Source organism: Bradyrhizobium iriomotense (genome assembly GCF_018129405.1).
Taxonomy (GTDB): domain Bacteria; phylum Pseudomonadota; class Alphaproteobacteria; order Rhizobiales; family Xanthobacteraceae; genus Bradyrhizobium; species Bradyrhizobium iriomotense_B.
This window is the reverse complement of the sequence record NZ_JAFCLP010000018.1, coordinates 54,950-111,606: the sequence shown is the minus strand read 5'-3', so window position 1 is coordinate 111,606 and position 56,657 is coordinate 54,950. Positions and strand designations below refer to the sequence as shown.

Annotated in this window: 53 protein-coding genes and 1 tRNA gene (2 of these 54 running past the window's edge); 27 read left to right on the top strand and 27 right to left on the bottom strand. The window is 64.1% G+C overall.

Annotated elements, in window-relative coordinates; genetic code table 11:
• A protein-coding gene (locus JQ592_RS29090) for a LysR family transcriptional regulator (protein ID WP_211406207.1) crosses the window boundary here: on the bottom strand, positions 1-147 show its 5' portion. It extends 765 nt beyond the left edge of the window; 147 of the gene's 912 nt are visible here — the first part of the coding sequence; it begins with the start codon at positions 145-147; its stop codon lies beyond the left edge, outside the window.
• A 299-nt stretch (positions 148-446) separates the two neighbouring features.
• On the opposite strand from JQ592_RS29090, the gene JQ592_RS29085 reads away from it, so the two are divergent.
• The 3 genes from JQ592_RS29085 to JQ592_RS29075 all read left to right on the top strand — a co-directional run bounded on the left by JQ592_RS29085 (position 447) and on the right by JQ592_RS29075 (position 3,847).
• Entirely contained in the window at positions 447-1,628 is a 1,182-nt protein-coding gene (locus JQ592_RS29085; RefSeq protein WP_211406206.1) for an HlyD family secretion protein, read from the top strand.
• Positions 1,629-1,747: 119 nt separating this feature from the next.
• The gene (locus tag JQ592_RS29080) at positions 1,748-3,358 is read left to right on the top strand and encodes an MDR family MFS transporter (protein WP_211406205.1); all 1,611 of its coding nucleotides are present in this window, start codon (positions 1,748-1,750) and stop codon (positions 3,356-3,358) included.
• Positions 3,359-3,385: 27 nt separating this feature from the next.
• Positions 3,386-3,847, top strand: coding sequence for a carboxymuconolactone decarboxylase family protein (locus tag JQ592_RS29075; RefSeq protein ID WP_211406204.1), 462 nt, complete (start codon positions 3,386-3,388; stop codon positions 3,845-3,847).
• Positions 3,848-3,985: 138 nt separating this feature from the next.
• On the opposite strand, the gene JQ592_RS29070 is transcribed toward JQ592_RS29075, so the two are convergent.
• From JQ592_RS29070 to JQ592_RS29045, 6 genes are all read right to left on the bottom strand, one after another.
• Complete coding sequence (locus JQ592_RS29070; RefSeq protein WP_211406203.1) at positions 3,986-4,846, bottom strand: D-amino-acid transaminase; 861 nt, start codon at positions 4,844-4,846, stop codon at positions 3,986-3,988.
• 183 nt (positions 4,847-5,029) lie between these two features.
• Positions 5,030-5,761: an amino acid ABC transporter ATP-binding protein gene (locus JQ592_RS29065; RefSeq protein WP_018648485.1), complete on the bottom strand. Its 732-nt coding sequence runs from the start codon at positions 5,759-5,761 to the stop codon at positions 5,030-5,032.
• A 12-nt stretch (positions 5,762-5,773) separates the two neighbouring features.
• Entirely contained in the window at positions 5,774-6,466 is a 693-nt protein-coding gene (locus JQ592_RS29060; RefSeq protein ID WP_211406202.1) for an amino acid ABC transporter permease, read from the bottom strand.
• 4 nt (positions 6,467-6,470) lie between these two features.
• The gene (locus tag JQ592_RS29055; protein ID WP_211406201.1) at positions 6,471-7,202 is read right to left on the bottom strand and encodes an amino acid ABC transporter permease; all 732 of its coding nucleotides are present in this window, start codon (positions 7,200-7,202) and stop codon (positions 6,471-6,473) included.
• 159 nt (positions 7,203-7,361) lie between these two features.
• The gene (locus JQ592_RS29050; RefSeq protein WP_211406200.1) at positions 7,362-8,273 is read right to left on the bottom strand and encodes an amino acid ABC transporter substrate-binding protein; all 912 of its coding nucleotides are present in this window, start codon (positions 8,271-8,273) and stop codon (positions 7,362-7,364) included.
• 99 nt (positions 8,274-8,372) lie between these two features.
• Positions 8,373-9,758 carry a M20 family metallopeptidase gene (locus JQ592_RS29045; RefSeq protein WP_211406199.1) on the bottom strand — a complete coding sequence of 462 codons (1,386 nt, stop codon included), beginning with the start codon at positions 9,756-9,758 and terminating at the stop codon, positions 8,373-8,375.
• Between the two features lie 264 nt (positions 9,759-10,022).
• On the opposite strand from JQ592_RS29045, the gene JQ592_RS29040 reads away from it, so the two are divergent.
• On the top strand, positions 10,023-11,402 hold the full coding sequence (locus JQ592_RS29040; RefSeq protein WP_211406198.1) for an LLM class flavin-dependent oxidoreductase: 1,380 nt from the start codon (positions 10,023-10,025) through the stop codon (positions 11,400-11,402).
• Positions 11,403-11,558: 156 nt separating this feature from the next.
• Here the strand turns inward: JQ592_RS29040 and JQ592_RS29035 are convergent, their stop codons facing one another.
• From JQ592_RS29035 to JQ592_RS29020, 4 genes are all read right to left on the bottom strand, one after another.
• A complete protein-coding gene (locus JQ592_RS29035) occupies positions 11,559-13,220 on the bottom strand; it encodes a thiamine pyrophosphate-binding protein (protein ID WP_211406197.1) in 1,662 nt (553 codons plus the stop codon).
• Between the two features lie 106 nt (positions 13,221-13,326).
• Complete coding sequence (locus JQ592_RS29030; protein WP_211406196.1) at positions 13,327-13,830, bottom strand: GFA family protein; 504 nt, start codon at positions 13,828-13,830, stop codon at positions 13,327-13,329.
• 221 nt (positions 13,831-14,051) lie between these two features.
• Positions 14,052-15,179, bottom strand: a complete 1,128-nt coding sequence (locus JQ592_RS29025) for an alkene reductase (protein ID WP_211406195.1) — start codon at positions 15,177-15,179, stop codon at positions 14,052-14,054.
• Positions 15,180-15,297: 118 nt separating this feature from the next.
• Positions 15,298-16,794, bottom strand: a complete 1,497-nt coding sequence (locus tag JQ592_RS29020; protein ID WP_211406194.1) for an aldehyde dehydrogenase family protein — start codon at positions 16,792-16,794, stop codon at positions 15,298-15,300.
• Positions 16,795-16,980: 186 nt separating this feature from the next.
• On the opposite strand from JQ592_RS29020, the gene JQ592_RS29015 reads away from it, so the two are divergent.
• Positions 16,981-17,826: an SDR family NAD(P)-dependent oxidoreductase gene (locus tag JQ592_RS29015; protein ID WP_211406193.1), complete on the top strand. Its 846-nt coding sequence runs from the start codon at positions 16,981-16,983 to the stop codon at positions 17,824-17,826.
• A gap of 214 nt (positions 17,827-18,040) precedes the next feature.
• Here the strand turns inward: JQ592_RS29015 and JQ592_RS29010 are convergent, their stop codons facing one another.
• From JQ592_RS29010 to JQ592_RS28985, 6 genes are all read right to left on the bottom strand, one after another.
• Positions 18,041-18,247, bottom strand: a complete 207-nt coding sequence (locus JQ592_RS29010; RefSeq protein WP_183242680.1) for a hypothetical protein — start codon at positions 18,245-18,247, stop codon at positions 18,041-18,043.
• A gap of 158 nt (positions 18,248-18,405) precedes the next feature.
• Positions 18,406-18,819 carry a Rieske (2Fe-2S) protein gene (locus tag JQ592_RS29005; RefSeq protein WP_211406192.1) on the bottom strand — a complete coding sequence of 138 codons (414 nt, stop codon included), beginning with the start codon at positions 18,817-18,819 and terminating at the stop codon, positions 18,406-18,408.
• Positions 18,820-18,826: 7 nt separating this feature from the next.
• A complete protein-coding gene (locus JQ592_RS29000; protein ID WP_211406191.1) occupies positions 18,827-19,939 on the bottom strand; it encodes an amidohydrolase family protein in 1,113 nt (370 codons plus the stop codon).
• Positions 19,940-19,954: 15 nt separating this feature from the next.
• Positions 19,955-21,019 (bottom strand): amidohydrolase family protein, encoded by a 1,065-nt coding sequence (locus JQ592_RS28995; RefSeq protein ID WP_211406190.1) that lies wholly within the window; start codon positions 21,017-21,019, stop codon positions 19,955-19,957.
• A gap of 229 nt (positions 21,020-21,248) precedes the next feature.
• Positions 21,249-21,524: a YiaA/YiaB family inner membrane protein gene (locus JQ592_RS28990; protein ID WP_211406189.1), complete on the bottom strand. Its 276-nt coding sequence runs from the start codon at positions 21,522-21,524 to the stop codon at positions 21,249-21,251.
• A gap of 40 nt (positions 21,525-21,564) precedes the next feature.
• Entirely contained in the window at positions 21,565-22,260 is a 696-nt protein-coding gene (locus tag JQ592_RS28985; protein ID WP_211406188.1) for a PspA/IM30 family protein, read from the bottom strand.
• A gap of 103 nt (positions 22,261-22,363) precedes the next feature.
• On the opposite strand from JQ592_RS28985, the gene JQ592_RS28980 reads away from it, so the two are divergent.
• From JQ592_RS28980 to JQ592_RS28970, 3 genes are all read left to right on the top strand, one after another.
• Positions 22,364-22,990, top strand: coding sequence for a TetR/AcrR family transcriptional regulator (locus tag JQ592_RS28980; protein WP_211406187.1), 627 nt, complete (start codon positions 22,364-22,366; stop codon positions 22,988-22,990).
• A 76-nt stretch (positions 22,991-23,066) separates the two neighbouring features.
• Complete coding sequence (gene hydA, locus JQ592_RS28975) at positions 23,067-24,521, top strand: dihydropyrimidinase (RefSeq protein WP_211406186.1); 1,455 nt, start codon at positions 23,067-23,069, stop codon at positions 24,519-24,521.
• A 97-nt stretch (positions 24,522-24,618) separates the two neighbouring features.
• Complete coding sequence (locus JQ592_RS28970) at positions 24,619-26,241, top strand: ABC transporter substrate-binding protein (protein ID WP_211406185.1); 1,623 nt, start codon at positions 24,619-24,621, stop codon at positions 26,239-26,241.
• Here JQ592_RS28970 and JQ592_RS28965 read toward each other — a convergent pair.
• Positions 26,238-27,581, bottom strand: a complete 1,344-nt coding sequence (locus tag JQ592_RS28965) for a glycoside hydrolase family 3 protein (protein ID WP_211406184.1) — start codon at positions 27,579-27,581, stop codon at positions 26,238-26,240. The two genes, JQ592_RS28970 and JQ592_RS28965, sit on opposite strands and share 4 nt — an antisense overlap.
• Positions 27,582-27,768: 187 nt before the next feature.
• Between JQ592_RS28965 and JQ592_RS28960 the strand changes: the two genes are divergently transcribed.
• The 3 genes from JQ592_RS28960 to JQ592_RS28950 are packed head-to-tail and all read left to right on the top strand — an operon-like array spanning position 27,769 to position 31,571.
• Positions 27,769-29,271, top strand: coding sequence for a DUF4153 domain-containing protein (locus JQ592_RS28960; protein ID WP_211406183.1), 1,503 nt, complete (start codon positions 27,769-27,771; stop codon positions 29,269-29,271).
• Positions 29,272-29,283: 12 nt separating this feature from the next.
• The gene (locus tag JQ592_RS28955) at positions 29,284-29,988 is read left to right on the top strand and encodes a response regulator transcription factor (RefSeq protein ID WP_211406182.1); all 705 of its coding nucleotides are present in this window, start codon (positions 29,284-29,286) and stop codon (positions 29,986-29,988) included.
• Positions 29,985-31,571, top strand: coding sequence for an ATP-binding protein (locus JQ592_RS28950; RefSeq protein WP_211406181.1), 1,587 nt, complete (start codon positions 29,985-29,987; stop codon positions 31,569-31,571). The genes JQ592_RS28955 and JQ592_RS28950 overlap by 4 nt, the downstream gene beginning before the upstream one ends.
• Here JQ592_RS28950 and JQ592_RS28945 read toward each other — a convergent pair.
• Positions 31,568-31,708 carry a hypothetical protein gene (locus JQ592_RS28945; RefSeq protein WP_211406180.1) on the bottom strand — a complete coding sequence of 47 codons (141 nt, stop codon included), beginning with the start codon at positions 31,706-31,708 and terminating at the stop codon, positions 31,568-31,570. The genes JQ592_RS28950 and JQ592_RS28945 overlap by 4 nt on opposite strands.
• A 268-nt stretch (positions 31,709-31,976) precedes the next feature.
• Between JQ592_RS28945 and JQ592_RS28940 the strand changes: the two genes are divergently transcribed.
• From JQ592_RS28940 to JQ592_RS28915, 6 genes are all read left to right on the top strand, one after another.
• The gene (locus JQ592_RS28940) at positions 31,977-32,399 is read left to right on the top strand and encodes a DUF3606 domain-containing protein (RefSeq protein WP_211406179.1); all 423 of its coding nucleotides are present in this window, start codon (positions 31,977-31,979) and stop codon (positions 32,397-32,399) included.
• Positions 32,400-32,416: 17 nt separating this feature from the next.
• Positions 32,417-32,911: a hypothetical protein gene (locus JQ592_RS28935; RefSeq protein ID WP_211406178.1), complete on the top strand. Its 495-nt coding sequence runs from the start codon at positions 32,417-32,419 to the stop codon at positions 32,909-32,911.
• Positions 32,912-33,036: 125 nt separating this feature from the next.
• Positions 33,037-33,966 (top strand): alpha/beta hydrolase, encoded by a 930-nt coding sequence (locus JQ592_RS28930; protein ID WP_211406259.1) that lies wholly within the window; start codon positions 33,037-33,039, stop codon positions 33,964-33,966.
• 209 nt (positions 33,967-34,175) lie between these two features.
• Positions 34,176-35,204, top strand: a complete 1,029-nt coding sequence (locus JQ592_RS38630; RefSeq protein ID WP_211406177.1) for an AIPR family protein — start codon at positions 34,176-34,178, stop codon at positions 35,202-35,204.
• A complete protein-coding gene (locus tag JQ592_RS38625) occupies positions 35,153-35,950 on the top strand; it encodes an AIPR family protein (RefSeq protein ID WP_211406258.1) in 798 nt (265 codons plus the stop codon). The genes JQ592_RS38630 and JQ592_RS38625 overlap by 52 nt, the downstream gene beginning before the upstream one ends.
• Positions 35,951-36,523: 573 nt before the next feature.
• Entirely contained in the window at positions 36,524-37,750 is a 1,227-nt protein-coding gene (locus JQ592_RS28915) for an ABC transporter substrate-binding protein (protein ID WP_211406257.1), read from the top strand.
• A 58-nt stretch (positions 37,751-37,808) separates the two neighbouring features.
• On the opposite strand, the gene JQ592_RS28910 is transcribed toward JQ592_RS28915, so the two are convergent.
• Entirely contained in the window at positions 37,809-39,371 is a 1,563-nt protein-coding gene (locus JQ592_RS28910) for an adenylate/guanylate cyclase domain-containing protein (protein ID WP_211406176.1), read from the bottom strand.
• A gap of 191 nt (positions 39,372-39,562) precedes the next feature.
• On the opposite strand from JQ592_RS28910, the gene JQ592_RS28905 reads away from it, so the two are divergent.
• From JQ592_RS28905 to JQ592_RS28895, 3 genes are all read left to right on the top strand, one after another.
• Positions 39,563-40,654 carry an enolase C-terminal domain-like protein gene (locus JQ592_RS28905; protein ID WP_211406175.1) on the top strand — a complete coding sequence of 364 codons (1,092 nt, stop codon included), beginning with the start codon at positions 39,563-39,565 and terminating at the stop codon, positions 40,652-40,654.
• A 371-nt stretch (positions 40,655-41,025) separates the two neighbouring features.
• On the top strand, positions 41,026-41,487 hold the full coding sequence (locus JQ592_RS28900) for an NUDIX hydrolase (protein ID WP_211406174.1): 462 nt from the start codon (positions 41,026-41,028) through the stop codon (positions 41,485-41,487).
• A gap of 259 nt (positions 41,488-41,746) precedes the next feature.
• Positions 41,747-42,565, top strand: coding sequence for a glyoxalase superfamily protein (locus JQ592_RS28895; protein ID WP_211406173.1), 819 nt, complete (start codon positions 41,747-41,749; stop codon positions 42,563-42,565).
• A gap of 23 nt (positions 42,566-42,588) precedes the next feature.
• Here the strand turns inward: JQ592_RS28895 and JQ592_RS28890 are convergent, their stop codons facing one another.
• Both JQ592_RS28890 and JQ592_RS28885 read right to left on the bottom strand, forming a co-directional pair.
• Positions 42,589-42,831 carry a hypothetical protein gene (locus tag JQ592_RS28890; protein ID WP_211406172.1) on the bottom strand — a complete coding sequence of 81 codons (243 nt, stop codon included), beginning with the start codon at positions 42,829-42,831 and terminating at the stop codon, positions 42,589-42,591.
• Between the two features lie 8 nt (positions 42,832-42,839).
• Positions 42,840-43,325, bottom strand: coding sequence for an L-2-amino-thiazoline-4-carboxylic acid hydrolase (locus JQ592_RS28885; RefSeq protein WP_211406171.1), 486 nt, complete (start codon positions 43,323-43,325; stop codon positions 42,840-42,842).
• Between the two features lie 224 nt (positions 43,326-43,549).
• Between JQ592_RS28885 and JQ592_RS28880 the strand changes: the two genes are divergently transcribed.
• Complete coding sequence (locus JQ592_RS28880) at positions 43,550-44,074, top strand: DUF4440 domain-containing protein (RefSeq protein WP_211406170.1); 525 nt, start codon at positions 43,550-43,552, stop codon at positions 44,072-44,074.
• A gap of 193 nt (positions 44,075-44,267) precedes the next feature.
• On the opposite strand, the gene JQ592_RS28875 is transcribed toward JQ592_RS28880, so the two are convergent.
• Both JQ592_RS28875 and cpdR read right to left on the bottom strand, forming a co-directional pair.
• Positions 44,268-44,342 (bottom strand) — tRNA-Val (locus tag JQ592_RS28875).
• Positions 44,343-44,414: 72 nt separating this feature from the next.
• Positions 44,415-44,774, bottom strand: a complete 360-nt coding sequence (cpdR, locus tag JQ592_RS28870) for a cell cycle two-component system response regulator CpdR (RefSeq protein WP_007597092.1) — start codon at positions 44,772-44,774, stop codon at positions 44,415-44,417.
• 352 nt (positions 44,775-45,126) lie between these two features.
• Between cpdR and JQ592_RS28865 the strand changes: the two genes are divergently transcribed.
• The 3 genes from JQ592_RS28865 to JQ592_RS28855 all read left to right on the top strand — a co-directional run bounded on the left by JQ592_RS28865 (position 45,127) and on the right by JQ592_RS28855 (position 48,317).
• The gene (locus JQ592_RS28865; protein ID WP_211406169.1) at positions 45,127-46,017 is read left to right on the top strand and encodes an N-formylglutamate amidohydrolase; all 891 of its coding nucleotides are present in this window, start codon (positions 45,127-45,129) and stop codon (positions 46,015-46,017) included.
• Positions 46,018-46,546: 529 nt separating this feature from the next.
• Positions 46,547-47,329 (top strand): histidinol-phosphatase, encoded by a 783-nt coding sequence (hisN, locus tag JQ592_RS28860; protein ID WP_211406168.1) that lies wholly within the window; start codon positions 46,547-46,549, stop codon positions 47,327-47,329.
• Between the two features lie 22 nt (positions 47,330-47,351).
• The gene (locus tag JQ592_RS28855; protein ID WP_211406167.1) at positions 47,352-48,317 is read left to right on the top strand and encodes a Bug family tripartite tricarboxylate transporter substrate binding protein; all 966 of its coding nucleotides are present in this window, start codon (positions 47,352-47,354) and stop codon (positions 48,315-48,317) included.
• 12 nt (positions 48,318-48,329) lie between these two features.
• On the opposite strand, the gene JQ592_RS28850 is transcribed toward JQ592_RS28855, so the two are convergent.
• Positions 48,330-49,220 (bottom strand): LysR substrate-binding domain-containing protein, encoded by an 891-nt coding sequence (locus JQ592_RS28850; RefSeq protein WP_211406166.1) that lies wholly within the window; start codon positions 49,218-49,220, stop codon positions 48,330-48,332.
• 173 nt (positions 49,221-49,393) lie between these two features.
• On the opposite strand from JQ592_RS28850, the gene JQ592_RS28845 reads away from it, so the two are divergent.
• A complete protein-coding gene (locus JQ592_RS28845; protein ID WP_211406165.1) occupies positions 49,394-50,146 on the top strand; it encodes a sulfite exporter TauE/SafE family protein in 753 nt (250 codons plus the stop codon).
• A gap of 41 nt (positions 50,147-50,187) precedes the next feature.
• Here the strand turns inward: JQ592_RS28845 and JQ592_RS28840 are convergent, their stop codons facing one another.
• The gene (locus JQ592_RS28840; RefSeq protein WP_211406164.1) at positions 50,188-50,820 is read right to left on the bottom strand and encodes a LysE family translocator; all 633 of its coding nucleotides are present in this window, start codon (positions 50,818-50,820) and stop codon (positions 50,188-50,190) included.
• A 227-nt stretch (positions 50,821-51,047) separates the two neighbouring features.
• On the opposite strand from JQ592_RS28840, the gene JQ592_RS28835 reads away from it, so the two are divergent.
• Positions 51,048-52,844 (top strand): adenylate/guanylate cyclase domain-containing protein, encoded by a 1,797-nt coding sequence (locus tag JQ592_RS28835; protein WP_211406163.1) that lies wholly within the window; start codon positions 51,048-51,050, stop codon positions 52,842-52,844.
• Positions 52,845-53,044: 200 nt separating this feature from the next.
• Positions 53,045-55,852: a di-heme-cytochrome C peroxidase gene (locus tag JQ592_RS28830; protein ID WP_211406162.1), complete on the top strand. Its 2,808-nt coding sequence runs from the start codon at positions 53,045-53,047 to the stop codon at positions 55,850-55,852.
• Between the two features lie 43 nt (positions 55,853-55,895).
• Here JQ592_RS28830 and JQ592_RS28825 read toward each other — a convergent pair whose 3' ends face one another.
• Positions 55,896-56,657, bottom strand: the 3' portion of a protein-coding gene (locus JQ592_RS28825) for an alpha/beta hydrolase (protein ID WP_211406161.1). Its footprint extends 186 nt past the window's final position; 762 of the gene's 948 nt are visible here — the last part of the coding sequence; its start codon lies beyond the right edge, outside the window — the gene reads right to left on this strand; its stop codon occupies positions 55,896-55,898.

Here is a 56,657-nt window from a genome sequence, read left to right as displayed (position 1 = left end):
AAGCAGCCTGACCCCGAGCCGGTCTTCCAGCGCCTGCACGTGATTGCTCACCATGGTGGTCGACATGTTGAGCTTGCGGGCTGCTGCGGAGAAGCCGCCGGTCTCGACCACCCGGCTGAACACTTCGAGGCTGGTCAATCGATCCATGGCCGCCTGATTATCCGCTCTTGATCGACAATCGCGAGACATTCGTCCCGGATCATCAGTTCGCACACATAGCTCGCCCCGCCTGCAGCTTCGCCTGCAAGACGACGCGCGCCTCAGCAGCAATCGCGCGACAGAGGCGGCAATCGCTCTGGGGCAGTCGCGGCTCTGGCCCGGTAGACATCACGAACGGGGCGACGGCTCCGATTATCCACCATCAATGGATAATCCTTCCGAGGTTTTGTCAATTATCACCGGGGCCGGCAAGGCCGATAGTCTCAGCGAGCCGACAGGAGACCGCAATGTCCGAGATGCCCCGCACCGAGACCTTCCAGCAAGCAACTGAAATCACTCGTGATTATCCCAAGGCGCCGCCCGCCGTTCCGGCCCGGAACATGGTCCGGCGCGCCGCCTTGGTGCTCGCCCTCCTCGCAGGCACGGCAACCATGGCCTACTACGGCCACGACTACTGGACCTACGGCCGCTACCTCGAGACCACCGACGATGCCTATGTGAAGGCGGACTCCACGATCATCGCGCCAAAAGTCTCCGGCTATATCGCCAAGGTGCTGGTCGGCGACAACGAGAAGGTCAAGGCTGGCCAGGTTCTTGCCAGGATCGACGACCGCGACTTCAAGGCGGCGCTGGATCAGGCCCGTGCCGACGTCGCGGCCGGCGAAGCCTCGGTGCGCAACATCGATGCTCAACTCGAACTACAACAGCCGGTCATCGAACAGAGCACTGCCGATGTCGCGGCTGCGGACGCCAATCTGAAATTCGCGCAGGAGGAGCGCGCCCGCTACGACGACCTCATGAAGTCGGGCTCCGGCACGATCCAGCGCGCACAGCAGACCGATGCGGCGCTGCGCGCCAGCAATGCGCAATTGCAGCACGCGAAGTCGGGCCTGATCGCCGCACAGCGCAAGGTCGACGTGCTCACCACCCAGCGCGCCCAGGCCACGGCCCAGCTCGAGCGTGCCCGCGCGGTCGCGCAGCAGGCGGCGCTGAACCTGTCCTATACCGAGATCACCGCGCCGGTGGACGGCACGGTCGGCGCCCGCAGCCTGCGGGTCGGCCAGTATGTGCAGGCCGGCACGCAATTGATGGCGGTGGTGCCGCTCGATGCGGTCTATGTCGTTGCGAACTTCAAGGAGACGCAGCTGACACATGTGCGTCCCGGCCAGCCGGTTGAGCTGCACGTCGACAGTTTTCGCAATCGCACGCTGCGCGGTCATGTCGACAGCCTGTCACCGGCCAGCGGGCTCGAATTCGCACTGCTGCCGCCCGACAATGCCACCGGCAATTTCACCAAGATCGTGCAGCGCGTGCCGGTGAAGATCGTGCTCGACGACCACAGCCTCACCGGCCTGCTGCGCCCCGGCATGTCGGCGGTGCCGACCGTCGACACGAAGGCGACGGTGCTGGCCGAACGCGAGACGGCCAAGCGTCTGGCAGACAACATGTCCCGTCCGAACGGCGGCTGAAGGCAAGGAAGGCTCCGGTGGGATTGTCAAATCCTGCCGGATGATCCTTCCAGGACTTCCTCGATTATCGAAACCGTCCGCCCAGTACATCCTGTCTCCGTATCCGAGACGAGGCTTCCATGAGCACGCTTCAACCCACCCTCAACGCCGTATCCGCCGCCAACATTCCCGCGCCCGCCGCAGCACCGGCGGTGTCCGCCAAAACCTGGATCGCGGTGATCGGCGCGACGCTCGGCGCCTTCATGGCGGTGCTGAACATCCAGATCGTCAACGCCTCGCTCGCGGACATCCAGGGCGCGATCGGCGCCGGCATCGACGACGGCGGCTGGATCTCGACCTCCTATCTGATCGCCGAGATCGTGGTGATCCCGCTGTCGGGCTGGCTCGCGCAGGTGTTCTCGATCCGCATCTATCTGCTCACCAATGCGGTCCTGTTCCTGGTTCTGTCGGCCGCCTGCGCGCTGGCGCAGGATCTGCCGCAGATGATCGTGCTGCGCGCGGTGCAGGGTTTTACCGGCGGCGTGCTGATCCCGATGGCGTTCACACTGATCATCACGCTGCTGCCGCGCGCAAAACAGCCGGTCGGACTTGCGCTGTTCGCGCTGTCGGCGACGTTCGCGCCCGCGATCGGTCCGACCATCGGCGGCTATCTCACCGAGAATTTCGGCTGGCAGTACATCTTCTACGTCAACCTCGTGCCCGGCGCGATCATGGTCGGCATGCTCTGGTACGCGCTCGAGGCAAAGCCCATGAAGCTCGCGCTGCTCCGCGAGGGCGACTGGGCCGGCATCATCACCATGGCGATCGGGCTGTCGGCGCTGCAGACCGTGCTGGAGGAAGGCAACAAGGACGACTGGTTCGGTTCGCCCTTCATCGTCAAGCTGTCGATCATCGCCGCAATGGCGCTGACAGCCTTCCTGATCATCGAGCTCACCGTGAAGAAGCCGCTGCTCAATCTGCGCCTGCTGGTCCGCCGCAATTTCGGCTTCGGCATGCTGGCGAACTTCCTGCTCGGCATCGCGCTGTACGGTTCGGTGTTCATCATGCCGCAATATCTGTCGCGCATCCAGGGTTACAACGCCGAGCAGATCGGCACGGTGCTGGCCTGGACCGGGCTGCCGCAGCTCCTGCTGATCCCGCTGGTGCCGCGCCTGATGCAGAAATTCGACGCGCGGATCATCATCGGCATCGGCTTCGTGCTGTTTGCGGCGTCGAACTTCATGAACATCTACATGACCAACGACTACGCCGCTGACCAGCTGCTGTGGCCCAACGTCGTTCGCGCCGTCGGCCAGGCGCTGGTGATGGCACCATTGTCAGCGGTCGCAACGGCCGGCATCGAGGCGGAGAACGCCGGCTCGGCCTCCGGCCTGTTCAACATGATGCGCAATCTCGGCGGCGCCGTCGGCATTGCGCTGTTGCAAACCGTGCTGACCAAGCGCGAGCAGTATCACTCCAACGTGCTGATGCAGTCGGTCTCCGTGTTCGAGCAGGCCACGCGCACGCGGCTGGAACAGCTCACGCAATATTTCGTCAATCACGGCATCCTCGACCGTGCGGACGCCTCGCATCGCGCCTATGTTGCGATCGGCCATGTCGTGCAGAAGCAGGCCTATATCTTCGCCTTCAGCGACACCTTCTATCTGCTCGGCATGGCGCTGATCGTCGCTCTGATCGCCGTATTCTTTCTGAAGAAGCCCGGCCAGACCTCGGCTGGCGGAGCCCACTGATCCCAACCGGAGCAAAGGAGAACGACCATGAAGCCCCGCATGAACTACTACCAGGCCGCGCCCGATACGATCAAAGCACTGATGGCGCTCGAAGAGCAGATCCAGTCGACGGGCCTGGAAAAATCGCTGATCGAGCTGGTCAAGATCCGCGCGTCGCAGATCAACGGCTGCGCCTTCTGCATCAACATGCACACCGAGGACGCCCGCAAGCGCGGCGAGACCGAGCAGCGCATCTACCTGCTCAATGCCTGGCGCGAATCCCCGCTCTATTCCGACCGCGAGCGCGCCGCGCTGGCCTGGACGGAAGCGGTGACGCTGATCTCAGAGACGCATGCGCCTGACGACGTCTACGAACAGGTTCGCGCGCAGTTCTCCGACGCGGACACGGTGAACCTGACCATGCTGATCGGGGCCATCAATGCCTGGAACAGGATCGCGATCGCGTTCCGCGCCGTGCATCCGGTGAAGGTGAAGGCGTCGGTGGCGTGAGGGGACGGCGCGCGCCTCAGCACAAGTCCCGTAGGGTGGGCAAAGGCGCACTTGCGCCGTGCCCACCACCTTTCCATGAATTCAACGGAAGGTGGGCACGCTTCGCTTTGCCCACCCTACGATAGCGGAGCGTACCGCCTAAACCGCCGTCGCCTTGGCGAACTCCACATAGATCTCGCGCAGCCGGGTCGCCATCGGGCCGGGCTTGCCGTCGCCGATGGTCTTGCCGTCGATTGCGATCACCGGCTGCACGAAGGAGGATGCGCTGGTGATGAACGCTTCCTTGGCAGCGAGCGCCTCGGCGACTGTGAAGGAACGTTCCTCGACACGGAGCTGGCGCTCCTCGGCAAGCGCGATCACCGCCTTGCGGGTGCAGCCCGGCAGGATCGCGTTGGAGTTTTTGCGGGTGACGATGACGTCGTCCTTGGTGAGGATGAACGCCGACGACGAGCCGCCCTCGGTGACGTAGCCGTCCTGCAGCATCCAGGCTTCGCCCGCGCCGGCTTCGGCCGCGGCCTGCTTCGCCAGCACCTGCGCCAGCAGCGCGACGCTCTTGATGTCGCGGCGCTCCCAGCGGATGTCGGGCACCGTGATCACGTTGATGCCGGTCTTTGCCACGGGAGCGTTGATGATGTCCTTCTCCGAAGTGAACATCACCAGGCTCGACTTGACGTCCCCCTTGGGAAACGGGAAGTCGCGGCCCTTGTCGGCGCCGCGCGTGACCTGGAGATAGACGAGGCCGCTCACGACCTTGTTGCGCGCGATCAGCTCCTTCTGGATCTCCGTGATGCGCTCGATCGTCTCCGGCAGCCTCAAGCTGATCTCGCCGACCGACCGCTCCAGCCGCGCCAGGTGCGAAGCGTTGTCGACCAGCTTGCCGTCCAGCACCGCCGAGACCTCGTAGATGCCGTCGGCGAACAGGAAGCCGCGATCGAGGACCGAGATTTTGGCTTCCGAGAGCGGGACGAATGAGCCGTTGACATAGGCGAGCGGGTCCAAGGCAGGTCTCCTGGGAGGAAAAGGGGGGAATTGGCAATCGGTATAGGAGATTTGGCGGGCCCGATAAACCCTACTCTTCGTCATCCCGGGGCGCGCGTAGCGCGAGCCCGGGATCCATACTCCCGATGGTGGTTATGGATTCCGGGCTCGCGACTGCGTCGCGCCCCGGAATGACGGAGAAAGTTAATGCGACAATATCTTCGACAAGAACTTCTGCGCGCGGTCGCTGCGGGGCTTGCCGAAGAAGTCGTCCTTCGGGGCGTCCTCGACGATCTCGCCGCGGTCCATGAAGATGACGCGGTTGGCGACCTTGCGGGCGAAGCCCATCTCGTGGGTGACGACCATCATGGTCATGCCCTCGCGGGCGAGGTCGACCATGACGTCGAGCACCTCGCTGACCATCTCAGGATCGAGCGCCGAGGTCGGCTCGTCGAACAGCATGACGATCGGATCCATCGCGAGCGCGCGTGCAATGGCAACGCGCTGCTGCTGGCCGCCGGAGAGCTGCGCCGGAAACTTCTGCGCCTGCTCCTTCAGGCCGACGCGCTCCAAGAGCTGCATGCCCTTGGTAACCGACTTGTCGTGGCCCCGGCCCAGCACCTTCTCCTGCGCGAGGCAGAGATTGTCGATGATCTTGAGGTGCGGGAACAGCTCGAAGTGCTGGAACACCATGCCGACGCGCGAGCGCAGCTTCGGCAGATTGGTCTTGGGATCGTTGACCTTGGTGCCGTCGACCGAGATGTCGCCGCTCTGGAACGGCTCCAGCGCGTTGACGCATTTGATCAGCGTCGACTTGCCCGAGCCCGAGGGGCCGCAGACCACGACGACCTCGCCCTTGGTGACGCTGGTGGTACAGTCGGTCAGCACCTGGAAGGTGGGGCTGTACCATTTGTTGACGTGGCTGATTTCGATCATGACCGACACACTCTAGCGAATGATGGCGATGCGCGACTGCAGACGGCGAACGCCGAAGGACGCGATACAGGAAATGGTGAAGTAGACGACGGCGGCGAACAGGTACATTTCGACGAGACGCCCGTCGCGCTGCGCGACTTTGCTGGCTGCGCCCAGGAAGTCCGGGATCGACAGCACGTAGACCAGCGAGGTGTCCTGGAACAACACGATGGTCTGGGTCAGCAGCACGGGCAGCATGTTGCGGAACGCCTGCGGCAGCACGACGTAGCGCATGGTCTGGGCGTAGCTCAGTCCCAGCGCGCTGGCCGCGGCCGGCTGGCCGCGCGAGATCGACTGGATGCCGGCGCGCATGATCTCGGAGAAATACGCCGCCTCGAACATGATGAAGGTGATGAGCGAGGACGCGAACGCGCCGACGCTGATCGGGCGCGAGGCGCCGGTCACCCACTGCCCGATATAGGGCACCAGGAAGTAGAACCAGAAGATCACCAGCACCAGCGGCAGCGAGCGCATGAAGTCGACATAGAGGCCGGCGATGCGCCCGAGGGTCTTGTAGCCGGACAGCCGCATTAGCGCGATCGCCGTGCCGAAGATCAGGCCGCCGAGCGCGGCGAGCCCGGTCAGCGTCAGCGTGAAGGTCATGCCCTCGTAGAACAGGTAGGGCAGCGACCGGCGGATGACGTCGAAATCGAAACTCCCGAGCATGGCGCTATTTCCCCGTGATGTAGCCGGGGATCGCGACGTAGCGCTCGAGGAAGCGCATCGCGGTCACGACGACGGCGTTGACGAGGAGATAGAGGATGGTCGCGGCCGTGAAGGCCTCGAACACCTGGAACGAGAATTCCTGCATCGAGCGCGCCTGTCCGGTCAGCTCGATCAGGCCGATGGTGATGGCGACCGCCGTGTTCTTGATGGTGTTGAGGAACTCGGAGGTCAGCGGCGGCAGGATAATGCGGAACGCCATCGGCAGCAGCACGTAGCGGTAGCCCTGCACGGTGGTGAGCCCGAGCGCGGTCGCGGCCATCTTCTGCCCGCGCGGCAGCGAACCGATACCCGCCTGCAGCTGCACGGCAACGCGCGCCGACATGAAGAAGCCGACGCCGATCGCCGCCGTCCAGAACGGCGCGTTCGGCAATTGCTTCAGCCACAGGCCGGCGGCCCTCGGCAGCAATTCCGGCAGCACGAAGAACCACAGGAAGAGCTGCACCAGCAGCGGCATGTTGCGGAAGAACTCGACCCAGCAGAAGCCGAACCAGTAGGCGCCCCGCGACGGCAGCGTGCGCATGACGCCGACGATCGAGCCGAAGACCAGCGCGATGATCCAGGCGAGCAGCGCCGTCTTGATGGTCAGCACCAGTCCCGACAGCAGCATGTCGAGATAGGTGCCGGTCCCCATCGGGTTCGGCTCGAAGAAAATTCCCCAGTTCCAGTGGTAGTTCACGTGTCCCCCGCGCGAACGCGCCCATCATGGTTGTCCGGGCGCCTATGCAAATCTCCGGCCACCCCCTCCAGAGTGGCTGGAATTTCTTCCCTCTCCCCGCTTGCGGGGAGAGGGCTAGGGTGGGCCTCTCCCCGCAAGCGGGGAGAGGTGAACAGCATCTTACTTATAATCGTCCGGGTTCGGCGAGTCCGTCGGCTTGGCGAACTCGTTCTTCAGCTCGGCCGAGATTGGCGTGTTCAGGTTCAGCCCCTTCGGCGGGATCTTGGTCGTGAACCACTTGGCGTAGATCTTCTCGCCTTCGCCGGAGGTATAGACCGCAGCGGTTGCCGCATCGACCACCTTCTTGAACGGCGCGTCGTCCTTGCGCAGCATGATGCCGTAGGGCTCGGGCTTGGAGAACGCGTCCTTGGAGATCGCATAGTCATCCGGCGACTTCGAGCCGGCGACGAGGCTGGCGAGCAGGATGTCGTCCATGACGAAGGCGACCGCGCGGTCGGTCTCGACCATCAGGAAGGCTTCGGCGTGATCCTTGGCCGGGATGATGTTGGCGCCGAGGCCCTTGGCGACGTTGGCTTCGGTGAGCTGCTTGATGTTGGTGGTGCCGGCGGTCGAGACCACCGTCTTGCCCTTGAGGTCGTCGATCGACTTGATGCCGCTCGACTTCTTGAAGACGTACCGGCTGGCGGTCAGGAAGTGGGTGTTGGTGAAGGCGACCTGCTTCTGGCGCTCGGCATTGTTGGTGGTCGAGCCGCATTCGAGGTCGATGGTGCCGTTGGCCATCAGCGGGATGCGCGTCGCGGAGGTCACCGGGTTGAGCTTGACCTCAAGCTTGTCGAGCTTGAGCTCCTTCTTCACGGCGTCGACGATCTTGTAGCAGATGTCCATCGCGAACCCGACCGGCTTCTGGTTGTCGTCCAGATAGGAGAACGGGATCGAGGAGTCGCGGAAGCCCAGCGTGATGGCGCCGGTGTCCTTGATGTTCTTCAGCGTGCCGGTCAGCTCCTGGGCCCCGGCCTGGCTGACGGCGAAGGTCGCGGCGAGCGCGAGCCCGATGCTACGGAAATGTTTCACTTTTTTCTTCCCCTTTCAGGATGATGCGGCCGGATGCAAGCACAAATCAGGCCGGATTAGAATGTGACTTTCGGCTGGATTGCGGGCCAGGTTAATGGCTCAGCCGAGTGGCTTGGGCAATTCCCCGAGATCCCAGAACAGCCCGGCCATGACCGTCAAGGCCTCTTCGGTCAAAGGCAGCAGGATGTGCTCATTGGGCGCATGCTGGGAGCAGCCGGGATAGGAGTGCGGGACCCAGATCGTCGGCAGGCCCAGGATCTCGGAAAACACGTCGTTGGGCAGCGAGCCGCCGAAATTCGGCAAAACCGCCGGCGCCTTGCCGGTGGTCGCCAGCACCGAATCCGCGGCCCATTTGATCCAGGGACTGTCGAAATTGGTGCGCGATGCAGCAAAACTCTGCGCCGCCCGCACCTCGACCATCGGAAAGCCCTTTGCGATCAGGTGCGCACGGATGGCGTCGATCAGGCCGTCGATCTTCGTGCCGACCACGAAACGCAGTTGCAGCACAGCATTGGCATGGCCGGGAATGGCGTTGGCCGGCTTCTCGATATTGCCCGAGGACATCGCCAGCACTTCGAGCGTGTTCCAGGCATAGAGCCGCTCGGCCGCCGACAATCCCTCCTCGCCCCAGTTCTCCGCAAGCGCCGGCTCGTCCGCGGTCGGCACCACCTCGACGTCGGCAAGATAGCTGCGGATCTGATTGGTGAGCCGCGGCGGCTTCAGGGCCTCGAGTTGCAGGCGGCCGTGACCGTCGACCAGCGTCGAGATCGCGTTGACCAGGATGGTTGCTGGGTTGGCGAGCACGCCGCCCCAATTACCGGAGTGGTGCCCGCCATCGCGCAGGTTCACGTCGAGGTGGATGCGGATGCCGCCGCGGCAACCCAGGAACAATGTCGGACGGTCGGCGGACAAGCGCGGCCCGTCGGAGGCCATGAACAAATCGGCCTTCAGCGCGTCGCGATTGAGATCGCAGACCTTGCCGAGATCGGGCGAGCCGATCTCCTCGCCCATCTCGACAATGAACTTGGCATTGAAGCCGAGCTTGCCGCCGCGGGCGTCGCGCACCGCACGGAGCGCTGCCATGTTGATGCTGTGCTGGCCCTTGTTGTCGGCGGTGCCGCGGCCATAGAGCCGCGTCCCCGAAACCGTCGTGCGCCAGGGATCGCGCCCCTCGCGCCACTCGCCTTCCATGCCGTCGACGACGTCACCATGGCCGTAGACCAGCACGGTCGGCGCAGACGCGCTCTCGTGATGCTCGGCGAACAGGAACGGTGCCTTGCCGCTGGGGGATTCGACGATGCGGCTGGTGAAGTCGAGCGCGGCGAACGCCGGTTGCATCTCCTGTTCCAGATAGGCGCGCAGCTCAGTGCCACGCGACGGATTCTGGCTCTCGGTCTTGTAGGCGACGCGGCGGTCGAGTTCAGCGAGGAACGCGCCGGATCTGAAATCGTCGCGGGCGCGGGCGATGGCGTCGGCTCTGGTCATTGCTTTCATTTTCAAGGTTTCGATGCGGGCGAACGTAGCGGGCTACATAGGCCGTCGAAAGTGGCGGGGACTTGGACAGTTCTTTTAGTTCTCTTGTAGTTCTCTTGGGATTTCGTTCTTGCTCTCTTGAGATTGGCTTGCCAAGCGCGACAGCGCTGCTGATTTTGACCTTGCCAACACCCCAACATATGCAAGAACTTCGCCAGATTGGGGCGCACATCTATCATTCGAAGAGCGCTCAGTACAGGGCGCCGGGGTACCAGCATGGCCAAAGAGATCAGGCTCAACGCTTTTGCGATGAATTGCGTCGCACACCAGTCACCGGGCCTTTGGACCCATCCGCGCGACCGCACCGCCGAGTATAACCGCCTGCCCTACTGGATTGATCTCGCCAGGACGCTGGAGCGCGGCCGTTTCGACGGGTTGTTCCTGGCCGACGTGCTCGGCGTCTACGACGTCTATGGCAATAGTCCTGACGCAGCCTTGCGCAATGCAGCGCAGACGCCGTCGAACGAGCCGCTGCTGCTGCTGTCGGCGATGGCCGCGGTGACGAAAGATCTGGGCTTCGGCGTCACCAGCAATCTGTCGTTCGAGCCGCCCTACCCGTTCGCGCGGCGGATGTCGACGCTGGATCATCTCACCGAGGGGCGGATCGGCTGGAACGTCGTCACCGGCTATCTCGACAGCGCCGCGCGCGGTGCCGGCAAGGACAAGCAGACCGGACACGACGACCGCTACGACATCGCCGATGAATATATGGAGGTCGTCTACAAGCTCTGGGAAGGCAGCTGGGAAGACGACGCCGTGCTGCGCGACCGGGCGCGCGGCATCTTCACCGATCCCGCAAAAGTTCACCGCGTCAATCATGAGGGCGCGAACTACCGCATCAACAGCACCATTCACCTCAGCGAGCCGTCGCCGCAGCGCACGCCCGTGCTGTACCAGGCCGGCACCTCGCCGCGCGGCCGCCAGTTCGCAGCCCGCCACGCCGAATGCGTGTTCATGTCGGGGCCGTCAGCCAAGGTGATCGCGCCGCGCGTCTCCGCGATCCGCCAGGAGGCCGCCGCGCTCGGCCGCAACCCGGCCGAGATCCTGATGTTCTCGATGATGACGATCATCCTTGGACGGACAGAAGCCGAGGCGAAAGAGAAATACGCCGACTATCGCCGCCATATCAGCCCCGAAGGCGCGCTGGCGCTGATGTCAGGTTGGACCGGCGTCGACTTCTCCGGCTATGACCTCGACCAGCAGGTGCGTCACGTCCAGAACGACGCCGGCCGCAGCGCGATGGACAACGTCACCCGCGCCGATCCCGATCGGGTCTGGACCGTGCGCGACGTCATCGAGCATGTCGGCATCGGCGGCGCGGGGCCGGTCGTTGTGGGAACGCCCGAGGTGGTGGCGGATAAGATCGAGCAATGGTGCGAGGTGACCGACGTCGACGGCCTCAACGTCGCGTTCGCGATCTCGCCCGGCGATTTCGAGGACATCGCCGACATGCTGGTGCCGGAGCTGACCCGGCGCGGGCGGTACAAGAGCGAGTATGCCAAGGGCACGCTGCGGGAGAAGCTGTTCGGCGGCGGCCGGGCGCGGTTAGGTGCGCCGCATCCGGCGGCGGGGTATCGGGTGGGGAAGAAGGGGTAGCTGCCCCGGTGTCGTCCTGGCGAAAGCCAGGACCCATTACCCCAGGGAGAAGTTTGGCGAAGACTGGCGGTTTGGGATTGGCATCGCCCGCACTCGATAGATCACGCGGTATGGGTCCCGGCTTTCGCCAGGACGACGATGTGGAGGCAGCCTGCCCTACACCTTCCCGTCCACCATCACCTCGATCAGCTTGGTCCCCGGCCGATTGAACGCCGATGCCAGCGTCGCCTTCAGTTCGCTGACATCGCTGACCTTGATCGCCTCGCAGCCGAGCGCCTTGGCGACGCCGGCAAAATCCACGGGCGGATCGACAAAATCCATGCCGACGTAATTGTCATCGCCGTGGAAGGCGAGCAGGCGCTGCTTGATGATGCGGTAGCCGCCATTGTTGGCGATGACGACGTTGAGCGGCAGCTTGTGATGCGCCGCGGTCCATAGCGACTGGATCGAATACATCGCGCTGCCGTCGCCGGAGAAGCACACCACGGGGCGATCCGGATTGGCGATGCTGACGCCGACGGAGGCCGGCAGGCCCCAGCCGATGCCGCCCGAGGCAAGGCCGTGGTAGCCGTAGCGGTCGCGATGCGGGCGCAGGTTGGTGATCTGGCGGCTGGAGGTGAGACCTTCGTCGACGAGGATAGCGTTATCGGGCATCGCCTCGACCATTTGCAGCACCAGGAAGTCGGGATCGATGGGGTTGCGGCCCGCACTCTTGCCGATCTGCTCGACCAGCGCGGCGCGCCGCGCGCTCCAGTTCTTCGGCGCGAGCTCGGCGAGGCGCTGTTTCGCGCGGCTCGCCAGTGTCGCGCCGCCCATCTCCTTCAGCACCGGGATCAGCGCGCGCAGCGTTTCCTTCAGATCCGCCATCAGCGCGATCTCCGCACCGTAGTTCTTGGCGATCTCCCAATCGACGAGACCTATCTGCACGATACCGAGTCCGTCAGGCAGCGCGTCGACTTCGCTATAGACCGACATCCGCAAGGGATCGCCACCCAGTGCGATCAGCAGATCGTAAGGCGCCAGCGTATCGCGCGCCGCCTTCTGCACGCGCGCGAGCGTGCCGACGAAGCTCGGGCTTTCGGAGAGGAAGTGCGCACCATAGGGCGTCGAGGACTGATAGGCGGCGGCGCCGAGCAGCTCGGCCAGTTCAGCAGCCTCGTTCAGCGCATCGCTCTTGACGACCTCATCCATGGTGACGATCGCGGGGCGCTCGGCCTTGAGCAGCCGTGCGGCAAACGCCCGCAACGCTTCATCCGACGGCCTAGTGCGTGCATCGATGCGGGTGGAGCGGCCGAGATCGATTCCGGCCTCGCTGTTGAGGATGTCGCCGGGCAGCGAGATGAATACCGGTCCGGTCGGCGGCGTCATCGCGACCTTGGCGGCGCGGCGCACGATGCGCGGCAGATCCTCCAGCCGCGTCACCTCGACCGCCCATTTCACCAGCGGCTCGGCCATGCGCACCAAGGGGCCATAGAGCACCGGCTCCATCAGTCCATGGCCCTGCTCCTGCTGGCCCGCGGTCAGGATCATGGGCGTGCCCGTGAACTGCGCGTTGTAGAGCGAGCCCATGGCATTACCTAGGCCGGGCGCGACGTGAACGTTGCAGGCGACGAGCTTTCCCGAGGCGCGGCTGTAGCCATCGGCGATCGCGACCACCAGGCTCTCCTGCATCGCCATCACATAGGTGAGATCGGGATGATCCTTCAGCGCATGCATGATCGGCAACTCGGTGGTGCCGGGATTGCCGAACAGATGCGTGATGCCCTCGTCCTTGAGCAGCGCGAGAAAGGCGGAGCGGCCGGTGATCTTGTTCTTCATGTTTCCTCCAGGAGCGGACGTTGCCGCAAGGACCGGAGCATGATGGCCGAAGTCGCGGGAGCCGCGCAAGGAAGCGCGGTCATGGCTGCGTTGCGCGGGAGCGGAGCTACATCTCCTCGCGTCCCAGCTCGAACGGGTCCTCGCCGCTTCCGCGCTTCTTCTTTTTCGAGCGCTGCCAGACCACGCCGGGAAAGCCCTTCAGCGGCACGAGGGGCTCACCCGTATAGGCCCATTCCTGCAGCTCCTCGATCGCGATGTGATAGAGCGGCTGGCGGCCGGTTCGTTCCCTGAACAGCGCGCGCGGGATGTTGACCATGTGCGGCCCGCGCGGGCGTTCGTACATGATCGGCGTGCCGCAATGCGAGCAGAAGCTGCGTGCGGTCTTCGTCGTCTTGTCCTCGTAGCGGGTCAGCGCAGTCTTGCCGGAGGTGATGCGAAAGCGCTTCTTCCAGCTGCCGATATAGGTCGCGTAAGCCGCGCCGTGGGCGCGACGGCTGGCGGCGGAGTGATCATGCCACGCCCAGCGCGCCGGCACGTCGATCTCGAAGGTGACCTTGCCGCAGAGGCACTGGCCGGTGGCTGTTCCTGCGGCGGCTGCGGCTTTGGCCATGATGCTTCCCCTTCGTCATTGCGAGCGCAGCGAAGCAATCCAGAGTACCTCAGCGGAGAGAGGCTGGATTGCTTCGCTGCGCTCGCAATGACGGAATTTGTGGTGGCGGTCGAAGCCACACAAGAGCCCCGTAGCCCGGATGAGCGAAGCGACATCCGGGAAGATCGGAGTTCAGGCGACGGGTCCCGGATAGCGCTCCGCTCATCCGGGCTACGGCAGCGTCACGCCGGCGTCAGCTCGTCATAGACTGGATAGTCTGTATACCCCTTCTCCTCACCGCCATAGAACGTCGCGCGGTTGTACGGCGTGATCGGATAGTCATGCTCCAGGCGCCGCGGCAGGTCCGGGTTGGAGATGAAGATGCGGCCGAAGGCGATGATGTCGGCATGGCCATCGGCGATCGCCGAGTTCGCAGTCTCGCCGGTAAAGCCACCGGCGGTCATCAGCACGCCGCTGTAAAGCGGGCGGAACAGCACCATGGCGGAGGGCACGTTCTCCCAGTGGACGTCGGCGCGGCCGGCGCCGCTGGAGCGCGGCTCGATGAAATGCAGATAGGCCAGACCCAGCTTGTCGAGCGCCTTCACCACATGCGTATAGAGCGGCATCGGATCGGGCTCGCCGGAATCATTGGCGATGCCGTGCGGCGACAGCCGCACGGCGACGCGGTTCGCACCCCAGACGTCGATCGCGGCCTGCGTGACCTCGAGCAGCAGCCGCGCGCGGTTCTCGATGGAGCCGCCATATTGATCGGTGCGCTGGTTGCTGCGCGACTGCAGGAACTGCTCGAGCAGATAGCCGTTGGCACCGTGGATCTCGACGCCGTCGAAGCCGGCGGCCAGCGCGTTCTTCGCGCCCTGCCGGAACGCCTCGACGATGCCCTTCACCTCCTCCGTCTCCAGCGCGCGCGGCGTCTCATAGTCAGAAATCTTGCCGTCGGCAGTCATCGCCTTCATGCCTTCGGCCTTGATCGCGATCGCCGAGGCCGAGACCGGCAACTCGCCGCCGTGGAAGGAGGAATGCGAGACGCGGCCGACATGCCAGAGCTGAAGGAAGATGATGCCGCCCTTGGCGTGCACGGCATCAACCACCTTGCGCCAGCCGGCAATCTGCCCCTCCGAATAGATGCCCGGCGTCGCCGGGTTGCCGCGGCCATGCGAGAGCACCGGCGAGGCTTCGGCGATGATCAGGCCGCCCTTCGTGGCGCGCTGGCCGTAATATTCGGCATTGAGCGGGCGCGGCGAAAAGCTCTCCCGCTCGGCCCGCATGCGCGTCAACGGCGCCATCGCGACGCGATGCGCGAGCTTGTACGGACCGACCTGCAACGGTCTAAACAACGCCTCGAATTTCATGCGGACCCCGATGTCTATGAAAGGATGCGGATCATATAGCGAGGGGCGGCTCCTCGAAAAGGCGCCGCCCCTGCAAAAGTAGATATTCCCTCCCGCGGAACGCGGGAGAGAACGGACCTTACGCCGTCTTGATCCAGACGGCCTTCACGTTGAGATATTCCTCGACATGCTGCTTGCCGGACTCGCGGCCATAGCCGCTCATCTTGTAGCCGCCGAACGGCACGGCCGGATCCATCGCCTGATAGCAGTTCACCCACACCGAGCCGGCGCGCAAGGATTTCGCAACCGCATGCGCCTTGCTGACGTCGCGCGTCCACAGGCCGGAGCCGAGGCCGAACGTGGTGTTGTTGGCACGCTTCACCAGCTCATCCATGTCCTTGAACGCGATGGCGGAGATGACGGGACCGAAGATCTCTTCCTGCGCGATCCGCATGTTGTCCTGGACGCCCGCGAACACCGTCGGCGAGACGAAGAAGCCCTTCGACAGCGCGCCTTCAGTGACGCGGCGGCCGCCGGCAAGCGCGCGTGCGCCTTCCTTCTGGCCGATGTCGAGATAGCCGGTGACGCGCTCGAGCTGCTGCTCGGAGACAAGAGGCCCGATCTGGACGTTGGGATCGAGGCCGTTGCCGACCTGCAGCTTCTTGCCGAACTCGGCGACGCGGCCGACGAACTCCTCGTAGATCGCCTGCTCGACGAACAGGCGCGTGCCGGCACTGCAGATCTGCCCCGAATTGGCGAACACCGCCATCGCCGCGCCGGGTACGGCCGCGTCGAGATCGGCATCCGCGAACACGATGTCCGGCGACTTGCCGCCGAGCTCGAGCGAGACGCGCTTGAGGTTGCCGGCCGACGCACGGATGATCGACTGGCCCGTGACGTGCGAGCCGGTGAAGGCGACCTTGTCGACGTCGTGGTGCGAGGCAAGCGCGGCGCCGGCAGTCTCGCCATAGCCGGGCACGACGTTGACGACGCCGGGCGGAATGCCGGCCTCCATCGCCAGCTCGGCGATACGCAGCGAAGTGAGCGGCGCCTCTTCCGCGGGCTTGAGCACCACGGTGCAGCCGGTCGCGATCGCAGGCCCGATCTTCCAGATCGTCGCGCTGAGCGGACCGTTCCAGGGAATGATGGCGCCGACGACGCCGATCGGCTCCTTCAGCGTGTAGGAGAAGATTTCGCCGGGCAGCGAGTTCTCGATGGTCTCGCCGTGGATCGCCGTGGTCTGGCCGGCATAGTAGCGCAGCATGCCGAGGGCGCGCAGACGATAGGCGCGGGTGCGGCTGAGCGGCGCGCCCATGTCGAGCGTGTCGAGCTGCGACAATTCGTCAAAATTCTTCTCAACGAGGTCGGCGAGCCTGAGCAGCAGGTTCTGCCGCTCGAACGGCTTGACCTTGCTCCAGGGACCCTCGAAGGCGCGACGGGCGGCGGCGACCGCGCGGTCGATGTCCTCCTTGTCGCCCTCGGCGACGGTCGCGAGCAGCTCGCCGGTCGCGGGATTGCGGGTCTCGAAGCGCTTGCCGGAGGCCGCGTCGACCCACTTGCCGTCGATGAGCATCTGTTTGTAGGAACCGTTGGCGAACGGGTGGCGCGTGATCGGAATAGCCTGCGACACAGCCATGGCTGCACTCCCTGTCAAAATCATTGATTGGGTTCGATCTCGGTTGGACCGTTAGATCGGGAAGAATACAGCGGTGCCGGATGGGCGTAAAGGCAGCGTGGAACGAAGACCTCCCATGCCGACTTGTGCAGGGTCGCGCGAGCGCCATGTTATAGCTCGACCGAGCCCTTCCTGAGGAGACGATCCATGTCACATCCTGCCATCCTCAAGGACAATGTTGCCGTGATCACCGGCGGCGCGTCCGGCATCGGATTTGCCGCCGCCATGGCCTTCGCGCGTGCCGGCATGAAGGTGTGCATCGCTGACGTCGACGAGGCGCGGTTGACGGAAGCCGCAACGAAACTGTCATCTGTCGCTTCTGCCACACATGTGATGACGTTCGCCGTCGATGTCAGCCGTGCCGAAAGCGTGATGGAACTGGAACGCGCCGTGGGCGCGCATTACGGCGGCACCGACGTCCTCATGAACAATGCCGGGATCCAGCCCGGCAGCACGCTGTTCGGCGAGCCGGACAATTGGCAGCGCATCATCGGCGTCAACATGTGGGGCATCATCAACGGCTCCCGCATCTTCGCGCCCAACATGATCGCACGCGGCAAATGCGGCCTCATCATCAACACCGGCTCCAAGCAGGGCATCACCACGCCGCCGGGCGACCCCGCCTACAATGTCTCCAAGGCCGGAGTGAAAGCGTTCACCGAGGCGCTCCAGCACGATCTGCGCAATACAGAAGATTGTCACATCACGGCGCATTTGCTCATCCCGGGCTTTGTCTTCACCGGCCTCACCGCAAAGGGCCGCACCGAAAAACCGGCCGGCGCCTGGACGGCGGAGCAGACCGTGGATTTCATGCTGGCCCGTCTGGAGGCCGGCGACTTCTACATTCTCTGTCCGGACAACGACGTGCCGCGCGCGCTCGACGAGAAGCGCATGCTGTGGGCGGCCGGTGACATCGTCGAGAACCGCCCGCCGCTGTCGCGCTGGCATCCGGATTATGCGGACGCGTTCGCGCGGTTTGTGAAGGGGGAGTAGGCTTGCACCGCTCTCTCACTCCCTCGCCCCGTTCTTACGGGGAGAGGGTGGGGTGAGGGGCGCCTCCGCAAACTCCGGTCTGAATTGTAAACGGGCCCGCGAACGGCATGAGCCGGATAGACTTAAGTCGCGGTTGCGTAGTGCCCTGCCCCTCACCCGGATCGCTGCGCGATCCGACCTCTCCCCGCAGAAGGGCGGGGAGAGGTGAAGAAAGCTACAGCGTCTCTTGCTGGTGTCCGCAGTTCTTGCAGGCGAACTTGACGCGGGTCTGGCCTTTTTCCGCCTGCACCCGGTTCGGCGCGCCGCACTTGCCGCAGACCGCCTCGATGCGGGTCGTGCCCTGCTTGACGACGATGGTCTTCTTTTCCATCGATTCGCGAATCAGGCGCTCGGCCTCCTCACGCAGGGATTGTTTCGACAAAGCTCATCTCCGCCTCTGGAAAGCGCGAGAGCCATATCGCACCTGCGTTGGAATCTCAATGCGTGATCCGTCATTCCGGGATGGTCCGAAGGACCAGACCCGGAATCTCGAGATTCCGGGCTCGATGCTTCGCATCGCCCCGGAATGACGGGGGTGTGTTAGATCTCGACAATAACGTAACTGTCTTCGACATGTACCGGAAACGTCTCGGCAACATATGGGCCCTTCTGCAATTCCTCGCCGCGCTCGACCGCGACCGGATATGACCGGATCTTGACGCGCTTGGGATCGAACCAGGACTGGCCGTTGCGCATGTCGAACTCCCAGCCGTGCCAGGGACAGCGCAGCATCTCGCCGACGCGCGAGCGCTCGTACACGCCGGGCTCGGGCGAGGTCAGCCGCGCCACGCAGGCCGCCTTCTCCAGCGGCGCGCCCTCGTGCGGGCAGCGGTTCAGCAGCGCGAAGAACTCGCCATTGACGTGAAACACCACGATGTCGCGGCCGGCGATATCGACGACCTTGTTGCCGCCGGGCGGGATCTCCGAGGTGGTGGCGACGATGTGACGAGCCATGCTGGTCTCAGAACTTGTAGACCGCGCGGGCATTGGTGCTGAATATCTTCTTCCGCTCCGCCTCCGTCAGCGGCGTCTTGAAGGCAAAGCGCGGATCGTCGAAGTCCCAGTGCGGATAGTCCGACGAGAACAGCAAACGGTCGACGCCGACCCATTCGATCAGCGCGCGCAGGTGCCGCGCTTCGTCCGGCTCGTCGATCGGCTGGGTCGTGAACCAGAAGTGCTCGCGGACATATTCCGACGGCTTGCGCTTGAGGTGCGGCACCTCGCTACGGAAGCGCTCAAAATGCTGGTCCATCCGCCACACCGCCGAGGGGATCCAGCCGAAGCCGCCCTCGATGAAGACGATCTTCAGTTTTGGGAACCGCTCCGGCACGCCCTCGATGACAAGGCTCGCAAGCTGCGCCGCAATGGTGTGCGCATTCGATTGGTGCTCCTCGACATAATAGGACGGCCAGCCGCCGCCGGTCGGCGCGTGACCGCCGTAGCCGCCGACATGGATACCGAGCGGCAGGTCCAGTGCCTCGGCGCGTTCGTAGATCGGCCAGTAGCGGCGCCGGCCGAGCGGCTCGTTGGCGCGCGGCGAGACATTGATCTGGATGTACTCGCCTGTTTTGGCGCAGCGCTCGATCTCGGCGATCGCGAGATCCGTGCCGTCCTGCCCGACCAGGATCGAGGCCTTCAGGCGCGGATCGCGATGCGACCAGAATGCCAACTGCCAATCGTTGATGGCGCGCTGGATCGCCGCGCCGAATTCCAGGTTCTGCTGCGAGAAGATGAAGAAATCGAGCACCTGCAAAATGCCGAACTCGACGTCGAGCGGATCGAGATGCTGCTTCTGCATGAAGGCGAGATCGGAACCCGGCGGCCCGCCGGTCGGCGGCCAGGCATCGCGCCGCGCAATCAGCGGCGAGGAGCGCGGATAGGGCGTGGTGAAGAGATACGGCGTGCGCAAATGGCTGCCATATTCCCTCAAATGCTGCTGCCAGCGTTTCGGCAGGAACTCGTCGAGATCGTCGAGCGAATGCAGGCTGGGATGCACGTCGCAATCGACGATGCGCAGCCGCGATGCGGCGGGCTTTTCATCTTCGCGTAGCGGACGGTCGATGACCTCACTCATGCGAAACCTCCGGAATTAGTTGGCGAACGACAGCCGCGGAAACGTCTCCAGCGGATTGTCGACGCACATCTTCGCGATCAAGCTCTTCGACAGGTTCGGCGGGATCGGATCGTCGCCGTCGAACTGCCAGTGCGGATAGTCGGACGCGAACAGGAACATCTTTTCCGAGCCGATCTGGTCGATGATCTCCTCGACGCTCCTGGCATCGCCGGGTGCATCGAACGGCTGCATGGTGACGCGGAAATTCTCGCGAATGATCGACGCCGGCTCGCGCTCGACCCAGGGAACCTCGACGCGGACGCCGCGCCAGGTCTTGTTGGCGCGCCACATGAAGGCGGGCAGCCAGCTGACGCCAGACTCCATCAGCACGACCTTCAAGTTCGGAAATTTGCCGAACACGCCCTCATAGATCAGGCTGAGGATCTGCGCCTGAAAGGCCTGCGCCTCGACGAAGTAATATTCGTACCGATGCGACGGCCAGCCGGCCGAGCTCGGCGCCTGCCGATATTGCGTGCCGGCGTGAATCGCGAGCGGCAGCCTGTACTTCTCCGCGAGCTGGTAGACCGGCCAGAAATGCCGGCGTCCCAGCAGCGTCTCGCCCTGGGCCAGGACCAGGATGGAGACGAAGCGGTGGTCGCCGGCGCGGCGCTCGATCTCCTCGATCGCCAGATCCGGCGCCTGCATCGGCACCACGATAGAGGCGCGCAGGCGAGGATCGCGCGACAGCCACTCGGCGGCGATCCAGTCGTTGATGGCCTTGCAGAAATCGGCCGCCATGTAGGCGTCGAACACGGCCTGCGCGCCGTAGAGCACGTTCAGGATGGCGTGGCTGGCGCCCAGTTGGTCGAACGCGCCCTTCTGCACCATGGCGAGATCGGAGCCGGGCTTGGAGCCATTGGCCGGCCGCCAGTCGGCGCGGCCGGTGAGCGGCATACTCGGCGGATAAGAGGTGAGATCGAGGCCGTCGATGGCGCGGCTCACCACCTGCTCTTTCCAATGATCGCTGAGGTAGGGAAGCAGCGTCGTGCGCGTGCCGCCAACCGCCGGATGGATGTCGCAGTCGATCCGCGTCGCCGCCATGCAGGTTTCCTCGGAGTTTCCTCGCACAGTCTCTTTATTGGCGGCGTTCTTCGCGCCGCCCGGACAGAGTGCGTCGGCCGGCGCCGCTGCGCAAGGCCGCACGCCCGCGCGATCCGTCATGGCTCGGTTGCATTTCGCAGGCGCGATATGCGGATCAGGCACGCGGTGGATGCTCGGGCACCCACCGCGTCAGATTGCAAGCCGCGGCGCACTTCCAGGCGCCCTCTCCTCAAGCCGCCTTGGAAACCTCCATCAGCAGACGCTCGGCCTTGGCATCTTCGATGCGGTTCACCAGCCGGCTGCTCTCGTGATTGTCGCGCACGGTCTTGGTCAGCGTGATGCAGGTCTGGATCAGCATCACGATGCCCATGGTGAGATAGCCCTTCATCCAGAGGTCGATCGGCAGGAAGAAGATGCCGATGGCGACGAGGAAGGCGGAGGCTGCGAAGGACACGTAGGTGAAGGTGACCCAGGCGCTGCTATGGGGCTGGCCGTTCTGGTTCATGATGATCTCCTGTTGGTTTAAATGATTGTGAAATCTGAGTTCAGGCCGTCTGCGCGCGCTTGGACTTCAACCGCGCCAGTACGTCGTCGGCGGTCGTCTTAAGCCGGGGGCCAAATCCCTGCTCGGCCAGTCTCTCGGCAGTAGCGAGGGGACCCGTGGCCGCATCGAGCTCGACCAGCGCGTCGTCGGCGGCCTGGGCTTCCATCTGCCGCTCGCGCAGGCGCCTCAAGGTGCTCTCGGCTTCCGGCAAGGTGGATTCGTAGGGACGCGCCGCCTCGATGCCGCTGCGGCGGAGCGAGCGCACCGCTTCCGAGGCACGGGCAAGGCGCCGGCCGCGATCGAGCTCGGTGATGCGGGCCTGCGCGTTGGTCACGTGCCGCTTCAGCCGGGCGATCTCGGTCGCGAACAGCGCGCGTGCTGTCATCGCCGCATCACGATCGGCTTCGAGGCCTGCGATGGCCTCTGCCGCTTCCTTGGCGAGATCCTCGCGGCCGCCATCGAGCGCGGCAACCGCGCGGGCCTCGAGATCGGTGATGCGGGCGAGGGTCGCCTCGAGCTTGCGGCCCTCCTGCTGGTCCTGCGCAATCGCCAGCGCCAGCGTGCGCTTGCTGCGCTCGAGGGCGGCGGCGGCATCACGCATCTGCTGGTCGAGGATTAGAAGGGCCGTTCGGTCCTCCAGCTCCTCGCCTGCGGCGGCCACGGTGCCGCGGAAAAGTGTCACGACGGTCTTGAACATTGTCAGCTCCCTGTTTATGAGCGTTGCTCACAGATGCTTTGTAGCAGGAACCTTGAACATCGTTCAATAAAAATTTGAGCGACGCTCAAGAATTTGATTGAGAATGACTAAGGCACTGGAACGGCGAGAGAAATTGCGTGTCGACCTGATCCAGGCGGCCGAGGGGATGATCGCTGAGCGGGGATTGGCGGGTTTGAAAACCCGCGATCTGGCCCGCGAGATCGGCTGCGCCAATGGCGCGGTCTACAATCTCGTTGCTGATGTCGACGAACTCGTCCTGCTCGTCGGCTCGCGCACCCTGCATCGCCTCGACAAAGCACTCAGCGCTGCGGAAAGCGCGGACGCCCCGTCGCCACAGGAGACGCTGGTCCGCATCGCCATTGCCTATTGCGATTTCGCCGCCGAAAACCTCGAGCTCTGGCGCGCGCTGTTCGAGCACCGCATGGCGGCTGACAAGATCCTTCCCGACTGGTCCGTCAACGACCAGCTGCAGCTGTTCCGCCACATCTACCAGCCGCTGGCGCAGCTTTTGCCCAAGCGCAGTCAGGAGCAGTTCGGCATCACCGCACGCAGCCTGTTCTCGGCGGTGCATGGCATGGTGGCGCTGGGGCTGGAGCAGAAGCTGGTCGCCGTTCCCCTGCCGGCGCTGCGCAAGGAGATCGCAAACCTCGTGCGCGCGATGATCGACGGACTGGTCGCGCGCGAAGTGAAAATGATCGGCGGCGGCTGATTAAAATTTCGCCTGTCGCATCGCGGGTGGTGCGCTTAGCCTTCGGGCCGCCCCTCACCTCTCCCCGGAGTCTCTCATGCCCCTCCTCATCCGCGGCGGCACCGTCGTCAATCACGATCATTCGCGCCGTGCGGACGTGCTGATCGATGGCGAGACCATCGTCGCGGTGGGCCCGTCGATCGAGGCGCCTACAGGTACCGAGATCGTCGATGCCGGCGGCGCCTACGTCATCCCGGGCGGGATCGATCCACACACCCATCTCGAAATGCCGTTCATGGGCACCGTCACCGCCGACGATTTCGAATCGGGAACCAAGGCGGCACTGAGCGGCGGCACCACCATGGTGGTGGATTTCTGCCTGCCCGATCCAGGGCAGTCCATGCTCGCGGCCTATCAGGAGTGGCGGCACAAATCCGAGAAGGCGGCCAGCGACTACGGCTTCCACATGGCGGTGACGTCGTGGTCGAAGCAGATCTATGACGAGATGGAGACCGTGGTCAAAACCTACGGCATCAACACCTTCAAGCATTTCATGGCCTACAAGGGCGCGCTGATGGTGAACGATGATGAGCTCTACAACTCGTTCGCGCGCTGCGCCCATCTCGGCGCGATGCCCGTCGTCCATGCCGAAAACGGCGACGTCGTCGCCCTGATGCAGGAAGCGCTGATCGCGCGCGGCGTCACCGGCCCGGAGGGACACGCCTATTCACGGCCGCCGGAGGTCGAGGGCGAAGCCACCAACCGCGCCATCATGATCGCCGACATGACGGGCACGCCGGTCTATATCGTGCACACCAGCTGCCGCGAGGCGCATGAGGCAATCGCGCGGGCGCGGGCTGCGGGAAAGCGGGTCTATGGCGAGCCGCTGATCCAGCATCTGCTGCTCGATGCCGGCGAATACCAGAACAAGGACTGGGATCATTCCGCCCAGCGCGTGATGTCGCCGCCGTTCCGCGACAAACAGCATCAGGACAGCCTCTGGGCCGGCCTGCAAGCCGGCTCGCTGCAGGTGGTTGCGACCGACCATTGCGCCTTCACCACCGAGCAGAAGCGGTTTGGGCTCGGCGATTTCAGAAAAATCCCGAACGGCACCGGCGGCCTCGAAGATCGCCTGGCGCTGCTCTGGACCGCGGGCGTCGCCACGGGACGGCTGACCAAAGAGGAATTCGTCGCGGTGACGTCGGCAAACATCGCCCGCATCCTCAACATCTATCCGCGCAAGGGCGCAGTCGCCGTCGGCTCGGATGCGGATATCGTGGTGTGGGATCCCAAAGCGAGCAAGACCATCAGCGCCAAGCGGCAGATGAGCAAGATCGATTACAACGTGTTCGAAGGCTTTTCCTGCACCGGCGGGCCGGCGGCGACGCTGTCGCGCGGCCGCGTCGTCTGGAAGGACGGCGATCTGCGCGCCGAGGCGGGTGACGGCCGCTACGTCGAGCGGCCGGCCTTCTCACCGGTGCATGTCGCGAATTCGACGTGGAAAGAGCTGACCGCCCCGCGCGCGGTTTCGCGCGGAGCGGTGACGCCGTAGCGGAGGGCGATTCGCACAGGATGCGACGCCGCGAAGCGCGGCTGCTGGCATGCGCCTTGCCTCTTTACATCGCAGATTTCTCGCAAAAGAGGCACCAATGAGCGCATCACCTTTCGACATCAGCCGCCGCAATCTGGTGCTCGGCGGCCTGAGCGCGGGCGGAATGACAGCGTTCGCTCCACGTCTCGCCTGGGCGCAGGGCCGCGCCGAGACGCTGCTGGTGGTGCAGGAGCTCGGGCCGAACTCGTTGGACATGCAGGGCGTCGGCTCCAACCAGACCGTCAATGGTCTGTCCTGGAATTGCTACGACCGTCTGCTGACCTACGCCTCCAAGACGCTGCCCGATGGGACGATTTCGTACGACCGTGAGAAGCTCGCGCCCGAGCTCGCCGAGAGCTGGGAGGTCGCCGCCGACGGCATGTCCTGCACCTTCAAGCTTCGCAAGGACGCAAAATTCCACGACGGCACGCCTGTTACCGCCAAGGACGTCAAATGGTCGTTCGACCGCGCCGTGAAGGTTGGCGGCTTCCCGACCTTCCAGATGTCGGCGGGATCACTGGAGAAGCCCGAGCAGTTCGTGGTGGTCGACGATCACACCTTCCGCATCGACTATGTCCGCAAGGACAAGATGCTGCTGTTCAACGTCGCCGTCGTCGTGCCCTTCATCATCAATTCCGAACTCGCCAGGAAGAACGCGACGGCGGAAGACCCGTGGGCGCTCGCATGGCTGAAGAACAACGAGGCCGGCGGCGGCGCCTACAAGATCGAGAGCTGGAAGCCCGGCAGCGAGACCGTGCTGACGCGCTTCGACGACTGGAAGAGCGGCCCGCTGCCGAAGGTCAAGCGCGTGATCGCGCGCGACGTCCCCTCCGCCGGCACCCGCCGCGCCATGCTGGAGCGGGGCGATGCGGATATTTCCAGCGGCTTTGCGCCGCGTGACTTCGAGCAGATCATTAGGGAGGGCAAGGTCAAGGTCTCGGGCGTGCCGATCCCGAACGCGCTCTGGTACGTGGCGCTCAACACCGCGAAGCCGCCGTTCGACAATGCCAAGCTGCGTCAGGCCGTCGCCTGGGCGATGCCGTATGAGCAGATCCAGACCAGCGCCTTCTTCGGGCGCGCCGTTCCCATGTATGGCGGCGCGCCGGAGGTCTCAAAGCCGGTCTGGCCGCAGCCGTTTCCCTACGTCACCGATCTCGACAAGGCCAAGGCGTTGATGAAGGAAGCAGGATTCGAATCCGGCCTGGAGACGACGCTGTCGCTGGACACGGGCACGGCCACCGTCGGCGAGCCGACTGCGATCCTGATCCAGGAGAACCTCGCCAAGATCGGCATCAAGGCGGGAATCGAAAAGATCCCCGGCGCAAACTGGCGCACGACGCTGAACAAGAAGGAGCTGCCGCTCGCGCTCAACCGCTTCAGCGGCTGGCTCGACTATCCCGAGTACTACTTCTATTGGAATTTCCACGGCAACAACTCGATCTTCAACATCTCCTCCTACCAGAACAAGGCGATGGACGCGCTGATCGACAAGGCGCGCTTCACCACGGATGCTGCGGAATACGACAGATGCGTGAAGGATTTCATCGCGCTGTGCATGCGCGACGTTCCCGTCATTCCGCTCAACCAGCCGATCCACGACGTCGCCATGCAGAAGAACGTCAGCGGCTACGAATTCTGGTTTCATCGCGAGCCGGACTACCGCCAGTTCGCCAAGGGCTAGTTGCGGCGAGCGATGCTGATTGCGCCTGAAGAGGCTCGCGCCTGCGCGGTCGGAAAGCCGCGCTCCAGCCGCGCCGCGCTCGCATGCAACATCGCCGCATCGAGCCTGCCCTGCCGCGATCCCTCCAGGGCGCAGGCAAAGACCCGGTAGAACTGCGCGCCGTCATAGGCGACCAGCAGCAGATCGACGCCGGCATTGATCGCCTCGACCACAGCCTTGCAGACGTCGTTCTGGTAGATCGCACCCATGACGAGATCGTCGGTCATCACCATGCCCTGGTAGCCCCATTTGCCGCGGACAATCCCATCGACGACGTGCTTGGAATGCGAAGCAGCGCGATCCGGATCGACGGCGGTGAGCGTGACATGGCCGACCATGAGGGCGCTGCGCGAATGCGACAGCACCTCGCGGAACGGAAGCCAGTCGGTTACCTCCAGTTCCCTCACCGGCGTATTCAGATTGGCGCTGAAATGATGCGTGTCGGTGCGCACACGGCCGATGCCGGGAAAATGCTTGAGCGTGGCGCCGACGCCTGACTCTTCCAGTCCACGGACATAGGCGCTTGCGATCGTGCTGACGACGACGGGATCGGTCGCTATCGCGCGCTGGCCGATCAGCGTATGGAAATCGAGGCGGTTGCGCCGCTGCGGCGGCTTGAGGTCGAGCACCGGTGCTAGATTGAGGTTGACGCCGAGGTTCGCGAGCTCGTGGCCGTGAATGCGGCCAAACTCTTCGGCCTTGGCCTGCTGCTCGTCGGGAGCAAGCCCGGTGAGCGTTGCCAGCGCCGGCACTTTCGTCAGCGGCGGCGCGAGATGCCCGACGATGCCGCCCTCCTGATCCGCGGCGACAGCCAGCGGCGGCAGGCCGGCTGCGCGCCGCTTGTCCTGGAGCGCCGCGATCTCGGCGCGCAGCGCCTCGATGGTCCGGCCGCGGATGTTGTGGCGGGTGACATAGATGCCGCCGATCAGGCCCTGCTCGGCAAGACGCGCGACCTCGGGAAAGGAGGAATAACCGACCATGAAGTGAGGCCCGAGCTGCCGCGCCTCCGTCGCGCTCGCACTGAAGACGTCGCGCTTGCGCAGCTCGAACTTCAGATGTGCGGCAGACATCAGCAGTGGCGGCAGGCACCACAGCATGACGAGCAGCTTGCCCGCGATGCTGCGCCAGCGACCTCCGCGCAGCAGGACGATGACGATCAGGATGCTTGTGACGACAAGCGCGATGTTTCCGGCGCCGCGCAGCACGAGCAGATAGGGATCGTTCTTGTTCGCCGCCGCGAATGCGGCAAGTGGCGCGGCAAGCCAGAGCAGGATGAGACCGAGGCGATTGAGGAATTGCATGATGCGTCACGCCCAAGGTGATGAACGCATCGCACCTATCAGGGCGACTGAAGCTGCGCGAGGGGCAAAAGCGCACCTGCACGAAAACTGCAAAAGACTCCTGAAACCGTGCAGACGATGATCCCGCCGTCTGCACAAGTGCCGTTCAGACTTCGTGATGCCACCCATCACGAAAGGTGTTTTGGACATGACGAGCCTGGCTTCGACGATCGCAGCGGACATTCTGCCGGACAGGCATTCCTCAATTCCGGCCAAGCTTGGCTGCGCGCTGGCTCTGGCTGCGCTCGCCGACTGGCTGTTCTATGGCCATCGGATCGGACTGTCGCTGACGCTGTTTGCGATCGCGACGGTCTGCGTGTCGATGCTCTTCAATCACGCCGCGCTGGATCTGCGGCGTGCCATGATCGGCACCGCCATCCTCGTCGCCGGCCTCGTGCCAGCCGTCGAGGAGCTCAACATGCTGTCCTTCCTGATCCTCGTCGCGTCGCTGACGATTGCGCAATTGCTTGCGACCAATCCTGATACGACCGAGCTCACTGAGCGTGCTCGTGCGCTGCGCAATTTTGTCCTGCTCGGTCCCTTCAGGTTCTTCCTCGATGCGCCCCAGGTGTTCAACATGTCGGCGTTCACCCGCGGCATCGCGCTGTGGCTGATGCCGGTGGTGCTGGGCACCGTGTTCGTCGCGCTGTTCGCTGCCGCCAATCCCGTGATCGAGCAATGGGTCTCGCTGCTCAATCCAAAGATCATCCTCGAATATGTCAGCGTCCCGCGCGTGCTGTTCTGGATCCTGGTGCTGGCGCTGGTCTGGCCGTTCATCCACGTGCGCTGGCGGCGCAAGACGATAGTCACCACCGCCATCGCCGATGGCCCTGTGCCACCGCCGCTGCCGCCCATGGTCTCAGCGGAGTTTCTCGGCCCCTCCACCATCCTGCGCTCGCTGATCCTGTTCAACCTGCTGTTCGCGGCACAGTCCATTCTCGACGGCATCTATCTCTGGGGGCATGTGGCGCTGCCCGACAACATGACTTACGCGGCCTACGCCCATCGCGGCGCCTATCCGCTGATCGTCACCGCCCTGCTCGCCGCCGCCTTCGTGCTGGCGGCGATGCGTCCGGGCAGCTCGTCCGAGAAATCGAAGGTGATCCGGCCGCTGGTCTATCTCTGGGTCGGCCAGAACGTGCTGCTGGTCGCCTCCTCCATCCTGCGGCTCGATCTCTACGTCGGCATCTACATGCTGACCTACTGGCGGATCGCGGCCTTCATCTGGATGGGGCTGGTGGCACTGGGGCTGCTCCTGATCGTCGCCCGCATCGCACTCGACCGCTCCAACCGCTGGCTCGTCGGCGCCAACCTGATCGCGTTAACGATCGTGCTGTACAGTGTTTCGCTGGTGAACTTCGACGCGTTCATTGCCGACTACAATCTGAAGCACAGCAATGAAATGGGAGGGAAAGGCGTGAAGATCGATGCCAACTACCTCCTCACATTGGGCCCGCAGGCGCTGCCCGCGATCGACAAGGTCATCGCGCTTCGCGGCGGTGATTACTGTCTTGCCGGACGTCGGGATCGGCTTGTAGAAAGTCAGCGGCAGGACCTGACGTGGCGGGCCTGGGGCTTTCGGAGCTGGCGGCTGCAGCGCAGGCTCGATGCGCAAGCCAAGAGCCCGGTGGGTAATCCGCCGGCAGGGTGAGCGGAGAGTTTCTTGGCGCATCGCATTCTCATCGTCGACGACGAGGGCCACATCCGCGAGGTCATCCGCGTCGCCCTGAAGAAGGCCGGCATGGACGTGATCGAGGCCCGCGACGGCAAGGAGGCGCTCAGCCGCTTTGCCGCCGACAGGCCCGATCTCATCGTGCTCGACATCGGCATGCCGGAGTTCGACGGCCTCGACGTCTGCCGCGAGATCCGCAAAAGCTCCGACGTGCCGATCCTGTTCCTGTCGGCGCGCGACGAGGAGATCGACCGCATCCTCGGTCTCGAGATCGGCGGCGACGATTACGTGACCAAGCCGTTCAGCCCGCGCGAGCTGGTGGCCCGGGTCAACGTCATCCTGCGCCGCCTCAGCCCGCGCAACGGCGAGGCCAAGGCCGGGCCGGCCGCGCTGGTGCAAGGCGGCCTGCTGATCGATCCCGAGCAGCATGTCGCAACCTTCGCCGGCACGCCGCTGAAGCTCACCGCGATCGAGTTCGGCATCCTGCGCGCGTTCCTGACCCGGCCGACCTCGGTGTTCAACCGCGAGCAGCTGATGCGGGCGGCCTATCAGCTCAACATCCAGGTCTCCGACCGCACCATCGACAGCCACATCCGCAACATCCGCGCCAAGCTGGCGGCGCTGGCCTGCGACAACGTGATCGAGACCATTCACGGCGTCGGCTTCAAGCTCGGCCGCTGCGAGAAAGAGGCATGAGCGCGGCACCCGACAAATGGCGGCCGTCGCTGGGGCTCGTGATCTTCGCGGTGCTGGCGACCGTCGCGGTGCTGCCGCTGGTCGGTCTGTTCTTCTTCCGCCTCTACGACAACCAGCTGATCCGCCAGACCCAGGCCGAGCTGATCGCGCAGAGCCGCGTGCTCGCGACGATCTACGCGCAGGAGGTCACGGCAAGGCTCGACGGCGGCCTCACGCTCGGCGCCGAGGTGCCGCCGGGCGTGCTGCCCGATCCCGGCGACCAGGTCACCCCGATCCGCCCGGCGCTTGATCTGACCGCCAACGACCTTTTGCGGCGGCGGCCCGATGCGCTGCCCGCGCCCCAGTCGGCGCAAGCAGCCTATGTCGAGATCGGCGCAAAACTGACGCCGATCATCCGCGAGACCCAGAAGGTGACGCTGGCAGGTTTTCGCATCCTCGATCCGCAGGGCGTGGTGATCGCCGGGCGACAGGAGGTCGGGCAGTCGCTCGCCCATATCGAGGAGGTCGCGGACGCGTTGCACGGGCAGTATCGCGCCACCTTGCGCAACCGCGTGCCGGACAAACCGCCGCCGCCGATCTATTCCTTCAGCCGCGGCCTCGGCGTGCATGTGTTCTCGGCGATGCCGGTCATCGTCAACAACCGCGTCGCCGGCGTGATCTACACCACGCGGACGCCGAGCAACATTTTTGACCATCTCTACCAGGAGCGCGGCAAGTTCGTGCTGGCGGGGCTCGCCGTGATCCTCGGCACGATCCTGATTGGGCTGGTGTTCTCCCGCACCATCACATTGCCGATGCGCGAGCTGATCGACCGTGCCGCCAGAATCGGCCGCGGCGACCGCGAGGCGTTCAGGCCGCTCCGGCACTACGGCACGCGCGAGTTCGCGCAGCTCTCGCACAGCTTCCTCGGCATGGCCGAGCAGCTGGCACGCCGCTCCGACTATATCGCGACGTTCTCGGCCCATCTCACCCACGAGCTGAAATCGCCCCTGACCTCGATCAAGGGCGCTGCCGAGCTGTTGCAGGATTCGGTGCAAGGCAAATCCGAGGGCCTGACGCCGGCCGAGCAGAACACGTTCATCGCCAACATCCTGTCCGACACCCAGCGGCTGGAGGCGATGGCGCAGCGGCTGCGGGAGCTCGCCCGCGCCGAGAGCCTGCCGCAGAACGAGCGCACCGAGCTTGCGCCCGTCATCGCCGACCTCAGGAACAGGTTTCCGGCAAGCTCGATCGAAGCGAGCGGCAGCCTCGATAGGGCGATCGGCATGTCCTCGGAGAAGGCGCTGATCGTGCTGTCGCACCTCACTGATAACGCGGTGCGGCACAAGGCTGGGACAATCAGGCTGCAGGCAGTCGACGTGCGGACGACCCTGCTTGTGACGGTCAGCAATGACGGCGAGCCGATCTCGGCGCCCAATCGCGACAGGATCTTCGATGCGTTCTTCACCACCCGCCGCGACCAGGGCGGGACAGGGATGGGGCTGGCGATCGCGCGTGCGGTGATGGCGAGCCATGGCGGCTCGATCAGGCTCAAGCCCACTGCCCAAGGAGCCGCCTTCGAGCTCCAGTTTCCGGTCGCCTAGATCGCGAACACCCAGGCGGCGACGATGGTGCCGATGGTGACGAGACCTGCGATGGTCCAGCCGGCGGCATATTCCAGCTCAGGATGACCGGTCCCCCGCATGATCTCTGCCGGATCGGCGGTATGCTTCTCTGCCATGACAGCCTCGCACGTGTTTCCCCGTGTCATGGATAAGTCGTCCCAGCCGGCAAAAGGTTCCGTCACGGAAGCGCGAACAACAAAAAATGCGAAAACAACCCCATGCACAGTAGAAGGCCTGGTCCGCCCCGAGACCAGGCTGCGCCGCACAAGCGTTTGACTCACCGGTGCAAAACGGCCGCTCCGCGCAATCGCTGCCCGTCCCGCATCTTGCCTTCCAAATCCGGTTGCATGCTAGACTGGATGCCATCCACGGCAGGAGGGAAGCATGGCCGACAACAAGGCAAAGCGGGGTGGCGCCGATCGCGCCCTGATCGCGCTCACCGAGAAATACGAAGTCGGCTACTGGTCGAAGAAGTTCAAGGTGACCCCGGCGAAGCTGAGATACGCCGTCAAGAAGGTCGGCCACTCCGCCAAGAAGGTCGAGGAATACATCAAGCTCCAGAAGCACCGCGCCGCCGACAAGAGCCGGATCTCGCTCGGCGAGGCCTATGAGGTCCGCTACTGGTCGAAGAAATTCAAGATCACCCCGGCAAAGCTGAAGGCCGCCGTGACCGCAGCCGGACATTCCTCCAAGAAGGTCGAGGCCTACCTTGCGGCCCAGAAGGCGGCGAAGAAGGCCAGGAAGACCGTGAAGAAAGCCGCCAAGAAGACCGCGAAGAAGACCGTCAAGCGGAAGAAGGCCGCCTGAGAGCCCGGGGGAAAGGGATGAGATCCGGTCCAGCGATCCTCACCTGCGCCCTCGTCCTTGCCGGGGCGTCCCATCTCCCCGGTGCCTCCGCCGCCACGCCCGCAAAGGTCTCGGGCGCGACCGCGCTGGCGCTCGCGGGGGTGATCGCGCCGCTGTCACCGGACCTGACCGGCGCCGAGAGGAAGGCGGTGGCGATGCTGTTCGCCGCCAATGCCGACATCCCCTACAAGAAGGCCATCGTGGTGACCGCCGACCGGATCGTCTGCCGCACCGGCAATGTCGACATCACCATTCGCAATTGCGAGGTGACCTTCGGCAAGAAGGTGAAGACCGTGAACGGCTCCACCGCCAACGAGATCTTCGCCACCGAAGCACTGGCGGGCGTGCCGCCCGACGGCGCGGCGGGATCGAACTTCGAGAGCCTCTCCAAGCTGAGCTGCACGATCGATCCCAACGCGATCAGGCGCAAGGACGGCAGCGGGGCCGATTGCACGTTCCTGCCGGGGAATTGATTGCGGCCGGGCACACGAGGCACAGGTGCCGTGAAATCGCCTCAACACCAGCCAACTAATAAGGCGAATTGAAAAGACAGGCCCAGGGAGCGAGCCAATATCGGGCGCGCAAGGCCGGCACCATGATGAAGAATTACCTCGCATTTTTCCTGCTTTTGACCGTGACTGCCGCCTCCGCGCATGGCCCGCTGCCGGCTCGGCTGACGGCGCCGTCCGATCTTGTCCCGGCGGGCCTCACCGATTCCGACACCACCGCCGGCGGCACCGCGCGGCTGTGCGAGCAGGTCACCTTCTCCCGCGGCCTGCGCTACGGCGAGAGCGAGGCCCAGGTGCTCGATGTCGCCACCAGCGCGACCAAGGCGGACACGCCGCGGCCGGTGCTGCTGTTCGTGGCCGGCGACACCTTCACCGGCGACCGCGCCGCGCCGGAGCTGGCGCGCCAGATCCAGGACCAGGCCATGTGCTTTGCCGCGCGCAACGACATGATCGGGGTTCGCGTCAACTACCGCCTGGCGCCGGCGGCGACCTGGCCCGCCGGGGCAACCGACGTGGCGGCGGCGCTGTCCTGGATCCACGGCAATATCGACCTGTTCAATGGCGATGCCCGCGAGATCGTCGCGGTCGGCTATGGCGCCGGCGCCTTCCACGTCGCCACCCTGCTGGCGCATCCGGAATTGCAGACCGACCGCGCCGACGTCGCCGGCGTCGTGCTGGTGTCCGGGATCTACCGCGTCGGCAAGGACGCCAGCGACAGCGAGAAAGCCTATCTCGGCCTAGATGCCACCCAATACGACAAGCGATCGGTCTTTCCCGGCATCCTCAATGTCGACGTCCCCATTGTGCTGGCCTGGGCCGCGGACGATTCCGCCGGCCTCGTGGCGCAGGGCGAGACGCTGAAGAAGACGCTCTGCGGCGCCGGCCACTGCCCGCGCAGCGCACTGCTGCGCAGCCGCGACGGCATCGCCGCGGCGTTCGGCCTGGACGGCTCCGGCGACAGCCTCGCCGAACCGACGCTGCTGCTGGTGCATCAGCTCGAAGCGCGGGGGCTGCCGTAGACGGCGTGCTGTCGGCGACACTTTATTTGGCGGCATTATCTTCGTGCCTAGGCAGGACAATCGGGTATGAAAGAACCGGACTGCCGGTATTGTGGCCGGCTCAGCCGTCCGGGAGCCCGCTTTGGCCAGCAAGGATTAAAGTTACTGCGTTGATTGAACGCCAGTCTGGGCGATATGCTTCCTGATCTCAACCAGGGGATGCTTTCGTCATGACTCAGCTGACGCTGAACCGGATCCGGAGCGTTCTGGAACAGCAATTTACCGGCAAAATTGACATGTCGGACTATGCCGCGAAGCCTCAGGAGGAGGTCAGACAGGCATTCCTCTCGAGGGCGCTCGCCGCGCTATGTATCAAGAGCCTTTCTGGAGTAGAGGCTGACGTGGCGGGGGGAGCCGTCACAGATGGATTCCACGACGGCGGTATCGACGCCATTCGGTTTGAGCCGAGAACGGACACCCTCTTCCTTGTGCAGTCTAAATGGAGCGATACCGGCAACAAACCGATAGACCTAGAAGGTACAGGTAAGTTTGTCGCAGGCGTCCGAGATCTGCTTTCCTGTCGCTTTGATCGGTTCAATGAAAGGATCAAGAACAAGGAAGCTGAAATTCGCACCGCACTATATGCGGATCGACAGATCCGGATCCGGCTAATCACTATTCACTCGGCGAACCAGCCGACACATGCACACGTCGTCAGGCGCGTCGACGACCTGGTCGCGGAGCTAAACGATCCCGTCCCCGCCGCCATCGGCGAGCACCTCGACCAGACTGGCGCTTACGAACTAATCACTTCGGAGTCGAAGCCTCAAAAAATCAATCTGCAGATCGGTCTAAATCAATGGGGGTCGGTCGAAAAACCGTTTCTAGCCTACTACGGCTACGTGCACGTCGGCGAAATCGCTGAATGGTGGAAGAAACATGCCAACTTCCTATTCACCCAAAATTTGCGTTTGTTTTATCACAGTTCTGATGTCAACGAGGCCTTGAAACAAACCCTTGTCGATGAACCCGAGCACTTTTGGTATTTCAACAATGGCATCACCGTTATCTGCGACAACGTTGTTCGAGGCCTTGCAGGATCACCTGAGCACAGAGTGGGCGTCTTTACTTGCAACGGTGTAAGCATCGTCAACGGAGCTCAAACGGTTGGCAGCATTGGTAATATCATTGGCGGAATCCCGGATGGATCCAGCCCTCCCCTCCCACCGGCTGGGTCCAGATTAGAATCATTTCTCTAGAAAAGTGTCCTCCAGATTTCGGCAGGCGGATCACTCGGGCCGCAAATCTGCAGAATGCGGTAAGCAACCGCGAATTCGCGGCGATGGATCCACTTCAACACCGGCTTGCAACTGATTTTGCCTTGGATCGCCGCAAGTACGTTTATAAATCCGGCGAACCAGAACCGAGGGGCGAGGAGGGGTGCAGCATTGTCGAAGCTACGCAGGCGCTCGGCTGCGCGGCTTCTATACATTTGGCTGTTCAAGTCAAACGAGAGATCGGTGCGCTTTGGGCCAACACCGACCTCGCTCCGTACACCGATATTTTTCCCAGCGAGCTTACAACAGCGCGTGTCTGGCGATGTGTTCTAGTCATGCGAGCGGTGGATGAAGAGCTGCAGAAACTAAGAATGACAGAATTGCCGCGTGCTGAGCTGGTTGCAGTGCATATGAACCGTGTCATCCTACACCTCGTATTCCAAGACTCTTCGGTGAAGCCGCTAAATCACGATAATGTGCCAGACTCCGAGATCGTATTGGCTGCGCGAACCGCCGTTTTGCCTGTCTTCAAAAAGCTGATCGAATACCTGGAGCGAGAGCACCCCAACGACTACCCGGCCCCTCTCAGCAAAAATCTATCTAAATGTGAGAGACTCGCAGCGGACTACAGAAAGCCAGTTTCTCCGAAGGCAAGTTTAGCTACTCCTGAACAAGGCATTTTCAATTTCCCTTGGAATGAAAGCCCCAAGAACGAAAACGCTGGATGATAGCGCTTCCAAATCAGACGAATTGGTATACGCAGCCGCGACGGCATTGCCGCAGCGTTTGGGCTGGACGGCTCCGGCGACAGCCTCGCCGAACCGACGCTGCTGCTGGTGCATCAGCTCGAGGCGCGCAGGCTGCCGTAGCGGGCGATTGCGGCGCCGTCTCACCATTTTGCTGGGCTACCCCTCCACTGCTCTTTCCCACAAGACCGGCAATCGGACTTGAGAGCGGTTCCTGCGGCCATCCTTCGAGACGCTCGCTTTGGGCGGGCTCCTCAGGATGAGGACGGGATTGCGTGGCAGCAGTTTTCAACGGGCACGGTGCTGCTTAGCCTCATCCTGAGGAGACCGCTGGAAGCGGTCGTCTCGAAGGACGAGGCGCGCGGTCAGGCGTTGCCAAAAGCCATAAGCGATCGTCGGCGCGTCAGCACGCCTGCCGCTTTCGCCCGCACTGCCGGCTGCGCCGCATTGAAGCGGGCGACCCAGCCACACGATTGACAAACGCTTGACCTAGATCAAGCGGCCTTGGTGCGGATTGAGACGACCTCGTTGGGGGCCAACGACAAGGGTTCGAACATGCGCGTCATCGGCAGGATGCTGTTCGTGTCCATGATTGCCATCGCATCGCTCGGCGCGATGTCGCAGCAACAGCACTCGGATCAACCGGCAAGCGACAAGGAAATCCGCATCGGCAATGTCATGCCGTATTCGGGACCGCTCTCGGAATTCGGCGCGATCGGCCAGGCGGAAGCCGCCTATTTCGACATGATCAACGCGCGCGGCGGCATCAACGGCCGCAAGATCCGCTTCATCACCCGCGACGACAATTCCGATCCGGCGACCGCGCTGGAGCTGACGCGCGGCCTGGTCGAGAAGGACGACGTGCATGTGATGTTCGGCTCGTTCGGCACGCCCGGCAACATCGCCACGCGCTGGTACCTGAACGAGAAGAAGATCCCGCAGCTGTTCGTCGCCTCCGGCGACGAGGAGCTGAGCCAGGCCAGGGCCTTTCCCTGGACCATGGGCTGGCAGCCGTCGTTCCGGTCGGAGGGGCGCATCTACGCCAACTACATCCAGGCCTATTATCCCAGGAAGAAGATCGTCGTGCTCTGGCAGAACGACCAGTTCGGGCGCCAGCTCTACAAGGGCATCCAGGAAGGGCTCGGCGACCTGAACCGTCACGTCCTCGTCGACATCGCCTTCGACATCAACGACGAGCATCTCGAAGGCCACGTCTCGATCCTCAAGCGCGCGGGCGCCGACATTTTCGTCTTTCTCGGCGTACCGTCGACCGCGTCCAAGGTGATCAAGCTCGCGGCGTCGCTCAAATGGCGCCCGGTCTTCATCGTGAACGATGCCTCGGCCACGATCGCCAATGCGATGGCGCCAGCGGGCCTGGAGAATTCGGCTGGCGTGATCTCGGCGGCCTTCCTGAAGGATCCAAGCGATCCCGCCTGGAAAGACGATCCCGCGATGAAGGAATGGTTCACGTTCATGGACAGGTACCATCAGATTGAAAGCACCAACAGCAGCGCGGCGGTCTACGGCTACGCCGCGGCCGAGGCGCTGACGCAGGTGCTGAAGCAATGCGGCGACGATTTTTCGCGCGACAATATCATGCGGCAGGCGGCCTCGCTCAGGGACTATCAGCCGTCGGTCGCCTTGCCCAATATCAGGATGAACACCTCGCCCGACCGCTATCTGCCGATCAAGCAGATGCGGCTCGTCCAGTTCGACGGCCGCTCGTGGCAGCCGTTTGGCGAGGTGATCGAGACGGCGTTCACGGAGGGCGCGGCGCGGTGAGGTTAGACTCTTACCCTCCCCTTGAGGGCCCCCTCCAGGGGATGGTAAGAAAGTCCCCTCACGCCGGCTTCAGCGAGGCCAGTGCGTTCTCCAGCAGCGAGCGCACCCGTGCGGTGTCGCCCGACTTCACCACGGCCGGATCGAGATAGAGCTCCAGCCCCGGCGCGCGCTCGGTGATGATGCCGCTTTTCTCCGCCGCGGCGTCGTTCAGCGCGTCGACCGAATAGGGAATGACCTCGCGGCTGATGCCCTTCATCGTGATTGCGGGCAGCGCGTGGGCGCGGACGATGCCGCTGACGAGGGCGAAGGTCTCGTAGCTCAGCACGATGCCGCCGGGCTCGGCGATGGATTGCAGACGGGCGGCGAGGTTCGCTTCGGCGCCGATGATGGTGTAGTCCATGCGGTCGGTGCTGCCGAAATTGCCGACATTGCAATAGCCGGAATTGATGCCCATGCGCGAGCGGAACGGCTGCTCGATGCCGGAGGCGCGCCATTTCGCGTTGAGCTCGGCAAGGCGCTGCTGCATGCGCCAGGCCATCTGCAGACAAGCCTGCGCATCGGCGCGGTCGCCCCTGGTCTCGGGATCGCCGAAGAAGATCAGCATGGCATCGCCGATGAACTTGTCGACGGTGCCGCCATATTCGAGGGCGATCGTAGACATCTCGGTGAAATATTCGTTGAGGAGCTGCGTCAGTTGCTCCGGCTGAAGCCGCTCCGCGGTCGCCGTGAAATTCTGGATGTCGGAGAAGAAGATGGTCAGCTTCTTGCGCTCGGTGTGGATGGTGACGTCCTTCTGGCCGGAGAAGATGCTCTTGTAGACCTGTGGCGGGATATAGCGCGAGATCTTCATCGACAGCGACGCCAGGAAGTCGTTGGCGGATTCGAGCTCCTTGTTCATGGTCTTGATGCGGCGCGCCTGGCGGCGCTGCAGCGACAGGAACGATAGCCCGCTGCCCGCGGCGATCAGGAAATAGGCCAGCAGGAACTTGAACGAGAAGATGTTGGCGGCTATCGGCTGGGCAATGATCACCTCCTGGATACCTCTGACATCGCCGACCTTCCAGTCCTTCTTCGGGCTCTCGGGGTGGCTGTTGTGGCAGCTGACGCAGGCCGGCCCCATGGTGACAGGCGCGATCAGGCGGACCTTGTCGGAGAACAGCGAGGTCTCGGTCTCCACGATCTTCTGTTCGGGGTCCTTGCGCAGCGCATCGAGCGCGTCCTTCTCGAACTTGTCGAGCTGGTGCGGGGCGCGGTTCTGGAACGGGAAGTCCGAGACGAAGCGATAGGTGATGTTCTCCTGCTGCGCGCCGATCACCCGGCCGAGCTCGAGCGACAGCGTCGCCGGGATCGGGATCGCGCCGGGAACAGATTCATAATTGTGCACCACCCTGGTCGTGCCATTGGGGTTGGCGAGCACCCGCCCGACCACATTGGTCGCGTAATAGCTGCGCACGCTGGTGATCACCGAATTGAGATCGGCGGCCTGCCGGCGCAGCGCGGTCTTGGAGAGCTCGGTCAGGTCCAGCCACACCGCCAGCGGCAGAGCGAGCAGCAGGAAAGCGATCGCGGCACCGGTCAGCACGCCGCTCTTGCGCTGTTCTTCGGATATCTGTTGTTTCACCCTGTGGCTCCGTTGTATCCGATCTTGTCGCAGATCACGCGGATTTGCGGCACAGCCTGCGGCGGCACAGAGCCAATAAAAGCAGGCCCGCGCAACCCCATTTTATGGTGGTCGCACCAGGCGTCTTTTCGTTTCATGACGAATGTTTAAGATCGCCATCAACCTGCGTTGATCATTCCGGAACCAGTGCCATGACCGAGACCATCCGCATCAAGCGCTTTGTCGCGCGCCCCGTGATCGTGCCGATGAACCTGCCGCTCCAGACCTCGACCGGGGCGGTCGCCAGGGCGCCGCTGGTGCTGATCGACTGCGAGACCGACCGGGGGGCGGTGGGGCATGCCTATTTGTTCTCGATCACACCCTCGGCATTGAAGCCTCTGACCGCGATGATCACCGAAATGTCAGAGTTCGTCACCGGCGATGAGCTGCTGCCGTTCGAGATCGAGCGCAAGCTGACCCAGCGCTTCACCCTGCTCGGCCTCGCCGGCCTGCAGCGGCTGGCGCAATCCGGCATCGACATGGCAGCCTGGGACTCGCTCGCCCGCACACGCGGCCTGCCGCTGGCGCGCCTGCTCGGCGGCGCGCCGAAACCGGTCAGGGCCTATAATTCGAAGGGCCTCGGCATCATGCCGGCGGCGGCTGCGGTGGAAGAAGCGCACAAGCTGCTGGCCGAGGGTTTCCACGCCGCAAAGATCCGCGTCGGCCGGCCCGACGCGCGGGAGGACCTCGCCGTGGTGCGCGCGGTGCGCAAGGCCGTCGGCGACGAGGTGACGCTGATGTGCGACTACAACCAGGCCCTCTCGGTCACCGAGGCGATCCGGCGCGGCGAGATGCTCGATGACGAGGGCCTCTTCTGGATCGAGGAGCCGATCCGCCACGACGATTATGCCGGGAACGCCCGCATCGCGGATGCGCTGCGGACGCCGGTCCAGATCGGTGAGAATTTCGACAGCGCGTTTGCGATGCAGTCCGCGCTGTCGGCGGAGGCCTGCGATTACGTGATGCCCGACGTGCAACGCATCGGCGGCGTCACCGGCTGGCTCCGCGCCGCCGCGCTGGCGCACGCCGCCGGCATCGAGATGTCGACGCACCTGTTCTCGGAAGTCAGCGCGCATTTGCTCTGCGTGACGCCGACGGCGCACTGGCTGGAATATGTCGACTGGGCCGATGCGGTGCTGGCGAGCCGGCTGACGATCAAGGACGGCTTTGCGCTGCCGAGCGACGAACCGGGGAACGGAATCGCGTGGGACGAGGCGGCGGTGAAGAAGTATCTGGTGGGGTGATCGACCAGCACCCCCGATGTCGTCCTGGCCTAGTGCGCAATTGCGCACGGGAGCCAGGACCCATACCGCGTGATCCATCGGTGAGAGGCGGTGCGAGTACCGGCGACGGCACCAGCCTTCGCCAAACTGCTCCCTGGGGTAATGGGTCCTGGCTTTCGCCAGGACGACGTTGGGGAAAGGATGTGCGCAATTATTCACTATCGTCATTGCGAGCGCAGCGAAGCAATCCAGGAATGCGTCCGCGGAACGATTCTGGATTGCTTCGCGGAGCCTGTCATCGGGCCGCGCTTTGCGCGGACCCGTTGGCTCGCAAGACGGAATGAACAGCGACGCGAGTTGCGCGGAGACAGCAAGCGGACTAACGATCCCCCATGACCACCTGGCGCCCCCATCCCCACATCCGCGTCGTCGCGATCGGCCTGCACTGGCGGGACGGACGGCTGCTGGCGGCGGAGGTTCGGGACGATGCGGGGCGGCTCAAGGGCGTGCGTCCGCTCGGCGGCGAGATCGAATTCGGCGAGAGCTGGCGGGCCGCGCTGGTGCGGGAATTCAACGAAGAGCTCGGCATCGACGTCACCATCACAAGCGAGCCGCTGATGCTGGAGAACATTTTTGTGCACGAGGGATCGACCGGGCACGAGGTGATGTTCATCGCCGAGGTCGCATTTCCGGACGGCGCCTTCATCGGCCAGGATCGCATCGACTTCCGCGAGGACAACGGAGAGGAGATCGTCGCACGCTGGTTCGACCTTGGCGATCTCGACGTGGACGGCGGCCCGAGCCTCTATCCGAGCGGGTTAAAGGGCTTGCTGCGCGGGGCGGTGAAGAGCTGACCGGTAGGAGGGAACGCTTCTGCGCGCGCCTGCATCGATTGCAGAGCAATGAGTGACGCAGCCCGGCAGAGACATCGATGGCGCGGTTGACAAGCGCGGGGCTCTCAAGCACAATTTTGGCGGGTAGATGCCGCCTGCCGCTTGCGCCCTTCGGGGTATGGTGAAGTGTATCAGACCGCCGCACGCTTCCTTTGCTCAAGCGAACGGGTCAGCAACGCAAGCTCTGACATTCTCCGTTCGTATTGCAAAGGAACAGAAGATGCGCGATTTCCGCGACGCCAAAGCTATGGCGCAAACGCTTCGCGAAGCCCTCGACGCCCGTTCGGTCTCCCTCACCGTCAGTGAGAGCCTCGAGCTTGTCGCGAAGATATTCGGGTTGGCCGACTGGAATGTCCTGGCGGCCCGTATTCGCTCCGCGGAGCAAGTCGCAGCGGACCAGCCTGGCTCAAAGACCAAAGAAGTTCAGTTACCTCAGGCGATTCTGGATCGCTATGCCGGAACATATCAATTCCACAATGCCGTTTTTACCGTCATGCGTGACGAGGACCATCTATCGGGACGGCTGAGCGGCCAAGGCTCGGCTCCGTACCAGGCGGTGGGCGAAACGGAATTCGTTGCGCGGGAGATCGATGCCGAGCTTCGGTTTACCCTCGGACCGGACGGGACGCCGACGGCCGTGGTCCTGCGCCAACACGGCAATGATCACATCATGCCACGCATCGATGCGACCGTGGCGCAAGACCTCCAGCGCGCGATCCAGACTCGCATGAGCACCCGGTCCGCCAATCCCGGGACAGCGGCCGCACTTCGCCGTCTTATTGAGAGCGTCGCATCGGGCCAGCCCAATTATGGCGAGATGAGCGCGGATTTGGCTGAGGCGACCCGCAAACAATTACCGCGTTTGCAACCCGGCCTTGCCGACTTGGGTCCGATCACCTCGATCGAATTTCTCGGAGTAGGTGCGCAAGGGCAGGACGTCTATTCCGTCTGGCACCAGGGTGGCGCGGCCTCGCACTGGCACATTGCGCTTGGCAACGATGGCACGATCATCTTGGCCTTCGTCACGCCAGGGCCATAACCTCGGTTGGGCGACGAGGCAGGCTACCACACCTCCGCGCCCGGGATTTTCTTCCGCACCGCCATGCGCTGGATCCAGATGCAGCGGCGGACGGATCTGCTGGAGCGGCCGACGGCGGAGATCCCCTCGCCGGCCTGAAGCAGCGGCGCCACGTTTTCGCGCAAGCTGCGGCAGCGCTGGAGTTCGGCCTGCCAGTCGATCATCGCGGCGTGCGCGTGCGGCGCGGCCAGCGTCAGCATCGCCACGGCAAGACAGCTCGCCCGCATCGTTGCCCTCACTGTGCTCCGCCTCCATCGCGCCGGTAGCGGAAGTCGCAATGGTCGGCGCCCTGCATGATGGTCTGCGTGCGCGTGAGCCTGATGTCGGGACCAAACCCTTCCGCGGTGGCAAAGTCCGCGGTGCAGATCAGGAGGAAGCCGAGCTCGGGCTCGCCGAGCGCCTTGTAGAACTCGGCATAGGCGCAACGTGTGACGTCGAATGCGAAGGCGTCCGCCGTCTGTTCGATCACGTCATAGGCGAGCGCATCGTCGCGGGCATAGGTCCTGAAGGCCGACGAGACGGCCTTGCCGAGATCGGCTTCGTTGTTCGCAGTGTTCTTGGCCTTCCAGAACTCCTCGCCGAAGCGGCGATAGAGATCGCCGAGCGCCTTGCGCACCAGCACGTTGGCCCGCGCCTCGCCGAGCTCGGCCTGAAGCGCCTTGACCAGCGGCACCAGCACCTGCGCCTGGATTTTTGCCTGTTCGATGACGGATACAGTCATGGGCGGGCTCGCGTCTGAAGGGAGATCGTAGATCGGATGGAGCCACCGGACGATAACCCAACTTTGTGTTGGCGGCGAGAGCTTGCCTGGTGCGTGCCACCACAACCGAAGGCCCCGACTAACCCTTCCGTGATCTCGGGGCTACCGCCGATCGTGCAATCCTGAAAACGTCGACGCAGCCATCAATGGTATGACGAGCACCATGCAAATGACCGGAGGTGAACATGACTCGGCCCGAAATGTCTCCAAGCACCATCAGGCCACGACGTTTTTCACGACGCCGTCATGTTGCGGCGGTGACCGCGGCGCTGCTTCTCGCCGCGACGTTCTGGTCAGCCGGAGGTGCGCGCGCTGCCGCAAATGACGCCGAGGCACGAGCCATCTTCGAAAAATTCATCGCGGCGCAGAATGCGCATGATGCGGACGCGGTGAAGGCGATGCTCCTGAATTCGCCCGGCACGCTGCTGTTTGCCAGAGGCATCGAGACGCGCGGCCGCGATGACGTCGCCGCTCGCTTCAAGACCTATTACGAGGGCACCTGGCACCTCGAGCCCGACATGTCGAAATTCCACGTCGCCGTGCTCTCCAACGAGGTGATGCAGATCCTCGTCCCCATCGTTTTCACGCGCGCGCTTCCGGGCAAGCCGCCCCAGCAGAATACGTTTCTGATCAGCCAGACCTATGTTCAGGACGCGACCGGCTGGCACGTCGCCTCGATCATGCCGGTTGCGAATACGGAACTGAAGTAGAGGGGATCGGGCTTGCCGAGCCGAAGCTCGCGGCTACAAGCCCGCCTTCGCCCTTTGGGCTTCGGCGTGGCATCCTTCTCTCTGCTATCGCGAGCGAAGGTCGTGGCTTGCCCAGCCGAAGCTCGCGGCGGCAGCCCGCCTGCGCCCTTTGGGCTTCGGCGTGGCATCCTTCTCTCTCTTCGCGAGCGAAGGATGGTGGGCACGACAGGGATCGAACCTGTGACCCCTACCATGTCAAGGTAGTGCTCTCCCGCTGAGCTACGTGCCCTAGAGGTCATTTCATCGGTGGGGTCCCTATAACGGCTCAGGGGACCCGGCGCAAGGACGGAACGGGCCTGATCTAGGCCGCCAGCATCTTGTTCACTTCGCTGACCAATTCGCGCAGATGCACGGGCTTGGACAGCACCTTGGCGTTCTTGGGGGCGTCCGAATCCGAGTTCAGGGCCACCGCGGCAAAGCCGGTGATGAACATGATCTTGATGTCGGGGTCGAGTTCCGAGGCCCGGCGGGCGAGCTCGATGCCGTCCATTTCCGGCATCACGATGTCGGTCAGCAGCATCTCGAACGGCTCTTCCCGCAGCCGCTGATAGGCGGCCATGCCGTTGTCGTGGGACGAGACCTGAAAACCGGCGTTTTCCAGCGCCTTGACCAGGAAACGGCGCATGTCGTTGTCGTCTTCGGCGAGCAGGATCTTTGGCATGGCAGGAAACGTCGAATCCCCAGAGGATATCAGCAGAGGTCACTTAGCCCGACAGAGGGTAAATTTGGGGTGAAAATCTTTACCATGGGCCGGCTGCGCTGCCGGCTCTTTGTGAACCCGAATGGGCTCCGAATCAATCGCGTTGGACGAGCCGGTCCCCACCCCGATGCCCGCAGGGTTAAGACATGTTCCAGCCCCCATCACATCTTTTCGCTTGGCAGAATGGTTGCGATTCCGGACAATGACGACACATAAGAGCCGCTCTACCGGCCGAATCATTCGATCCGGGGCCATGCCGGATCGTGCGTCGCCAAAGGGGGCGAAGCCTGCGTAAGGGACGAAGCCTGAGAAGATGACCCGGTTTGACGGCGAGATGTCGCCAGCGTTCGAGATCTTCGAGCCCGCCGAATGGCGCGCGCCTGTCATCTTCAACTCGCCCCATTCCGGCTCGACCTATCCGGACGAATTCCTCGCTGCCTCCAGGATCGATCTGCCGACGCTGCGGCGCTCGGAAGATTCGTTCATGGACGAGCTGATCGGCCATTTGAGCGCGCGCGGCTTTCCGACGGTGCGGGTCAACTTTCCGCGCTCCTATGTCGACGTCAATCGCGAGCCCTATGAGCTCGATCCCCGCATGTTTACCGGCCGCCTGCCGAGCTTTGCCAATACCCGCTCGATGCGGGTCGCCGGCGGACTTGGCACCATTCCGCGCGTGGTCGGGGACGGCCAGGAGATCTATCGCGAGCGCATCCTGGTCGACGATGCGCTGGGGCGGATCGAGACGCTGTACAAGCCCTATCATCGCGCGCTGCGCCGGCTGATCAACAAGGTGCACCAGATGTTCGGCACCGTGGTGCTGGTCGACTGCCACTCGATGCCGTCGGTCGGCGTCAGCAGGGACGAGCCGCGCCGGCCCGACGTCGTGATCGGCGACCGCTACGGCACCAGCTGCACGCCACTGCTGCCCGACAGGGTCGAGGAGACCATGGGCGGGCTCGGCTATTCGATCGGCCGCAACAAGCCCTATGCCGGCGGCTTCATCACCGAGCATTACGGCAACCCCGCAAGCGGCCTGCACGCGGTGCAGCTCGAGCTCAACCGCGCGATCTACATGGACGAGCGGCGGCGCGAGCGCGGCCCACGCTTTGCGCAAATCGCCTCCGACTTCGCGGTGCTCGCCGACGTGCTGGCCACCACGATCCCGTTCGGAGATCTCGGCCCGTTCCAGGCCGCTGCGGAATAGACGACAGCTTTTTCCTCGCGTGCTTTCGGCACGCGCATCTGGCGCGAACGCGTTTGCGCTTCGGATCGCTGCGCGCCTTGAAATGAAAACAGAGGCCCAAAGAAAAAAGGGCCGCTTCTAATGAAGAAGCGGCCCAAGTCTAGGGAGGAAACGCCCAAGGAGGGCAGCGGTAACGCAGAGCGCTACCGCACCGCAACAATATGCGGCCGCGCCGCACAAAGTGCAAGGGCTTTTGAGCGGTTTCCCATGCAATACGCACATGGCTCAATTGCTTTAAGAGAAACCTGGATTCAGTTTCTTTGATAAGTAATTTCAATGGGTTGATAGTCATTTGCATACGAACGAGGCATGGTCGGAACTAAGTTTTCAACTCTGTGATCGATATTTGGCCAGCAGATGACTCGAATGAGGCAGTGGCTCCCTGCATTCAAAATACCAGGGTGCAAATCAAGACAGCGCTGCACGCGGAAGGCGATTTGAGCTAGGCAGGAGCGAGCTTCACACTGACTTTCGTTTTGAGGAACTCACCGTGACGGTGATCGACTTCTCCGCCTTCATCGGACGGCTCGCCACCGCCTCCGGCGAAACCATCCTGCCGTTCTTCCGCACCTCGCTGTCGATCGACGACAAGAGCAAGACCAAGGATTTCGACCCGGTGACGGAGGCCGACCGCGCAGCCGAGGCGGTGATGCGGCGGCTGATCAAGGCGAGCTTCCCCCAGCACGGCATTGTCGGCGAGGAATTCGGCAATGAGCGTGAGGACGCCGACTATGTCTGGGTGCTCGATCCCATCGACGGCACCAAATCCTTCATCGGCGGCTTCCCGATCTGGGGCACGCTGATCGCGCTGCTGCACAAGGGCTCGCCGGTCTACGGCATGATGCACCAGCCCTTCATCGGCGAGCGCTTTTCCGGCGATAACGGCTCGGCCAATTACAAGGGCCCCTCCGGCGAGCGCCGGCTCCAGGTCCGCCGCTGCGCCTCACTGTCGGAGGCGACGACCTACACCACCTCTCCGCTGCTGATGAACGAGCGCGACCGCGCCATCTTCGGCCGCATCGAGCAGGGCGCGCGGCTGTCGCGCTATGGCGGCGACTGCTACTCCTATTGCATGCTGGCGGCCGGCCATGTCGATCTCGTGGTCGAGACCGAGCTGAAGCCTTACGACATCGCGGCCCTGATCCCGATCGTGACCGGCGCCGGCGGCGTCGTCACCACCTGGGAGGGCAAGCCGGCGCAGGGCGGCGGCCGCATCGTCGCCGCCGGCGACGCCAGAGTTCACGAAGAAGCGCTGAAGCTGCTCAACCAATAACAAAGGCGAGCGGGAGGCTTGCATGACCATCTCACGCAGGCTGCTCGTTGGATTGTTATTGCTGCTGCCGTCAGTGGCGTCCGCGCAGAATTTTCCCGCAAAACCGATCAAGCTGATCGTGCCGTTCCCGGCCGGCGGCCCCAATGACATCATCGCGCGCGTGATCGGCCAGCGCATGTCGGAACTGTCGGGGCAGCCGGTGCTGATCGACAATCGCGGCGGCCAGGGCGGCGTGCTCGGCACCGATGCGGTCTCGAAGGCCGCGCCCGACGGCTACACCATCGCGATCTCCTCGGCCGGCGCGCTCGCGATCAGCCCGAGCATGGAGCGGGTCGCCTACGACACCCAGACCGACCTGACGCCGGTGACGCTGGTTGCGACCGTGCCGGAAATGCTTGTCGTCGCCACCAATGTACCCGCCAAGGACATCGGCGAGCTGATCGCGCTCGCGAAAGCGCAGCCGGGAAAGCTCAACTTCGCCTCCTCCGGACCCGGCAGCCTGCCGCATCTCGCCGGTGAGCTGTTCAAGCTGACCGCCAAGATCGACATCGTGCACGTGCCCTATCGCGGCGCAGCTCCTGCCGTGAACGATCTCCTCGGCCAGCAGGTGCAGATGACCTTCCTCGATCTCCCGGTGCTGCTGCCGCAGGTCAAGGCGGGCGCGTTGCGCCCCCTCGCGGTCGGCTCCGCCGAACGTGCCCCAACGGCGCCCGATGTGCCGACACTTTCGGAAGCGGGTCTTCCCGATCTGCGCGTCGAGAACTGGTACGGCATGGTCGCACCAAAAGGCACGCCGAAGGAGATCGTCACCGTGCTGCATGGCCTCGCGACCAAGGCGATGGCAGATCCGGCGGTGAAGGAGAAGCTCGCCGCGCAAGGCGCGACGCTGATCGGTGACGAGCCGGAGCATTTTCGCAGCTTCATCGCGGACGAAACCAGGAAGTGGGCGAAGGTGATCAAGGACGCCGGCGTCGAGACGGAGAAGTAAGTCTCTCGACCCTCACACCGCCGCCGCCCTCAGATGCTCCACCAGCATCTTCGCCGGCCGCGGCAGCGTCTTGAAGCTGCGCGCGCAGATCACGAGGCGGCGATTGGCCCAGGCATCGCGCAGGCGGACCATGGTGAGCGGCATCAGCCTGGCGCAGCGGCGGGCGGCGGATATCGGCACCAGGGCGATGCCGACGTCGGCGGCGACCATCTGGCAGATCGCGTCGAAGTCGCGCAGGCGCGCGCGGTAATGCGGGCGCATGCCGAGCCGGGCGGCGTGCTTCGAAATGTGCATCTGCAGCGCCGTGGCGCTGGTGAGCCCGACGAAGTCGCAAGCACCCGTCTCCTGGAAATCGATCTGGCGGCGGCCGGCGAACGGGCCGCGGCGCGACGTCACCAATGTCAGGTGATCCTCGCTGAACACGAAGCGCTCGATATGGTCGGGCAGGGCGTGCTCGGCGGCGAAACCGAGATCGGCGGCCCCCGCGGTGATCGCGGCCGCGATGTCGGTGCTCTCGCGCTCCTCGATGTCGACGGCGACATCGCGGTGCTCGTGCAGGAATCCGGCCAGCGCCTTCGGCAGGTGCTCCGACAGGCCGGAGGTGTTGACGAGGAAATGCACGCTCGCGCGCACGCCGCTGGCAAAGCCGGCGAGGTCGCCTCGCATGGCGTCGATCTGGTGGAGCACGAGCCTGGCATGATCGAGCAGGCTCTCGCCGGCCGCGGTCAACTCGACGCCGCGGCGCCCGCGCTTCAGCAGCGCGACGCCGAGCGCATCCTCCAGGCCCTTGATGCGCGCGCTGGCCGAGGCCAGCGCCAGATGCGACCGCTCCGCGCCGCGCGTGATGCTGCGCTGGTCGGCGACCGCTATGAAGAGCTGGAGATCGACGAGGTCGAAACGCATGGCAGGTCTCTCCAACCTTGTTGATTGAGCACGATCTTTCGGAAAACCGCTCCACACTTTGCGCTGACGCGGCCCTGCGGGTCCGGATCGTGCTCTAGACTTCGTAGCTGACGAAGGCTGGCTCCGTAACCTCCAGATTGTGCCTGATCGCGGCATCGGTCAATGTGCCTGACATGATCGACCCGCTTCTCGTCATCATTGCCGCCGTCTTCCTGATGGCCGGATTCGTCAAGGGCGTGATCGGGCTCGGACTGCCGACCGTGTCCATGGGCCTGCTCGCGGTGAACATGGCGCCGAGCCGCGCCATCGCCATCGTGATCGTGCCGGCCATCGTCACCAACATCTGGCAGACCTTCGTCGGCCCCCATTTGCGCGACATCCTGCGGCGGCTGTGGCCGCTGATGATCGGCACCGTGATCGGCTGCTGGCTCAATGCCGGCGCGCTGACCGGACCTCATGCGCGCTACGGCACCATCGTGCTCGGCGTCCTGCTCGTCATCTACGCGGTGATCGGCCTGAACAAATTCCAGTTCCGCGTCGCGCCTGAGAACGAGAAATGGATCGGCGGCGTGGTCGGGGTCGTCACCGGCGTGATCTCGGCCTCGACAGGCGTGCAGGTGATCCCGTCGATGCCGTTCATGCAGGCGATCGGCATGGAGAAGGACGAACTGGTGCAGGCGCTCGGCGTGTTCTTCACGACAGCGACGCTGGCGCTCGCCTTCAATCTCAGCGCCGGCGGATTGCTGACGCCCGCCAATGCCGTGCCGGGCGCCGTGGGCCTTGCCATGGCCTTTGCCGGCATGTTCATCGGCCAGTCGGTGCGGGCGCGGATGCCGGCGGAAGCGTTTCGCCGCTGGTTCCTGATTGCGATGATCCTGCTCGGCCTTTATCTGGCCGGCAGCGCGCTGGCGAAGGAATTCGCGTAAACGCAGATCGTACGCTACCCCATGTCATTCGTTCGAACGAGTTACCGGCTCTCCAGCATGGCGACGCGGACACCGAGATAGATGAAGAGGCCGCCGAGCGCGCGATTGACCCAGGCGATCGCGCCCTCGGAGCTCCGCAGGCGATGGGCGGCCTTGGCCGCGAACGCGGCGAGCACCAGGCACCACAGCGTTCCCGTAAAGATGAAGATCAGGCCGAGCGTCAGGAAGGCGAGCGGCTTGTGAGGCGCATCGGCTGCGACGAATTGCGGCAGGAAGGCCAGAAAGAACAGCGCGACCTTGGGATTGAGCGCGTTGGTGAAGACGCCCTGCAGGAACACCCGCCGCAGCGAGCTCCGCTCCGGCTCGTCGATGGCCGACGCCAGCGCCGGCCGCGACCACAGCATCTGGAGGCCGGTCACGACCAGATAGGCCGCGCCGACGAGCTTCAGGATCGAGAAAGCCGTCGAGGAGGCCATCAGCAGGGCCGAAAGCCCGATCGCCGCGCCCGCGACATGGAAAAAGCAGCCGCAACTGATGCCAAATGCCGCGGCCGCGCCGCCCCGCCAGCCCATCTGCATGCTGCGGCCGATCACATAGACGCTATCAGGCCCGGGCGTGATGTTGAGCAGTATGCCCGACAGGATGAAGAGCCAGATTTCGTGAATGCCCAGCATGTGAAATGCCCCCGCCCGGCCCGCCCTGCGGCCCTGAAAGCCGGGCTTAATCGGTTCGCTCCGCCCCGTCCACCGCCGGGATTGCGTAGGATTTACTTCGAATTTGCAATGCGGTTGATACTTTCGCTCGGCCCCATCTGCTTTATAAAGGCAGGGTTCTTGAAATGCGGGATTCGAGGCGACTGCCACGCCGTGGCCGGTCCCCCCTCCCCTGGAGCTCCGAGGATATGGAAAGACGTCTGGCAGCCATCGTCTGCGCCGATGTCGCCGGCTATTCGCGCATGATGGGCAGCGACGAAGCCGGCACCCATGCCGCCTTCAAGGCCCATCGCGCCGCGATTCACCCCATCATCCTCAATCACGGCGGCCGCGTCGTGAAGAACACCGGCGACGGCTTCCTGCTGGAGTTCGCCTCCATCGTCGGCGCCACCGAGGCGGCGATCGCGATGCAGACGCTGATGGCGGAGCGCAACCACCATCTGCCGGCCGACCGCGCCATGCAGTTCCGGCTCGGCATCCATATGGGCGACGTCATCGCCGACGAGGACGAGGTCTTCGGCGACGATGTCAACATCGCCGTCCGCCTCGAATCCGTGGCAAGCCCCGGCGGCTTCGCCATCTCGGCCAAGGCCTACCGGGAGGCGAGCAAGCATCTCACCGTGCTGCTGACCGACGCCGGCAACCACCGCTTCAAGAACATCAAGGATGCGGTCGGGGTCTTTACCTGGACGCCCGAGGGCGCGCCGGCGCTCGCGCCGGAACTCCGGGAAGCATCCGCCCTCTCGCAGCAGTACCGCACGGCGATCGTCGGCGTGCTGCCCTTTGCCAATCTCAGCGACGCCCAGGACGAATATTTCTCCGACGGCCTCACCGAGGATCTCATCCACGCGCTGTCGCTGCAATCCTTCTATCGCGTGCTGAGCCGCAACTCGACCTTCGCCTTCAAGGGCAAGAATTTGAGCACGCGCCTGATCGCGCGCGAGATCGACGCCACCTATCTGATCCAGGGCTCGGTGCGGCGCTCCGGCGCCAAGATCCGCGTCACCGCCGAACTGATCGCGCCGGAGACCGGCGAGCAGCTCTGGACCGGGCGTTACGACCGCGACATCGGCGACCTGTTCGCGATGCAGGACGAGATCACCACCAATCTGTCCGCCGCCATCGCCACCGAGATCGTCCGGGCGGAAGCCTCGGCGCCGGCGAGGCTCTCGACCGACGTGACCGCCTGGGACCGCTTCCTCAAGGGACTGTCGCATTACTACCGGCAGACCAAGGAAGATCTGGTCGCCGCCGTCGACCTGTTCCGGGAGGCCATTGGGCTCGATCCCAAACTGTCGATCGCGCATGCCTATCTCGCCACGATCCAGATCCAGAGCATCCAGTTCGGCTGGGTCAAGGGCACGCGGGAGATGTGGGCCGAGGCGATGCACCTCGCCGAGACCAGCGTCCGGCTCGATCCGCGCTCCTCCTTCGCATTCTCGATCCTGTCCTGGGCTCACGGCATGGAGGGCCATTACGAGGCCGCGATGGACGCCGCCAAACGTGCGGTCGCGCTCAACCCCTATGACAACGGCGCGCGCGGGGTACTCGGCATCTGCCATTTCATCATCGGCGAGCATCGCGAGGCGATCGAGCTGTTCTCGATGGCCTCGCAGCGCGACAACAGCGACCCGCGCTATCAATGGGCGGCGCTGAACGCCTTCAGCCATTATCTCCTACGGCAATATGACGCGACCCTGTCCTGGGCCCGCGAGCAGCTCTACATCAACCCGAACCACATGCAGGCGCTGGCAATCCGCGCCGCGGCCCTGGCGCAGTTGGGGCGGGACGATGAGGCAAGCGAGGCGACCCATGTGCTCATGGGCAATTACCCGACCCTGAACGTCGACCGTCACCTGCGCAATTTCCACTGGAAGCGGCCTGAGGACATCGCCCATTACCGCGACGGGCTGCTGAAAGCGGGCGTGCCGCTCAGCAAGCTGACCCTGGTCCAGAGCGACCTCAAACGCGCCGCCGAATCGTGACCGCGGTCCGCGGGCCCCTTCACGATCCCTTTCACACACCCCTTGGCGAACTCGTGCCTGCTCTTGTTGACAGGACAGTGAATTCAGCCACACTTCGTTACACGCTGAAGTAGTATAAGCTGCTGTCGGTTTGTTAGGACTTTCCGCGCTTGATCGGCGCGTCCGTATTTCACGATTCGCCGCTTTCAGGATTTTGGGCCATGCATGACCCCGCTTCGAAGCCGCCCTTCGACCCCTCGATCCAGGTCTCGCCGAACAATCCCTGCCCCTTCCTGCGCGGCCTCGTCGGCGAAGGCTTCGTCGATGGCGGCACCGTCCCGCTCCGGACGCTGTCGCAGACCATCGCGAATGCAAGCGGCGAGACCGGGCTGAAGAAGACCTCGGCCCGCATCCAGGTCCGCGGCGTCGCGCTGATCGCCAACGGCGCCTGTCACATCCTGCAAAGCATCTTCTGGGGCGCGCAGCTCAACATGCTGCGCGGCGGCCCGCTCGATAAGCTCGGTGCCGGCTCGCGCATCCTCGGCGTCGACGGGCGCGTCAACGAGGACGAGATCGCGCGGCTCGCCAGTTTCGGCAGCACCTATGCCGATCCCGATGCGGGCACCGAGACCGGGCTCAACGCCTCGCAAATCCAGACCTTCATGAAGGACAACCTCAAGCGCGCCGGCAAGCAAGCGCGCTGGTACTACCCGATCCTGATGAAGTTCGAGTGGCCGATCCTGCTCAAGATCATGGGCAAGGGTCAGGGTGACGACCGCTATCTCAGCGTGGCCGAGGTGAGGACATTGTTCAACGAGCGCAAATTCCCTGACAGGATCACCCAGCGGGTCGTCAGCCAGCCGGTCACCCCGCCCTCGCTGATCTTGCGCGCTGCCGGCGGGCTCGTCGCCGCGCTTCTCGTCTTTGGCGTCGTGGCGCTGCGCTTTCCGGATCAATTCCAGCCGATGCTGCCCGGCATTCTCGGGGACCTCGTGGCGCCGCCGTTGCCGAAGCTTGTCGAACCCCGGGCCGCCTACTGGCTCGAGCAGAATTGGGCGCTGGAGGACCGGCACTGGTTTCATCACACCAGCCAGGGCACCGCGACCTTCCCGGTGCCCTATCGCTGGTTCATGGCGCTCGAGCAGCCGCGGCTTCATTTCTTCGCAAAGCCCGGAATGCTGCATGACAGCGACCATCTGCAGCGCTTCGGCTTCATCCCGAGCCCGCAGACGATCAACACCGACGACGCCACGCTGCGCCGGTTCGGCTATGCCAACGTCTACGACAAGACGAAGCCGGTGCCGGCGCGGCTCTGGGATCCGCCGGTGAACTGGGGTGCCCAGGCCGAAAACGTCGGCGGCCTGCCCGTCGGCTTCGCACGCATGACCGGCGTACCCGATCCTGCGACCGGCCAGATCGGCGAGGACCGGATCGGCCTGACCTGCGCCGCCTGCCACACCGGCCAGATCCACTACAAGGGCATCGACATTCGCTTCGACGGCGGCCCGGCGATGACCGACCTCAGGAAGCTCGAGGTCACGACCGGCCTGTCGATCGCCTACACGCTCTACGTGCCGGGCCGCTTCACGCGCTTCGCCGATCGCGTGCTCGGCCCCTCCGCCAGCGATGCGGACCGCGATGCGCTGAAGCAGAAGCTGAGTGCGATCGGCACGTTCCTGGTCGACTGGGAGAAGACCTACGCTAAGACCATCGAGGGCAAGACGCGGTTCAACGAGAAGACCAAGCGGGACGAGCCGCAGCAGGACACCGAGGAAGGTTATGGCCGCCTCGACGCGCTCAATCGCATCGGCAACCAGGTCTTCTCCCAGGACATGGCGCTCAGCGGGCTCAGCGGCTTCGAGAAGAATCTGCATGCCAAGGACGCGCCGGTCAGCTTCCCGCCGATCTGGACCGTGCCCTGGCTCAAATACGCGCAATATGACGCGTCGATCGAACAACCGCTGATCCGCAACGCCGGCGAGGCGCTGGGCGTGACCGCGCTGCTCAACCTGTCCGACAATACGCCCAAGGACACGCTGTTCCGCTCCTCGATGGACATCAAGAATCTGAACTGGATCGAGGATCTGCTGAAGGGGCAGGCGCCCTATCCGAAGAAGCAGCTCTCCGGACTGACATCGCCGAAATGGCCGTCGGACATCTTCGGCGATGATGCGTGGAAGATCGATGGCGACCGCGTCAAACGCGGCCGCAAGCTCTATGCGGAGATCTGCACCGAATGCCATCTCGGTCCGGTCAACGATCCCGTGTTCGACACCGAATTTCCGAGCCAGAGCATCTGGTCCTCGTCACGGTGGGAGACCATCGGCGACGACAAATTCCTGAACGAGGTGCAGAAGAGCGCCAAGGGCATGGGGACCGACCCCGCTCAGGCCAGTGTGCTGGCGACGCGGACGGTTCAGGTGCCGGGCTTCCTCAAGCTCGATCCCACGCAGAATCTCAATGCCTGGTGGAGCTGCAATCTGCCGGATGTTTCTTCGACCGACATGCCCTACTCGCTCGGCCTGATGGTGCTTGTCGACATCGTCAGCCGCAAGGCGATGGACGATGCCAAGATCGAGCCGAAAGTGCAGCAAGCCTGGTGGGGCAAGCGCAAGAACTGCCCCAATCCCGGTCCGCAGCCGGCCGAGAAGAAGGAGCCGGGGCCCTGGTATCGCGCGCGCCCGCTCAACGGCGTCTGGGCCACAGCACCTTACCTGCACAACGGATCGGTCCCCTCGCTCTACTGGATGCTGAGCCCAGCGGCCGAGCGCCCGAAATCGTTCTGCATGGGTGGTGGCCGCGACTACGATCCGAAGCAGGTCGGCTTCGCGGTCGCCGACGGCGAGAGCTGCAAGACCGGGCAGTCGCGCTTCTCGACGCGGGCGTCTGATGGCACCGACATGTACGGCAACAGCAATGCCGGCCACTCGTTCGACGGCACGCCGGGCCCCGGCAAGGACGGCACCATCGGCCGCGTGCTCAAGGAGCAAGAGCGCTACGACCTGATCGAGTATCTGAAGACGCTGTAAGCTGCACCTTCCCCCGCCTGCGGACGAGGGAACAGACCGTCTCTCACTTGAACAGCGGCGTGCCCGGCACGAAGGCGTCGAAGGCGGCCCAGAACTGGGAGCGGTAGCGATCCTGCTCCTGGAGGATCTCGTGCTTGGCACCGGCGATCACGAGATGCGAGCCGGCGCGCAAGTGATAGGCGAACTCCTCGATCGCCGCGGTGGAGACCACGGTGTCGTTGGAGGCTGCCAGCATCAGGATCGGCTGGCGGATCTCGGAGGGATAGTTCATGCCCTTGAAGGTATGCATCGCACGAAAGGCGGTGTCGGCCCAGGCGACCGTCGGTGACGCCAGCCCGAGCGTCGAGTCCTCCTCCAGGATCGCGGCGTTGCGCGCATAGCGCACGGGATCGCTGGTCAGGGGATTGTTGATGAAGGGGTCGAGCCCGGTGATGCGGTCGCTGCCGCCGGGGACGTAGCGGCCACCCATCCCCATCAGGCGCATCGTCCTCAGCAGCGCCCGCGCCGGAAACGCGGTGGTGCGGCCGGGCAGATCGATCATCGGTGCCGACAGCACCATGCGGTCGAACCAGCGCTTGCCCGCATGCGCCACCCGCAGCATCACCGTGCCGCCCATGGAGTGGGCGAGCGCGAAGAAGGGCGGCGGACAATCCGGCAGCACCACCTGCTGCACGAAGGTCTCGACGTCGATCTCGAAATCGGAGAAGTCGCGCACATAGCCCTTGCGCGGATCGCGCAGGCGCCGCGAGGAATGGCCCTGCCCGCGCCAGTCGATCATCGCCACCGCAAAGCCGCGGTCGCGCAA

Bases quoted from the DNA above. Each gene is read 5' to 3' on its own strand.
- JQ592_RS29085 (WP_211406206.1), top strand. From the start codon at position 447: ATGTCCGAGATGCCCCGCACCGAGACCTTCCAGCAAGCAACTGAAATC.
- JQ592_RS29080 (WP_211406205.1), top strand. From the start codon at position 1,748: ATGAGCACGCTTCAACCCACCCTCAACGCCGTATCCGCCGCCAACATT.
- JQ592_RS29075 (WP_211406204.1), top strand. From the start codon at position 3,386: ATGAAGCCCCGCATGAACTACTACCAGGCCGCGCCCGATACGATCAAA.
- JQ592_RS29065 (WP_018648485.1), bottom strand. From the start codon at position 5,761: ATGATCGAAATCAGCCACGTCAACAAATGGTACAGCCCCACCTTCCAG.
- JQ592_RS29060 (WP_211406202.1), bottom strand. From the start codon at position 6,466: ATGCTCGGGAGTTTCGATTTCGACGTCATCCGCCGGTCGCTGCCCTAC.
- JQ592_RS29045 (WP_211406199.1), bottom strand. From the start codon at position 9,758: ATGACCAGAGCCGACGCCATCGCCCGCGCCCGCGACGATTTCAGATCC.
- JQ592_RS29040 (WP_211406198.1), top strand. From the start codon at position 10,023: ATGGCCAAAGAGATCAGGCTCAACGCTTTTGCGATGAATTGCGTCGCA.
- JQ592_RS29035 (WP_211406197.1), bottom strand. From the start codon at position 13,220: ATGAAGAACAAGATCACCGGCCGCTCCGCCTTTCTCGCGCTGCTCAAG.
- JQ592_RS29030 (WP_211406196.1), bottom strand. From the start codon at position 13,830: ATGGCCAAAGCCGCAGCCGCCGCAGGAACAGCCACCGGCCAGTGCCTC.
- JQ592_RS29025 (WP_211406195.1), bottom strand. From the start codon at position 15,179: ATGAAATTCGAGGCGTTGTTTAGACCGTTGCAGGTCGGTCCGTACAAG.
- JQ592_RS29020 (WP_211406194.1), bottom strand. From the start codon at position 16,794: ATGGCTGTGTCGCAGGCTATTCCGATCACGCGCCACCCGTTCGCCAAC.
- JQ592_RS29015 (WP_211406193.1), top strand. From the start codon at position 16,981: ATGTCACATCCTGCCATCCTCAAGGACAATGTTGCCGTGATCACCGGC.
- JQ592_RS29005 (WP_211406192.1), bottom strand. From the start codon at position 18,819: ATGGCTCGTCACATCGTCGCCACCACCTCGGAGATCCCGCCCGGCGGC.
- JQ592_RS29000 (WP_211406191.1), bottom strand. From the start codon at position 19,939: ATGAGTGAGGTCATCGACCGTCCGCTACGCGAAGATGAAAAGCCCGCC.
- JQ592_RS28995 (WP_211406190.1), bottom strand. From the start codon at position 21,019: ATGGCGGCGACGCGGATCGACTGCGACATCCATCCGGCGGTTGGCGGC.
- JQ592_RS28990 (WP_211406189.1), bottom strand. From the start codon at position 21,524: ATGAACCAGAACGGCCAGCCCCATAGCAGCGCCTGGGTCACCTTCACC.
- JQ592_RS28985 (WP_211406188.1), bottom strand. From the start codon at position 22,260: ATGTTCAAGACCGTCGTGACACTTTTCCGCGGCACCGTGGCCGCCGCA.
- JQ592_RS28980 (WP_211406187.1), top strand. From the start codon at position 22,364: ATGACTAAGGCACTGGAACGGCGAGAGAAATTGCGTGTCGACCTGATC.
- hydA (WP_211406186.1), top strand. From the start codon at position 23,067: ATGCCCCTCCTCATCCGCGGCGGCACCGTCGTCAATCACGATCATTCG.
- JQ592_RS28970 (WP_211406185.1), top strand. From the start codon at position 24,619: ATGAGCGCATCACCTTTCGACATCAGCCGCCGCAATCTGGTGCTCGGC.
- JQ592_RS28965 (WP_211406184.1), bottom strand. From the start codon at position 27,581: ATGCAATTCCTCAATCGCCTCGGTCTCATCCTGCTCTGGCTTGCCGCG.
- JQ592_RS28960 (WP_211406183.1), top strand. From the start codon at position 27,769: ATGACGAGCCTGGCTTCGACGATCGCAGCGGACATTCTGCCGGACAGG.
- JQ592_RS28950 (WP_211406181.1), top strand. From the start codon at position 29,985: ATGAGCGCGGCACCCGACAAATGGCGGCCGTCGCTGGGGCTCGTGATC.
- JQ592_RS28945 (WP_211406180.1), bottom strand. From the start codon at position 31,708: ATGGCAGAGAAGCATACCGCCGATCCGGCAGAGATCATGCGGGGGACC.
- JQ592_RS28940 (WP_211406179.1), top strand. From the start codon at position 31,977: ATGGCCGACAACAAGGCAAAGCGGGGTGGCGCCGATCGCGCCCTGATC.
- JQ592_RS28935 (WP_211406178.1), top strand. From the start codon at position 32,417: ATGAGATCCGGTCCAGCGATCCTCACCTGCGCCCTCGTCCTTGCCGGG.
- JQ592_RS28930 (WP_211406259.1), top strand. From the start codon at position 33,037: ATGAAGAATTACCTCGCATTTTTCCTGCTTTTGACCGTGACTGCCGCC.
- JQ592_RS38630 (WP_211406177.1), top strand. From the start codon at position 34,176: ATGACTCAGCTGACGCTGAACCGGATCCGGAGCGTTCTGGAACAGCAA.
- JQ592_RS28915 (WP_211406257.1), top strand. From the start codon at position 36,524: ATGCGCGTCATCGGCAGGATGCTGTTCGTGTCCATGATTGCCATCGCA.
- JQ592_RS28905 (WP_211406175.1), top strand. From the start codon at position 39,563: ATGACCGAGACCATCCGCATCAAGCGCTTTGTCGCGCGCCCCGTGATC.
- JQ592_RS28900 (WP_211406174.1), top strand. From the start codon at position 41,026: ATGACCACCTGGCGCCCCCATCCCCACATCCGCGTCGTCGCGATCGGC.
- JQ592_RS28895 (WP_211406173.1), top strand. From the start codon at position 41,747: ATGCGCGATTTCCGCGACGCCAAAGCTATGGCGCAAACGCTTCGCGAA.
- JQ592_RS28890 (WP_211406172.1), bottom strand. From the start codon at position 42,831: ATGCGGGCGAGCTGTCTTGCCGTGGCGATGCTGACGCTGGCCGCGCCG.
- JQ592_RS28885 (WP_211406171.1), bottom strand. From the start codon at position 43,325: ATGACTGTATCCGTCATCGAACAGGCAAAAATCCAGGCGCAGGTGCTG.
- JQ592_RS28880 (WP_211406170.1), top strand. From the start codon at position 43,550: ATGACTCGGCCCGAAATGTCTCCAAGCACCATCAGGCCACGACGTTTT.
- cpdR (WP_007597092.1), bottom strand. From the start codon at position 44,774: ATGCCAAAGATCCTGCTCGCCGAAGACGACAACGACATGCGCCGTTTC.
- JQ592_RS28865 (WP_211406169.1), top strand. From the start codon at position 45,127: ATGACCCGGTTTGACGGCGAGATGTCGCCAGCGTTCGAGATCTTCGAG.
- JQ592_RS28855 (WP_211406167.1), top strand. From the start codon at position 47,352: ATGACCATCTCACGCAGGCTGCTCGTTGGATTGTTATTGCTGCTGCCG.
- JQ592_RS28850 (WP_211406166.1), bottom strand. From the start codon at position 49,220: ATGCGTTTCGACCTCGTCGATCTCCAGCTCTTCATAGCGGTCGCCGAC.
- JQ592_RS28845 (WP_211406165.1), top strand. From the start codon at position 49,394: ATGATCGACCCGCTTCTCGTCATCATTGCCGCCGTCTTCCTGATGGCC.
- JQ592_RS28840 (WP_211406164.1), bottom strand. From the start codon at position 50,820: ATGCTGGGCATTCACGAAATCTGGCTCTTCATCCTGTCGGGCATACTG.
- JQ592_RS28835 (WP_211406163.1), top strand. From the start codon at position 51,048: ATGGAAAGACGTCTGGCAGCCATCGTCTGCGCCGATGTCGCCGGCTAT.
- JQ592_RS28830 (WP_211406162.1), top strand. From the start codon at position 53,045: ATGCATGACCCCGCTTCGAAGCCGCCCTTCGACCCCTCGATCCAGGTC.